General features: G+C 26.7%; 39 protein-coding genes. 24 read left to right on the top strand and 15 right to left on the bottom strand.

The annotated features are described in order from the left end of the window. Nucleotides 1-17 precede the first annotated feature (17 nt). Complete coding sequence (locus PWP28_RS07735) at nt 18-650, bottom strand: GyrI-like domain-containing protein (protein WP_308644525.1); 633 nt, start codon at nt 648-650, stop codon at nt 18-20. Nucleotides 651-772: 122 nt separating this feature from the next. Here PWP28_RS07735 and PWP28_RS07730 point away from each other — a divergent pair, with 122 nt between their 5' ends. From PWP28_RS07730 to PWP28_RS07715, 4 genes are read left to right on the top strand one after another with little or no spacing between them, the layout of a single operon-like run. Beyond that, the gene (locus PWP28_RS07730; protein ID WP_308644524.1) at nt 773-1,627 is read left to right on the top strand and encodes an ABC transporter ATP-binding protein; all 855 of its coding nucleotides are present in this window, start codon (nt 773-775) and stop codon (nt 1,625-1,627) included. Continuing rightward, a complete protein-coding gene (locus PWP28_RS07725) occupies nt 1,624-2,622 on the top strand; it encodes an ABC transporter permease (RefSeq protein WP_305081349.1) in 999 nt (332 codons plus the stop codon). Before PWP28_RS07730 ends, PWP28_RS07725 begins: the two co-directional genes overlap by 4 nt. A 4-nt stretch (nt 2,623-2,626) precedes the next feature. Continuing rightward, complete coding sequence (locus tag PWP28_RS07720) at nt 2,627-3,616, top strand: ABC transporter permease (protein WP_264149291.1); 990 nt, start codon at nt 2,627-2,629, stop codon at nt 3,614-3,616. A 10-nt stretch (nt 3,617-3,626) separates the two neighbouring features. After that, nucleotides 3,627-4,247, top strand: coding sequence for a TetR/AcrR family transcriptional regulator (locus PWP28_RS07715; protein ID WP_109604943.1), 621 nt, complete (start codon nt 3,627-3,629; stop codon nt 4,245-4,247). A 32-nt stretch (nt 4,248-4,279) separates the two neighbouring features. On the opposite strand, the gene PWP28_RS07710 is transcribed toward PWP28_RS07715, so the two are convergent. Then, nucleotides 4,280-5,800 (bottom strand): serine hydrolase, encoded by a 1,521-nt coding sequence (locus tag PWP28_RS07710; RefSeq protein ID WP_206050562.1) that lies wholly within the window; start codon nt 5,798-5,800, stop codon nt 4,280-4,282. A gap of 436 nt (nt 5,801-6,236) precedes the next feature. On the opposite strand from PWP28_RS07710, the gene yhfZ reads away from it, so the two are divergent. The 11 genes from yhfZ (at nt 6,237) to PWP28_RS07655 (ending at nt 16,161) form a co-directional block, all read left to right on the top strand. Beyond that, nucleotides 6,237-7,163, top strand: coding sequence for a GntR family transcriptional regulator YhfZ (yhfZ, locus tag PWP28_RS07705; RefSeq protein WP_109604942.1), 927 nt, complete (start codon nt 6,237-6,239; stop codon nt 7,161-7,163). A gap of 10 nt (nt 7,164-7,173) precedes the next feature. Beyond that, nucleotides 7,174-7,536: a PRD domain-containing protein gene (locus PWP28_RS07700; protein WP_305081346.1), complete on the top strand. Its 363-nt coding sequence runs from the start codon at nt 7,174-7,176 to the stop codon at nt 7,534-7,536. Nucleotides 7,537-7,553: 17 nt separating this feature from the next. Further along, complete coding sequence (locus tag PWP28_RS07695) at nt 7,554-7,913, top strand: DUF2620 domain-containing protein (RefSeq protein WP_109604940.1); 360 nt, start codon at nt 7,554-7,556, stop codon at nt 7,911-7,913. Nucleotides 7,914-7,931: 18 nt separating this feature from the next. After that, a complete protein-coding gene (locus tag PWP28_RS07690; RefSeq protein ID WP_109604939.1) occupies nt 7,932-9,212 on the top strand; it encodes a YhfT family protein in 1,281 nt (426 codons plus the stop codon). A 54-nt stretch (nt 9,213-9,266) separates the two neighbouring features. Next, the gene (locus PWP28_RS07685) at nt 9,267-10,346 is read left to right on the top strand and encodes a hypothetical protein (protein ID WP_308644523.1); all 1,080 of its coding nucleotides are present in this window, start codon (nt 9,267-9,269) and stop codon (nt 10,344-10,346) included. Between the two features lies 1 nt (nt 10,347). Next, on the top strand, nt 10,348-11,226 hold the full coding sequence (locus PWP28_RS07680; protein ID WP_109604937.1) for a phosphotriesterase: 879 nt from the start codon (nt 10,348-10,350) through the stop codon (nt 11,224-11,226). 1 nt (nt 11,227) lies between these two features. After that, the gene (locus PWP28_RS07675) at nt 11,228-12,328 is read left to right on the top strand and encodes an aminotransferase class V-fold PLP-dependent enzyme (RefSeq protein WP_109604936.1); all 1,101 of its coding nucleotides are present in this window, start codon (nt 11,228-11,230) and stop codon (nt 12,326-12,328) included. A 4-nt stretch (nt 12,329-12,332) separates the two neighbouring features. Further along, nucleotides 12,333-13,493, top strand: coding sequence for a YhfX family PLP-dependent enzyme (locus PWP28_RS07670; protein WP_109604935.1), 1,161 nt, complete (start codon nt 12,333-12,335; stop codon nt 13,491-13,493). Between the two features lie 5 nt (nt 13,494-13,498). Then, complete coding sequence (locus PWP28_RS07665) at nt 13,499-14,704, top strand: phosphopentomutase (RefSeq protein WP_308644522.1); 1,206 nt, start codon at nt 13,499-13,501, stop codon at nt 14,702-14,704. 19 nt (nt 14,705-14,723) lie between these two features. Further along, the gene (nagB, locus tag PWP28_RS07660) at nt 14,724-15,449 is read left to right on the top strand and encodes a glucosamine-6-phosphate deaminase (RefSeq protein ID WP_109604933.1); all 726 of its coding nucleotides are present in this window, start codon (nt 14,724-14,726) and stop codon (nt 15,447-15,449) included. 85 nt (nt 15,450-15,534) lie between these two features. Beyond that, nucleotides 15,535-16,161, top strand: coding sequence for a hypothetical protein (locus PWP28_RS07655; protein ID WP_308644521.1), 627 nt, complete (start codon nt 15,535-15,537; stop codon nt 16,159-16,161). 24 nt (nt 16,162-16,185) lie between these two features. On the opposite strand, the gene PWP28_RS07650 is transcribed toward PWP28_RS07655, so the two are convergent. Next, complete coding sequence (locus PWP28_RS07650; protein WP_308644520.1) at nt 16,186-18,141, bottom strand: methyl-accepting chemotaxis protein; 1,956 nt, start codon at nt 18,139-18,141, stop codon at nt 16,186-16,188. A gap of 568 nt (nt 18,142-18,709) precedes the next feature. On the opposite strand from PWP28_RS07650, the gene PWP28_RS07645 reads away from it, so the two are divergent. Together PWP28_RS07645 and PWP28_RS07640 are read left to right on the top strand one after the other, a co-directional pair. Continuing rightward, the gene (locus tag PWP28_RS07645) at nt 18,710-20,938 is read left to right on the top strand and encodes a GGDEF domain-containing protein (RefSeq protein WP_308644519.1); all 2,229 of its coding nucleotides are present in this window, start codon (nt 18,710-18,712) and stop codon (nt 20,936-20,938) included. A gap of 34 nt (nt 20,939-20,972) precedes the next feature. Further along, nucleotides 20,973-22,874 (top strand): HD domain-containing phosphohydrolase, encoded by a 1,902-nt coding sequence (locus PWP28_RS07640; RefSeq protein WP_308644518.1) that lies wholly within the window; start codon nt 20,973-20,975, stop codon nt 22,872-22,874. A gap of 15 nt (nt 22,875-22,889) precedes the next feature. Here PWP28_RS07640 and PWP28_RS07635 read toward each other — a convergent pair whose 3' ends face one another. From PWP28_RS07635 to PWP28_RS07595, 9 genes are all read right to left on the bottom strand, one after another. Beyond that, nucleotides 22,890-23,039: a hypothetical protein gene (locus tag PWP28_RS07635; RefSeq protein WP_158274800.1), complete on the bottom strand. Its 150-nt coding sequence runs from the start codon at nt 23,037-23,039 to the stop codon at nt 22,890-22,892. A 33-nt stretch (nt 23,040-23,072) separates the two neighbouring features. Further along, a complete protein-coding gene (pyrE, locus tag PWP28_RS07630; protein ID WP_109604590.1) occupies nt 23,073-23,639 on the bottom strand; it encodes an orotate phosphoribosyltransferase in 567 nt (188 codons plus the stop codon). Further along, nucleotides 23,629-24,411, bottom strand: coding sequence for an orotidine-5'-phosphate decarboxylase (pyrF, locus tag PWP28_RS07625; RefSeq protein WP_109604591.1), 783 nt, complete (start codon nt 24,409-24,411; stop codon nt 23,629-23,631). The genes pyrE and pyrF overlap by 11 nt, the downstream gene beginning before the upstream one ends. Further along, nucleotides 24,401-25,327 (bottom strand): dihydroorotate dehydrogenase, encoded by a 927-nt coding sequence (locus tag PWP28_RS07620; RefSeq protein ID WP_305081340.1) that lies wholly within the window; start codon nt 25,325-25,327, stop codon nt 24,401-24,403. Before PWP28_RS07620 ends, pyrF begins: the two co-directional genes overlap by 11 nt. Then, nucleotides 25,327-26,034: an FAD-binding oxidoreductase gene (locus PWP28_RS07615; RefSeq protein ID WP_264149308.1), complete on the bottom strand. Its 708-nt coding sequence runs from the start codon at nt 26,032-26,034 to the stop codon at nt 25,327-25,329. The genes PWP28_RS07620 and PWP28_RS07615 overlap by 1 nt, the downstream gene beginning before the upstream one ends. Further along, nucleotides 26,031-27,326 (bottom strand): dihydroorotase, encoded by a 1,296-nt coding sequence (locus tag PWP28_RS07610; RefSeq protein ID WP_305081338.1) that lies wholly within the window; start codon nt 27,324-27,326, stop codon nt 26,031-26,033. The genes PWP28_RS07615 and PWP28_RS07610 overlap by 4 nt, the downstream gene beginning before the upstream one ends. After that, nucleotides 27,323-28,255: an aspartate carbamoyltransferase catalytic subunit gene (locus PWP28_RS07605; protein ID WP_109604595.1), complete on the bottom strand. Its 933-nt coding sequence runs from the start codon at nt 28,253-28,255 to the stop codon at nt 27,323-27,325. Before PWP28_RS07605 ends, PWP28_RS07610 begins: the two co-directional genes overlap by 4 nt. 235 nt (nt 28,256-28,490) lie before the next feature. Then, a complete protein-coding gene (locus PWP28_RS07600) occupies nt 28,491-29,453 on the bottom strand; it encodes a hypothetical protein (protein WP_109604596.1) in 963 nt (320 codons plus the stop codon). Continuing rightward, nucleotides 29,446-30,354, bottom strand: coding sequence for a YafY family protein (locus PWP28_RS07595; RefSeq protein ID WP_158274801.1), 909 nt, complete (start codon nt 30,352-30,354; stop codon nt 29,446-29,448). The genes PWP28_RS07600 and PWP28_RS07595 overlap by 8 nt, the downstream gene beginning before the upstream one ends. Before the next feature lie 119 nt (nt 30,355-30,473). Between PWP28_RS07595 and PWP28_RS07590 the strand changes: the two genes are divergently transcribed. From PWP28_RS07590 to PWP28_RS07565, 6 genes are all read left to right on the top strand, one after another. Next, nucleotides 30,474-30,950: a GyrI-like domain-containing protein gene (locus tag PWP28_RS07590; protein ID WP_308644517.1), complete on the top strand. Its 477-nt coding sequence runs from the start codon at nt 30,474-30,476 to the stop codon at nt 30,948-30,950. A gap of 200 nt (nt 30,951-31,150) precedes the next feature. Next, nucleotides 31,151-32,272, top strand: coding sequence for an ROK family transcriptional regulator (locus PWP28_RS07585; RefSeq protein ID WP_109604599.1), 1,122 nt, complete (start codon nt 31,151-31,153; stop codon nt 32,270-32,272). A 23-nt stretch (nt 32,273-32,295) separates the two neighbouring features. Continuing rightward, a complete protein-coding gene (locus PWP28_RS07580; protein ID WP_264149314.1) occupies nt 32,296-33,510 on the top strand; it encodes an extracellular solute-binding protein in 1,215 nt (404 codons plus the stop codon). A gap of 56 nt (nt 33,511-33,566) precedes the next feature. Next, on the top strand, nt 33,567-34,442 hold the full coding sequence (locus tag PWP28_RS07575; RefSeq protein ID WP_305081336.1) for a carbohydrate ABC transporter permease: 876 nt from the start codon (nt 33,567-33,569) through the stop codon (nt 34,440-34,442). Further along, the gene (locus PWP28_RS07570) at nt 34,442-35,692 is read left to right on the top strand and encodes an ABC transporter permease subunit (protein ID WP_308644516.1); all 1,251 of its coding nucleotides are present in this window, start codon (nt 34,442-34,444) and stop codon (nt 35,690-35,692) included. The genes PWP28_RS07575 and PWP28_RS07570 overlap by 1 nt, the downstream gene beginning before the upstream one ends. Nucleotides 35,693-35,709: 17 nt before the next feature. Next, the gene (locus PWP28_RS07565; protein ID WP_308644515.1) at nt 35,710-37,083 is read left to right on the top strand and encodes a beta-N-acetylglucosaminidase domain-containing protein; all 1,374 of its coding nucleotides are present in this window, start codon (nt 35,710-35,712) and stop codon (nt 37,081-37,083) included. 27 nt (nt 37,084-37,110) lie between these two features. Here PWP28_RS07565 and PWP28_RS07560 read toward each other — a convergent pair whose 3' ends face one another. Beyond that, nucleotides 37,111-39,633: an alpha-amylase family glycosyl hydrolase gene (locus tag PWP28_RS07560; RefSeq protein ID WP_109604603.1), complete on the bottom strand. Its 2,523-nt coding sequence runs from the start codon at nt 39,631-39,633 to the stop codon at nt 37,111-37,113. Between the two features lie 1,016 nt (nt 39,634-40,649). Next, the gene (locus PWP28_RS07555; protein WP_109604604.1) at nt 40,650-42,626 is read right to left on the bottom strand and encodes a methyl-accepting chemotaxis protein; all 1,977 of its coding nucleotides are present in this window, start codon (nt 42,624-42,626) and stop codon (nt 40,650-40,652) included. Between the two features lie 133 nt (nt 42,627-42,759). Here PWP28_RS07555 and PWP28_RS07550 point away from each other — a divergent pair, with 133 nt between their 5' ends. Beyond that, the gene (locus PWP28_RS07550) at nt 42,760-44,016 is read left to right on the top strand and encodes an alkaline phosphatase family protein (protein WP_305081333.1); all 1,257 of its coding nucleotides are present in this window, start codon (nt 42,760-42,762) and stop codon (nt 44,014-44,016) included. Between the two features lie 27 nt (nt 44,017-44,043). On the opposite strand, the gene mgtE is transcribed toward PWP28_RS07550, so the two are convergent. After that, nucleotides 44,044-45,396: a magnesium transporter gene (mgtE, locus tag PWP28_RS07545; RefSeq protein WP_109604606.1), complete on the bottom strand. Its 1,353-nt coding sequence runs from the start codon at nt 45,394-45,396 to the stop codon at nt 44,044-44,046. Between the last annotated feature and the right edge of the window lie 104 nt (nt 45,397-45,500).

The following is a 45,500-nucleotide window of genomic DNA, read 5'->3' as shown; positions in this document are numbered from 1 at the left end:
AAAAAGATGCATTATAATTATAATGCATCTTTTTTTGCTATTTTATACCTTAAAACAGTTTTTAATTTAGATACTTCTGTTCTTCTTGGATCTGAAATATAAATTTCTTTATGTCTTTTATCTATTCTAAAAAAATCATTTTTCAAACAAAAATCATCCATTACTTCAAAAGATTTATACTCTTCATCATAAATCCCAATATGCATAATCTGACAACAAAGTCCTTCATCAATGAACTCAAATTTTAATTTTTCAACAAATTTATTATCACATTTCTTATTTTTAACTATTTTTAAAAAATAATCAAATAACTCTTCATTCAAAAAATCTGGTTGTCTCATCATCATCTTTGCTTTAAAATTATTCTTGTCTTTATTACCAACACTCTTATTCAAAACATCCCACTCACCTTCAAGTGGAAATACTGTATATTTATAATAATTTTCTGGTATTCTTTCACTCTTATAAGACATTTTTACAGTATAACTAAAACTATACAAAGCTTCAATCAATTCAGAAAATTCTTTTCTATTTGGATCTCCTTCAAATTCAACAGTTACATAATTTAATGATGGCAAATCAATTATACATGGTTTTTTACCAGGTAAATAAATATTTTTATAATCTTTTCTATAATTAATTTCTTTCATATGATCACCTCCAATAATAAAATAATATCATAAATCACTGACATATATTGACAAAAAAATAAAAATATGATATTATTAGACCAACTGGTCTAAACCACTTAGTCTATAAAGGGGTGAAAATAATGATAGAAGTAAAAAATTTATTCCATAAATACTCAGAAAATTCTGATTATGCTGTAAAAAATGTTTCTTTTGAAATTCCAAAAGGGGAAATATTTGGTTTTCTCGGTCCCAGCGGTGCTGGAAAAAGTACTGTACAAAAAATATTGATTGGAATACTAAAAAAACAAAAGGGAAGTATAGTAATAGATGGCATAAATTCTGAAGATCTAAAAAAAGATTTTTTTGAAAAAATTGGCGTATCTTTTGAACTTCCAAACATGTATTCAAAACTATCTGGATATGAAAATTTAAAATACTATGGTGGATTATTCAAAAAGAAAACAAAAGACCCTTTAAAATTACTCGAAAGCGTTGGATTATTGCAAGATAAAGATAAAAAAGCTTCTGATTACTCAAAAGGAATGAAACAAAGACTAATATTTGCAAGATCTCTTATAAATGATCCAAATATATTATTTTTAGATGAACCCCTATCCGGATTAGATCCTTCAACTGCAAAAAAATTAAAAGAAATAATAATAAATGAAAAAAATAATGGAAAAACAATATTTTTAACAACACATAATATGTTTGTTGCAGACGAATTATGCGATAAAGTAGCTTTCATAAACAATGGAGAAATAGTTGCAATGGACACTCCAAAAAATTTAAAAATAAAATATGGAAATAAATCTGTAAAAATTGAATACCATGAAGAAAATAAAAATAAAGAAATAATTCTATTCTTAGAAAAAACTGAAGATAAAGAAAAAATTAAAAAAATAATGGATACAAAAGAAATATTAACAATACACTCTGGTGAAGCAACACTTGAAGAAATATTTATACAAATTACTGGAAGGGGGTTATCATGATTAAAACTCTTCTAAATACTCTCAAAATAGATTTTAAAGTGGCATTTAAAAATAGTTTTATGCTAATAATAATAATAATGGCAATAATATATATTCTTTTAATAAATTTTGTATTGCCAGAAAAATTAGAAATGTCTCAAACTCAAGTAATTGCTTATGATTCAACATCACAAAAAATATTTGAAAATAACTTCAAAAACTTAACATACATAAATGATAAAGATAAATTAAAAGAGAGTCTATTAAAAAATGAATCGGCTATTGGAATAATACTAAAAGAAAATACTGCCGAAATAGTCTTAAGAGGCTATGAATCTCAAACTCAAATAAACAATATAAAAGCTATAATATCTAATTTATATTCAAGAAATTATAAAAGCTATGAAATAATAACCTTGGGAAAAGAAGTTAATAAATTATCCTTTAATAAAAAAATGCTTCCTGTATTAATAGCAACAGATGTAATAATGATGGGTTTTTTATTCATTGCTGCCATGTTATTCCAAGAAAAACAAGAAGGTAGTATATCTGCATATAGAGTAACTCCGGCGGGAACAATAAATTATATATTATCAAAGGTACTTATAAATTCATTTCTCGCTATAATATTTGGAATAATAGTTGCCATATTCACTATAGGATTTCAAATAAATTATATAATATACACAATAATAATATTCATTTCAGCTTTTCTCGTATCTTTATTCGGTTTATTTCTCGCACAATTTTATTCATCTATATCAGATTTCATATATATAGCTTTGATATTCAATGTTATCGCAGCATTACCAGTAATGGGATATTTTAATCCAAGTTTATATATAAACATTTTCAAATATATACCATCATATCCAGTGATGTTTGGAATAGATACCTTAATGACTTCTGGAGATATATCTAATTCTTTAAAAACACTAATAGTACCGATTATAGAATTATTAATAATAAGTCCTTTAACTTATATCACCATAAAAAGAAATCTCATCAGGAGATGATATTATGAAAATAAAAAATTTATTAAAAAAAGATTTTAAATTAATATTAAAAGACAAACTAAATATAATATTCTATATAATGCCCTTAATACTTATAATAGTTATAAAAATATTTTCACCATCATTTATGAATAGTAGTTCAAAACTTTTATTAATGAACAATATAGATAAAGAAATAAAAACAGAATTACAAAAATATTATGATATAAAAGAATATGATGATGAAGAAGATCTAATAAAAAGAATAAATAGTTTTGATGATATTATAGGAATAAAATATGAAAATTCTCAAATAAAAATATTAGTTCAAGGAAATGAAGATCCATTGATAAAAAATCAATTAAACAATATACTAAGTCATATACAAAATGAAAGACAAATCAATATTGAAACAAGTTCATTGGGAATCGAAAACAATCAAATATTAAATATGATAACCTCGCTCTCAATACTTCTTGTTATAGGTATACCTGGAGTTTCTATGGGATTTTTAATGGTAGAAGACAAAGAAAGTAAGATGATAGAAGCTTATTCAGTTTCTCCTTTAAATTTAAAAACATATATGATAGAAAAAATAATATTTGCATCGATAATATCTGTAATACTTGGAATAATATCTCAAATAATACTTATAGGATTTAATTTTAATTATTTAGAATTCATATACATATTGATTTTAGGAACATTATTATCAATAACAGTAGGAATAATAATAGGAACAATAGCAGATAATCAAAATTCAGCAATTGCAATATCAAAAACAATAATTTTTATATTCATAATGTTACCAATGATAGCAGTTATACTTCCACAAAAAATACAATATTTCTTCTATATACTCCCAGGATACTGGGTGTATAACATAATATTATCTGGAATAAATGAAACAATGATAAATTCATTTTCAAGTTTTATAATAGCTCTTATTTTACACATACTTGTTATAATAGCAATGATACCAAAAATGTCAAAAGAATTTAAGCTTAAAGTATGAGGTGTAGAATATGGATTTTAAAGAGTTTAAAAATAAAGAAAGACTTATGTCTTCCGCTATAAAAGAATTTGGCGACAAAAATTTTCAAAACGCTTCATTAAATAATATATTAAAAAATGCCCAAATAAGTAAAGGCACTTTTTACTACAACTTCAAAACAAAAGAAGAACTATACTTTTACTTAATAGAAAAAATTGCTCAAGAAAAATCACAATACTTCGAAAATTATTATAATGAAAACAAAATAGACTATTCAGACATATTTTCTGTTTTTGAAATACCCGCGAAAATAGGCTTAAGATTTGCTTCTGAATATCCAGAATATATAAAATTTGGACAAAATGTTGTAAATGAAAAAGATCCGAGAATAAATCAAAAAATACAAAAGAAATTATCATCTGCTACAAACCAATTCATAAAACCAATAATAAAAGCATCAATAGAAAAAAATATAATAAGATCCGATATTCCGGAAGATTTTATAAATGAACTCATGAGTTTTATGATATCAAATTACTACAAAATAATAGAAGAAAATATTGATTTCAATGATAAAAATTATTATGAAAAAGCGATAAAAAAATTTAATTATCTAATAGACATATTAAAAAATGGACTATTAAAAAAATAAAGTCAGATGAGTTTTCTCATCTGACTTATAAATTATTTTATTGATTCATAAACTATATTACATACTTCTCTACTCAAATATCCAGTACTATTATATTTTGTAAATGGATTAACTCCATTATGTTGTTTATTAGTCAAAATAATTATCTGTAAATCAAAATTAGGATCAAATATAACCTGTGTTCCTGTAAATCCTGTATGACCAAAAGTTTCTTTTGATCTATTGCTTCCCATATACCAAGATTTATCAACTTCAAAACCATAACCTTGGCCAAATCTCTTTGGACTTGTAAATTCTTTTACTATATCTTCATCATAAACTCTTGTAGTGTCATAACCGCCACCATTTAACATAGTTTGTCCTAAAATTGCTAAATCTCCTGTTGTTGAAAATAATCCGGCATGTCCAGCAACGCCATGATTAGCATAAAAAGCATTACCATCATTAACTTGTCCTATTAAAACATAGTTTCTCCAACCATTAAATTCATTAAAATACTTGCTTTCTTCACATTTATAACCAAAAGAATCATCCATAACCATTCTGTATTCATATGGATTGCCCCAAGAAGTTGCTGCTATTCTTGAATTTAAATCTTCAGATGGTAAATATCCAGTATCAACCATATTTAATTCATTATAAATTGTTTTTGCATATTCTTCCATTGGCATACCACTTGCAGCTTCAACAATAAAGCCAAGAGCCATGAAACTAAAATCTGAATACCTTCTATCTGTACCTGTTTCATATTCGAGTGGTAAATTATTTATAAAATCAAGTTCTTCTTTTCTATTATTAACATGATAAAAAGTTGGTTTCCAAGGTGTAAGACCTGAAGTATGTGTAAGTAAATCTGCAATAGTTATATTCTCTTTACCATTCTTTCCAAATTCTGGCAAATACTTAATAACTTTATCTTCAACACTATTAATTTTACCTTCAGATATTAAAGACATTATAGATTGTGTAGTTGCCATAACTTTTGTAACAGAAGCAAGATCAAAAATAGTATTAGTATTCATATATACAGGATCTTTAAGTAATCCTTTTATATCATATTTCTGAGCAAAACCATAAGCCTTTTCTTTAACTATATATCCATCTTTTGCTATTAAAACAACTGCACCAGGTGTTATACCTTTTGAAATTTCACCTTCAACAACAGCATCAATCTTACTTAAAACATCTGAATTCATACCAGCTTTTTCAGGTAAAGCTTTTTCAAGTGTGATGAAAGGAACTACAACTCTTGCAACTTTTTTAGATTTATTAACAAAAGCTATATCATTAACTCCATCAACAACAAACTTAGAAACATTTACTTTCAAAACATTTTCATCAGAATCAAAAATATTTACTTTCATACCATTGATGAAAAGTTCCATATCAGAAACAGATGCACCATTCTTTTCTATAAATAAAGATGCATTATTCTCATGAGCTTTAAATTCACCTTTAAATTGATCCTTAACCAAACTGTCTATTTGACCTGTAAAAGCAAATGAAAAAACAAAAATACTTAAAACAAAAAGTAAACTAAAAATCTTTTTCATGAACTCCCTCCTCTTGATTATTAAAAAATCCTTATTATACAATATACAGTTAACTGTATATTTAATTCTTTTTACAATTTCCATTATACAATTAAAAAAATATTAATCAATTCCAATAATTTATAATAAAAGGTAATTAAACTTAAATAGATAAAAAATACTCTATATTTAGAAAGATTACTAATAAATAAATAAGTTTCAAAAAATAAAAATAAAACTATTTTAATTAATACAAAGAAGATTTTCATTGTTAATCATACTTATTTTTAAATAAATAACTATAATTATTTATAATCTGATTTTGATAAAACAAAAATATTTATTATAATTTTGATAATATACAGGAAATTGTATATTATTGTAATTATTAATCTTTTTTTATTTTTTTATTTTTTAAATTAAAAATACAGTATTTTGTACAATGGGGGAATGTCTTATGGAATTTAAAAATAAACTAATGCAAAAGAATGGTCTTGTAGCCACACTTTTGGCGAGGGAATTCATAACCAAAAATGAAGGCGAGAGAATAAACACTGTTTCTTATTACTCAGAAAAATTCTCATATGGTAGGGGTACTATTCAAAATGCTTTAAATCTTTTAAAAGATAGTCAGGCTATAAAATTAAGAGCGAAAGGTCATAAAGGAACTTTCATAGAGAAATTAAATTATGAAATACTATGGGATTTTACAGGTTTGGGAACATTGATGGGAGTTATGCCACTTCCTTATTCAAAACTTTATGAAGGACTTTCAACGGGACTTTATAAATCAATAGAAGGCAAAAATATTCCTTTCAATCTTGCATATATGAGAGGAGCTAAAAATCGTATTGAAGCTTTAAAAAGAAAAAGATATGACTTTGCAGTACTCTCAAAATTTGCTGCATTGAATAGTATAAAAAATAATGAAGAAATAGAAATCATAATGGATTTTGGAAGATATTCATATGTTAATGAACATGCCATGATATTTTCAGAAAAAGCAAAAACTAAAATAGAAAAAAATATGAAAGTGGGTATAGATAAATCTTCATTAGACCATTACATATTAACACTTGATGCCTGTAAAGGTATAGATGTGAACTTCATAGATTTACCTTATAATCAAATATTATCGAAGGTAATAAACAAAGAAATAGATGCAGCCATATGGAATGTTGATGAAATAAATGAAAGAAAAATGGATATAAAATATTATAAACTTGAACGTGAAAATATAAAAGGTGAAGATACTCAAGCTGTAATTGTGGTAAATAAAACAAATGATGGAATAAAAAATCTTCTATTAGACATAATAGATCAAAATCTTGTAAAAACATATCAAAAAAATGTTGTAAAAGGAAACATAATTCCAAATTATTAAGGAGGCAAACATGGAACTAAAAGACAGACTAAATATTTTAAAAGAATCAGGACAATTAGATCAAAAAACATTTGAAGAAATAAATCAAATAATAAAATCCATTTTTGATGATTACAAAATAGAATTAAATGAAGAAAATGGAGCGATGCTTATAACTCATCTTTCAATTGCTTTAACAAGAATAAAAAAAGATGAAAAAATAGACTCAGCAGATGATTTTATAATTGAACAAATAAAAGCTGATAAATACTTTGAAGAATCTTTAAATATCATAAAAAAAATAGAAAATATAATAAAATTAGAAATTCCTGAAAATGAAAAATCCTTCATTCAAATGCATTTATGTGTACTATTAAACAATGAATTAAAATAATAAAAGGGGGCATAAAAATGCTAAAAATAGTTGTTGGTGGTCAGATTGACAAAGACGCAGTGGCAAAAAAAATAAAGTCTATTGGTGGAGATAATGTATCAGTAGAAGTAAAATCAGATATGGAAGCAGCAATGGCAATAAAAACTGGACAAGCAGATTATTACTTTGGTGCATGTAATACTGGTGGAGGTGGTGCATTAGCAATGGCAATAGCTTTATTGGGAATGCCAATGTGTGCAACAGTTTCTATGCCTGGAAATGTAAAATCAGATGCTGAAATAATATCAGAAGTAAAAAACGGTAAAAAAGCATTTGGATTTACACCACAACATATGGACCAAGTTATACCTGTAATCATGAAGGAAATCTTAAAATAAAATTTAGGGGGTAATTCCATGGAGTACATTTTAATCGCATTGATAGGCGGTTTCGCTTCTATTCTTGCAAACAAAGGTGTAGCAGTATTTAACGATGGTTTAAGGCCTATTGTTCCTGAATATTTAGAAGGAAGAATAGACAAAAAAGCTCTTGCAGCAACAAGTTTCGCACTTGGTTTTGGTCTTGTTATAGGATTTGGAATTCCTGTTTCAATAGCAGCAACAATAATCTTAATACATTCCATACTATTGGGAACAGATATTATTGGAACATGGTCACCTGATGGCAAAAAAGGAGTAATAATTGCTGGTGTAATAGGTGCTTTATACGGTTTAGGGTTATTATTTGGACTTCAATCAATAGTAGATGTATTTGCAAAATTACCTGTAAACTTTTTACCAGCTTTAGGACAAGTTGGAGCTCCTATAATTGCAGCATTTGCAGTATTTCCAGCAGTTGTTGTTGGTTATCAATACGGAGTAAAAAATGGAATGATAACCTTAGTAATATCTTTCTTAGTTAGACAAATAACACAGTACTATGGAATATTTACAATAGGAGATTCAAAAATAGCTTTAAATCCAGAAGGTATGGCTTTACTCGCTGGAATGATAGTTATGTTAATATACGCAATGAATGAAAAAGCTGATCCAAATGCAACACAAATGGATTATAAAGGATTATTTGGAGACAGAGTAAAGAGAATAAAGAAAAATGTTATTTGGCTTGCAATAATGGGTGGATTAGTTGCCGCTGCTACAAGCTATGGAACATTAGCAGGAGATCCTATATCATTAAACCTCTTAGCTGAAGGAAAAAATACTGAAGCAGCTTTAACTGCATTCGCAAGAGGAATAGGATTCATCCCATTAGTTGCTACAACAGCACTTGCTACAGGTGTTTATGGACCAGTTGGTATGACATTTGTATTCGTTGTAGGAATTTTAACAAAAAATGCTTTCTTAGCTTTCATATTGGGAGCAATAGTTATAACTTTAGAAGTTCTTTTATTAGAAGTTCTTGCAAAAATGCTTGATAAATTCCCTGGAATGAGAAAAGCTGGAGACAATATAAGAACAGCTATGTCAAAAGTTCTAGAAGTTGCATTATTAGTTGGCGGTATGATGGCTGCAAATCAAATGGCTCCAAAATTAGGATTCTTTATAGTTGTAGGTTTATATGTATTGAACAAAACATCAAAGAAACCTATAGTAGATATGGCAGTAGGACCTGTTGGAGCTATATTAGTAGGAATTTTAATAAACTTATTATCATTAATTGGACTTTACAGTGTATAAAAAAGATGGAGGCTTTCGCCTCCATTTTAATATAAAAAATCGGGAGAATCTAATATGAGAGATAAGCTTGTATATAAAATAGCAAAAAAAAATATAAAAGCATTTGATTTTAAAGATATCACTATAGAAAAAATAAATACAGATATATTAAATATAATGATGGAAAAAATAGAAACTTATGATGATTTTTATACATTTGGAGTAAAAAATACTTCTTCTATAAATAAAGACATCATAAGAAAACTTTCAAATAAAAATTATTTATTCCATACAATAGATAAAATGTCAGATGGCGGTAGGGCAATAGATATAAATATAAAAAATCCAATAACTGGAAAAAATATGACGGGCTCATCCTCTGCCTCGGCTGTAAATGTATTGTATGGAATAAATGATTTTGCAATAGCTACAGATGGAGGTGGATCTGTAATAAATCCAGCTATTTCTTTAAACTTATTTTCAATTCTTTTAAAGGGAGCGGGATTAAAAGCAAAAAATTCAAAAAAGTCTACAGATAACATAGAATTCACAGCTGGAACTGGAATAATTTCAAAAAATTTTGAAATAATAGAAAATATATTTAAATTACTTTTTGATATAAAACCAGAAAATAAAAAACATATAATAGCTATTCCCTCAAATCTATACACAGCCGATGATAAACCCATGAAAGAAACACTTAAAAATATAATAAAAAATGTAGAAAATATACAAATAAAAGAATTCAAATATCCAGATTTTTCAAATAGAGAAGAATCTATAAAACAAATAAAAAAAATATTCAAAGAAGTAGATTTTATATCTTGTATGGAAGGACCTACTGATATATATGGAATGGGAGATTCTGTATTTGGTTGTATGGGAGAAACTTATAAAAACGAACAAAATAAATCTGGAAAATACCTCTCAAAAATTGCAAATATGATAAACTCATCTGCCATATCAATACCAACAAATGAACTTTCAAAATCTTTATTAATATGTTCAAAAGAGAATGTACAAAACACTGCAAACTTAATCGAATTCTGTAAACAAATATATCAAATATATGAATTACCAGAACTATATAAAAGATACTTTTTAAAATCTTATGAACGAAAAAAGCAAGAATACTTTTTTAAGGAAGGTGATTAATATGTTAAAAAACGGATATACTTATATGCATGAACACATGAGAATAGATTTATCGGGAGTAAAAAAAGATCCAGATTGCAGACTTGATTGTTATGATCAAACAAAAGAAGAATTATTAGAATTAATGGGAAAAAATGTAAAAAATATAGTTGAAGTTACAAATATGGGTATGGGTAGAGATATCGGATATATACTAAAATTAAGAGAAGAAACTGGAATGAATTTTATATTTTCAACTGGATACTATAAAGAACCATTTTTACCAGACGAAGTTTATACAAAAACAAAAGAAGAGCTTGCCAAAATAATGGAAAATGAAATAATAAATGGCATAGAAAACTACGGAGTGAAAGCACAAATAATAGGAGAAGTTGGTTCTTCAAAAGATAAAATAACTCCTGCTGAAGAAAAAGTTCTAAGAGCGGCAGCAATAGCTCATAATAATACAGGAAGGCCTATAACAACACATACAAGTCTTGGTACTATGGGTTTAGAACAAATAGAACTATTCAAAGAAATGAATGCAAATTTAGATAAAATTATACTCGGTCATACTGATTTAACTGGTGATATAGAATATATAGAAAAACTAATACAAAAAGGCGTTTATGTTGAAATAGATACAATAGGAAAACTGAGTTATTTAAGTGATGAAAAAAGAATTGAAATATTAACAAATCTTTGTAAAAAAGGTTTATCTGAAAGAATAGTATTATCTGTAGATATAACAAGAAAATCACATTTAAAATACAAAGGTGGAATTGGATATTCATATCTTTTAGACAAATTCATTCCTGAACTAATAAAAAATGGAGTAAAAGATACTGACATAGAAAATATGCTAATAAACAACCCGAAAAAAATATTGGAGAGTGAATAAATTGAAAACATATCCTCTTAAATCATTAAATATAGAACAAGCTAAAAAATTACAATTTAAAATGATAGACTCTATAACAAAAAATTTCCAAGGGCATGAAATACTTTCAAGAGGAGACCTCGGAGTAGTGATGGGTCAAAACAAACCAACAACAACTATACAAGTTGAAAAAACAATTGCAGATTTCTTCGATGCAGAAGATGCTATACTATTGAGAGGATCAGGAACAGGTGCTTTGAGATGGGGTTTAATAAGTTTTATAAACAACAATGAAAAATTGCTCGTACATGATGCACCTATCTATCCAACGACAGAAGTTACTTTAAATACTATGGGTGTAAAAACAATAAAAGCTGATTTCAATGATATAAATGATATAAAAGAAAAAATCGAAAAAAATCCTGACATAAAAGGTGCTTTAATACAACATTCAAGACAAAAAATAGAAGACTCTTATGATCTTGAAAATGTTATAAAAATAATAAAAAATGAAAAAAATATACCAATAATAATAGATGACAACTATGCTATAATGAAAACTCAAAAAATGGGTACACAATGTGGAGCTGAATTATCTGCATTTTCAACATTTAAACTTCTCGGCCCAGAAGGTGTTGGTTGTCTTGTAGGAAAAAAAGAATTAATTCAAAAAGTAAAAAACTTAAATTATTCTGGTGGAAGTCAAGTACAAGGACATGAAGCTATGGATGTAATATATGGTTTAATATATGCTCCTGTATCTCTTGCAATTCAAGCAGAAGTAAATGATGAATTAGTAAAAAGACTTAATAATAATGAAGTTCCTCATATAAAAAATGCATTTTTAGCAAATGCACAATCCAAAGTTCTCTTGGTTGAATTCGATGAAAATATAGCTTATGATGTATTAAAAGAAGCTGAAAAACTCGGAGCAATTCCACATCCTGTAGGATCTGAATCAAAATATGAATTCGCCCCTATGTTCTATAGAATATCCGGAACATTTAGAGCTGCCGATCCAGAACTCGAAAACAGAATGATAAGAATAAATCCTATGAGAAGTGGTGCAGACACAATAATAAGAATACTAAATCAATCTATAAATAAAATTTCCAAGAGGTGATGAAATGTTCCTTGAAAAAACTATGAAAAGAAATCCAAAATTAATACAAACTGCTTTTGAATTACATCAAAATGGGTTGATACCACCAGACACTTATATAATAGATCTCGATACACTTTTAAAAAATGCGAAATCGATAAAAGATGAAGCAGACAAATATGGAGTAAAACTATTTTTTATGACTAAACAACTCGGTAGAAACCCTTATATTGCCGACCAATTATTAAAAATTGGATATGAAGGAGCTGTAGTTGTCGATTTTGAGGAAGCAGAAATACTCGCCGCAAATAACATAAAAATTGGAAATATTGGACATCTCGTACAAACTCCAAACTCTATGATCAAATATTTTTTAGAAAAAGATCCAGAAATAATGACTGTATATTCTATAGAAAAAGCTCAAAAAATAAATGATGAAGCTCAGAATTTAGGCAAAACCCAAAAAATAATGCTGAGAGTATTAAATGATGGTGATATGTTATATCCAGCTCAATATGGTGGATTTTATTTAAACGAACTAGAAGAAGCCATTAAAAAAATTCAAAAAATGGAAAATATAAAAATATATGGAATCACTTCATTCCCGTGTTTTTTATATAATGAACAAAAAAAAGACATATTACCAACTCCAAATATTCAAACTATAAAAAAAGCTATAAAAATATTAAATGAAAATGGAATAAATCCAGGTCATATAAATATGCCTTCGGCAACATGTACACACACCATAAAAAAAATAAAAGAAAATGGTGGAACACATGGTGAACCTGGTCATGGACTACTTGGAACAACCCCTATGCATGCAGATTTTGATATGAAAGAAATACCTTCTATGGTATATGTAAGTGAAATATCACATAATTTAAAAAATTCCTCATTCATGTACGGTGGAGGACATTATAGAAGATCTCATATGGAAAATGTTCTAGTTGGTAAAAACATAGAAAATTCAAAAATAGAAAAAACTATAATGCCAGATGCAGAAAGTATAGATTACTATATAGAAATAGACCAAAACAATGCAATAGGAGACACAACAATACTAAATTTTAGAACTCAAATCTTTGTAACAAGAAGTAAAGTTGCAGTAGTAAAAGGGATACAAGAAGGGAAAGCTGAAATAATTGGTTTATATGACAGCCAGGGCAGACTCTTAAGGAGATGATCTTAATGGGAAAATTTACAGTTATAGTTTTAGATAGTTACGGTGTAGGTTATATGGATGATGTTATAAAAACAAGACCAGAAGATTTTGGCGCAAATACAGCAAAACATATATTTGAAAAAACTCCAGGATTAAAATTACCAACTTTAGAAAAACTTGGATTAATGAATGCATTAAATATGGAAACAGAAAATATGAAAAAAAATCCAGATGCTGTTTTTGGAAAATCAAGTTTAATGCACTTCAATGCAGATACATTCTATGGTCATCAAGAAATAATGGGAACAAATCCAAAACATCCAATAATGGAACCATTCTCAAAAAAAATAGATATAGTATACAATGAATTAATCAAAAAAGGCTATAATGTAGAATATATAGGCGAAAAATTAAAAATATTATTAGTAAACAATTGTGTAACAGTTGGAGATAATCTTGAAGCAGATGGAGGTCAAGCTTATAATGTAACCTCGACCTTCGATAAAATATCTTTTGAAGAAGTTATAGAAATAGGTAAAATAGTGAGAAGTCAGGTACAAGTTTCAAGAGTTATAGCCTTTGGTGGAAAAGATGTTACAAAAGATGACTTAATAAACTCAATAGAAACAAAAGATGATACATACATAGGAGTAAACGCTCCAAAAAGCGGTGTTTATAATAAAGACTATCTCGTAATACATCTTGGATATGGAATAGATCCAGAAGTGCAAATCCCAACAATATTAGGAAAAAACAACATCCCTGTAACCTTAATTGGAAAAGTAGCTGATATAGTTGAAAATAGATATGGAAAATCAATTCCAGGTGTAGATACAGAATATGTAATGAAACAAACTATAGAAGAATTCAAAAAAATGAAAGATGGATTCATATGCACAAATGTACAAGAAACTGATTTAGCTGGTCATGCCGAAAATGTAGAAAGATATGTAGAAAAATTAAAAGTTTCTGATAAATATATAAAACAATTAATAGATATAATGGAAGATGATGACTACTTAATAGTAATGGCAGATCATGGAAATGATCCTACAATAGGCCACTCACATCATACAAGAGAAAATGTACCACTCTTAATATACAATAAAAATAAAAAAAATATCAATATTGGACATAGAAAAACAATGTCTGATGTTGGCGCAACAGTTGCCGAGTACTTTAAAATTGAAGCCCCTGAAAACGGCACATCATTTCTCAATCAAATAATATAAATTTTAGGAGGATGATTTTGTGAAAGTTATAGTCGTAAATAATTACGAAGAAATGAGCATAAAAGCTGCTCAAATAGTTGCAAGTCAAATAATATTAAAAGAAGAATCTATTTTAGGATTAGCAACAGGAAGTACTCCAATAGGAATGTATAAAGAATTGATAAAACTCTATGAACAAAAAATAATAGACTTTGAAAAAACAAAAACATTCAATCTCGATGAATATTTCGGATTGAGCAGAGATAATGATCAAAGTTATTATTATTACATGAGAAATAACCTTTTCAACCATATAAACATAAAGACTGAAAATACAAATATACCAGATGGTACGGCTAAAGATATACATGAAGAATGTATAAACTATGAAGAAAAAATAAAAAAAGCTGGTGGAATAGACTTACAAGTACTTGGAATAGGAACAAATGGCCATATAGGTTTTAATGAACCAGATATAAAATTTGAATCTACAACACATCTTGTAAACCTTGATGAAGAAACTATAAAAGCAAATTCAAGATTCTTTGATTCTATAGATGAAGTACCTAAACAAGCTATAAGCATGGGAATAAAAACGATAATGCACTCAAAAAAAATAGTACTTCTTGCAAATGGAAAAAACAAAGCAGATGCAATATATGGCACAGTAAAAGGAAATATAACACCAGAATTACCAGCATCAATATTACAATTGCATAATGATGTATACATAATAGTAGATAAAGAAGCAGCTTCAAAACTATAAATACTCAATAATTCCTTTCTTTAAGAGTTGTTTAAGATAGAAAACATAAAATAAATAAAAACAACAAAAAAGGAAGGGAGAAAGAATGAAAAATATTATATTTCTTTTTTCTACATTATTATTAAGTATAAACTTATTTCCTATGACTTTCAATACAAATGATATACCAAGATTAAAAAATGGCGAAATAACAATAAGAAGATTGCCAACAGAGATAAAAACAATAAAAATGGATATTAAAGTCATACAAATGAATCAAAAACCAGATGAAAATGGAATACTAAAAATAAAAATCTCCGATGGAAATACAGAATATACTGCATTTATAAATGAAGAAAACAAAAATCTTTTAGAAACAAATAAAAAATATCAAATTCAAGGTTATCAAACTGCCATAGGAAAAAACATAGGTTTAAAAATAACAATAATAAACAACAAAAACCTTGAAAATAATAAAAAAGAACAAAAAAACGATGATGAAATAATAAATTACAATGGGAAAATAAATTATATAAGCGAAATTCCCGATGAAAACAACCTATATGAAATAATAATAGAAAACGAATATGAACACAAATTATTCTATATAGATGAAAATCTCATAAAAAATATAAAAAAAGACAAAATATATGAAATAAAAGCAAACAAAAAATGGCTAAACGACTTTAAAATAAATATAATAACTGAAATAAAAATAAAGGAAGAACAATAAAGTTCTTCCTTTATTTATTACTTATTATTTTAATTTAAAAGCACTTATACTCTTCTTAAGATTTTCTGATAATCCTTTAAGTTCTTCAGAACTATCTTCAATTTTACCCGTGTTACTCTTTTGATGATCCAAAGTATTTCCTGTTTGAATCAATTTTTGATTTATTTCAGCAACTGCATTATATATTTCAGTAATTGAAGAATTCATTTGTTCGGCACTTGCACTTTGCTCTTGAGCATTGGCAGTTAAATTCTCCACAGCAGAATTCATACTTTCAACCTGATCAAAAATAAGTTTAAATTTATTTGAAACATTACTCATTTCAGAATCCACAACTTGTATTATATCAGAAGTTTTATGAGTTGCCTTATTGACAACATCAGTGCCACTCTTTATCTTACCCAAGATTTCACCTATTCTATCAGTTGCCTTAGCAGACTCCTCTGCAAGCTTCCTTATCTCATCTGCAACAACAGCAAATCCTTTTCCAGCTTCACCTGCACGGGCTGCTTCGATTGCTGCATTCAAAGCAAGTAAATTAGTCTGTTCGGTAATAGAATAAATACTATCAACTATATTTTTTACTTCATCTGCATTAGCAGAAAGTATTTCTACATTCTTTTCAGTTTCTTGAGACTGCCCCACAGCTTGTTTAATAGAATTAATCATTTCTTTAATACTGTGATACCCTTCTTTAGCAGAATCATTGGTATTATTCGCAAGATCATTCAAATTCTGAGATTCTTTAGAAACAGTTTGAGAATTTGTAGCAACTTCATCAACACCTATTTTAACCTGTTCTATTGTAGAAAATGCACTTTGAGAATCATTTTGAATAGTTACAGACTGTTCTACTAAATACTCTATACCTCTATTATTCTCAAAAGAAACATCTTTGAGAGAATCAGAAGATTTCTCTATATCATCAGAGGCATTCTTTATATTAATAATATAATTCTTAAGATTTTCTGACATATAATTCAAAGAATTTGCTATCTCATCTATCTCATCCTTATTTTTTGATACAAATTCAACTGTGAGATCACCTTCACCAAAAAGTTTAACATCTTTTGATAATCTCTTAAGTGGATTTACAATACTTCTAATATAAAAATAAGAAATAAAAATAGCAAAAATTATTATTACGCCAGATATTATACCAGAATAAATAGTTTGATCAATTGGAGCCTTAACTATATCGGCATGTTCAATAGAAGTATAAACTATCCACTCAAACTCTGGAATCTTTTTATAATAACCAAATATATCAACACCATTTATAGAATAATGAACAACACCACTCTCCGAATCTACGTTTAAAAACAACTCCTCATTAGATCTGTCTTGACCTATTAAATTCCTATCCGAATGAAGAATATTTTTACCCTCATATGTCAAAACAAATGATTGTGCTGAATCATAACCTATATTTTTCTCAAGCATCATAACTAAATGATCATAATCCAAGTCCATTCCAAGAACACCCTGCATACCAGAACTCTCAAAATTAAAAACTATTGAAATTACAGTCTTATTATTAAAACCCTGCAAATAAGGATCAGTCATGACAATGCTATCTGGATGTTCCATTCCAACTTTATACCAATAAGAATTCGTAGGATCATAAGAATCATTCAGATCATAATCTGGTTCAGAATAAAAAGTACCATTACTCAAACCCATATAAATATTATCTATCATCTTATATGAATTCACCAAATTATTAAAATTCTGAAAACTCCAACTCAAACCATTCTTTTCAAGATTCAACTTAACATAATTAGAAAGTTCTATAACAGGATTCATATAAGACCTTATATAATCGGTCAAATCCTCATTTTTGGTCATAACAATTTTCTCTACACTATCATTCATCTTATTATAAAAATTAAAAGAACTATAAGATGTCAATATGACCAAAGGAATAACAGAAATCAAGATCAATAAAGAAATCATCTTTTTTCTAATGCTAAACTTCATAAACTCCCTCCCACTCCAAAATAAACTCCGGAAAAATTTAAAATAAAAATGCGATTATAACAAGCTTTCTAAAGAAATTATAACATATATTTAAAATATATGTTATTTCAAGTATCAACAATTAAGCAAGTATAAAAAAAGAAAACTTCAATTATTAAATAATATTATTTAATTTCACAAAATATCTAAAAACTACTAATAGAGTTAACTCCAATATTTTCACAATCTTAACCTTTTTTGTCCGATTTAAAACTTGACATGAAGTTAACTCCATTTGATTTAATATAAATGAATAAACAAATACCATATATCTCTAAGGAGGGATAATATGATAAAAAAAATAAGAAAAAGAGAAGATCTATACAATTCAGAATCATTCAATCAAATAATACTTGAATACATTAGAAGAATATAAGTCGGATAAATCCGACTTATATTTTTTTATAAAAATTAACCAAAATCCTCTAAAATACTAAAAAATTCCGCTAAAATAAATGTTATAATTAATAATAAGATACAAAATCTTGTTAATCTAATTTTTTTTAATTATTTATTTACGGAGGGCAATATGAAATTTAACAAAATAGATATTATATTCATAAGCATACTATTATCTTTTATAATAATAATGACACTTGGAATAACAACATTCACAAATAAATCAATAGAATTACAACAAAATGAATTCAAAATGAGGCAAATTGGAAAAGTTGAAATCATAAAATCATCTATGTTCATTCAAATAAACACATTAATATCTCATATAGATACACTATCAAAATCAAAATATGCTCATTTAAGTATAAAAGATAGTATATTCATCCCAGAAATAGTAAAAGATGACTATATGAATCACAATGAATTAATAGCCCATACATTTTTAGATAAAAATTTAAATCCAATCGGTTTCTATTCAAAAGAGACCAATGATAAAAACTCTGAAATTTATTCTGAATTGAGAAAATATATAGAAAACAATTATGATACTATAAAAAATATAGATGATATGCTGATAACAAATATAAAAGTGACAGATAATTATGAATTCTTTTCAATAATAAAAAAAATTCCAACATATTCAGAAGTTAAATATTTAATATTCACAATAAACTTAAACTCACTCATAGAAAATTATATAAAAATACTTCCAAATAATATAATGAAAAGCATATTCATAATAGATGAAAAAAAACAAATAATTCATGATCATGATGAATATGAAATTGGAAAAAATGTTGAAGAAATATATAAAGAAAACCCACAAATAATAACTTTAGCAAATAAAATGGTAAATAATGAAAATGGTACCGAAACATACTTCGTGAAAGAAAATGAAAAAACAATACAAAAATTGATGTCATGGACAACTTTAAGTATGGATGAAAGAAAAATAATAATAGCGATGACAGAACCTCTAACAGAAATAAATCAAGTTATAACAAAATTAGAACTAATAGGAATAATATTAGGAGTAGTTCAATTAATGTTTTTAATGTTATCCTTCTATATATATTTTGATATAAAGAAGAAAATTGGAAAAGAACAATCAAAAAAATTAGAAAAAATAATTCATGAAAGAACTAAAGAACTCGAAAAATCAAAAGAATTGATAAGTGATCAAAAAGAAGAACTTGAAGCCAGTAATGAACAACTAATTGCCTATAATGAAGAATTAATAGCTCAAAAAGAAGAACTTGAAGCCAGTAATGAACAACTAATTGCCTATAATGAAGAATTAATAGCTCAAAAAGAAGAATTAGAATTTTCTTTTGAAGAATTAAATAAAGTAACTGAAAAATTTGAAGAAATAATCCATATAATATCAAAAATAGATATAACAAAAAAGCCAAACAGAGATCAATTCTTATCAGACCTATTCAAGAGTGCCATGAAAATAACTCCAGAAGCTAACTTTGGAAGTGTATTCAAATACGAAAATGATAAAATTGTATTTATAGACTGTGTTGGTCATGATTTAGAAAAACTTCAAGCACTTGATTTAAAAATGGAAATATTTGATCCAATTCCAAGAGAAAGAGCTACAATAATAAAAAATATAAACCAATATACATTGAACAATATGGAAGGATCCACAAAGAGAGAATTTGCAGATGGATCTAAATTAATGAAAGAAACTCTAACATTTGATTTAAAAATAGACGATGTAAAAATAGCTGGAATAAGTTTAGATATAGCTCTCGAATCTGAAAAATATTTTGGAAATGAATCCTTAAAAGTAATGGAAGCCTTTAGAAATATAGCAAATGCATTCTTTAAAATACAAAAATCTCAAGAAAAACTAGAAAAATATGCAAATTATGATGAATTAACTGGAATATACAACAGAAGAATGGGAATGATAATTCTTGAGGAACAGATGAAATTCACAAAAAGATATTTAACTCCTTTATCAATATGTTTTTTAGACGTGAATAATCTAAAAATAACAAATGATAAATTTGGTCATAACACTGGTGATAAACTTTTAACAGATATAACAATGCTAATAAAACAAAATATAAGAGAAATTGATATTTTATGTAGAATGGGTGGAGACGAATTTTTAATAATATTCCCAAAATGTACAGAAAGAAATGCAGAAATGATATGGGAAAGAATAAAAAAAGACTTTGACACCATAAATGAAATAGATAAAAAAGACTATGAAATAAGCGTTGCACATGGAATTCACGAATATAAATTTGATTCCTTCATAACCCTTGACGAATTAATATCATTTGCCGATAAAAAAATGTACACAGAAAAAAGAAAAATGAAAAAAGATGATAAATGTTAAATACTTAAAATATTAAATGCAGGGGTGGGGAAAAATGAAATATAGACTAAAAACTGTATTATTCATTCTTATAATGATAATATTCTTGATTTCTATACTCCTAACGGGGTTTTACAGTTACAAAATCTCCAAAAATGCTTTAAATGAAAAAGGGAAAATACTATTAAAAAATTCTGTAAAAAGTGCGATGGTTTTGGCAAAAGAAAAATACAATGACCATATAAAAAAATATGATAATGAAGAAAATGCAAAAATTTCTTTAGAAAATGCTCTATCGAGTATACCTTCCGATCAAGAAAATGACTATTATATAATATATGATTCAAAAGGAAATATAATAATGCATCCAGAAATAAAAAATCAAAATGCATATAACTATTCTGATGCAAAGAATCCAGAATTCAAAATGGTACAAAAAACTATAGAAATTGCAAAAAATGGTGGAGGATATATAGAATACAATTGGAAATATCCAAAAAATACTTCTATAGGATTAAAAATATCATATGCAGAATACTTTGAACCATGGGATTTGATAATAACTTCAACGGCTTATTATTCAGATTTCAATAAAGAAGCAGAAAAAATAAAAAACTATATTATAATATTCTCAATAATATTCATATCACTTGGAATAATATACATAAACAATTTCAGTAAAAAAATTTCAAAACCAATCGAAAAAATATCCAAAGAAATGAAAAATTTTGACATAAACCTCACAAAATCATATAATAGTGAAAAAAATAAGATAAAAGAAATTGAAGAAATAACCTACTCTTACAATAAAATGGTAAAACAAATAAAAGACTCATTCGATGAAATAGAATCTATGAATGAAGAAATTGAAGATAGTTATAAAGAAAATCAAAAATTGATGAATAAAATGGAAAATTTGATAAGTATTTCAACAAAAATATTTCAACAAACAGATAAAAAAAACTTCCTTGTAGAAGTATTTGATAACTTGTTTGAATTTATTCCAGAAGCTGACTATGGAATAATATCGACTGTTGAACAAGATCGTATCATATTTTTAAAATCAAAGGGACATGATCTAAAAGGATTGAATTCATTAAAAATATCTATAAATGATTATGATTTTAAAAAAAATGTTGAAATAATAAAAAATACAAAAACAATAAATAAAATATCCACAAAATATCCACAACTCCCAAATCATTTAAAAAATATATATAAAACTTTATTCATACCAATAAGAACAGAAAATAAATTCTATGGAAATATAACCTTACATACATCATACGAAAGTAAGAGTAATTTCACTTCAGAATCATTTAGATTCGCAGAATTTTTTTATAGTTTTATAAAAATGTTCATGACCTTAAAAGAATTTGATGAAATAGAGACAAAAACCCAAACAGATATAATAATATCCTTGATAAAAATGATAGAATACAAAGATAAATATACGAAAGGCCATTCAGAAAATGTCGCAAAACTCGCAAAAAAAATGGCTATAGAAATGAATCTTCCAGAAAAAGAAATACAAAAAATATACCTTGCTGGTTTGGTACATGATATAGGAAAAGTACTCATAAAAGATGAAATACTTAATAAGCCTGGAAAATTAACTCCAGAAGAATTCGATGAAATAAAAAAACATCCCCTATATGCATATGAAGTGTTGAACAAAATGACAAGCATGAAAGAAATAGCAAAGATAGTAAAACATCATCATGAAAGATGTGATGGCAAAGGATACCCCGATGGTTTAAAATGCGATCAAATACCTATATATTCAAAAATATTGAGTATTGTAGACACTTGGGATGCTATGACTAGCAACAGAATATACAGAAATAAATTGACAAAAGAACAAGCACTTGAAGAACTTTATAAATGCAAAAAAACTCAATTTGATGAGAATATAGTAGAAATATTTTCAAGTATGATAAAAAAAGAAGAATCTTAAAAAGATTCTTCTTTTTTATATTATTTTAATCTCAAAGCTTGCCCTTCCAAGAATTTCAAAGTTATTTCCATCATGCCAAACTTCACCAAAATACATTATTTCTTTTCCTTCTAAAGAATAAATATCATATCGCCATGAATATAATAAATTATCTATATAATGCAAAATAAAACCCTCATATCAATATGAGGGTTTTATTTATTTTCTACTTCCGGGTTTTATAGGTTTATCTCCATTCTTACAAAATGGACAATCATCTTCTTCATAAATATCTGGTTTGATATCAACTAAAGAAATTATTTTATCTCCATCTATTTCATCTATACTACCTCTATTCACTATACAAGCTTTATATATTTTTTTCGGTTTATAATTTTTTAAAACTTCTATAACTTCTTTTGTAGATTTTCCAGTTGTTATAACATCTTCTACTATTAAAATTCTCAAATTTTCTTCCAATACAAATCCACGTCTTATATCCATATTTCCTTCTGAATTTCTTTCTGAAAATATAAAATTTTTTCCTAAAGCTTTTGCAGTTTCATATCCTATTATTATTCCGCCAAGAGCTGGAGAAACAACTATATCTACTTCATCATCTAATTTGTCAGCAATCATCTCCCCAAACATCTCCGCATAATCTGGATACATCAATACTTTTGCACATTGTATATATGTATCTGAATGTTTTCCAGATGAAAGCAAAAAATGTCCTTTTAAAACAGCTTCAGTTTTTTCTAAAATATTCATTATATTATTTTTCATAAATATCAATCTCCTCATTAATATTATTTTTTAAAGTGATCAAACTTTTCTTTGGATCTTCAGAAAAAATAATACCTCTTGATGAATTAATCAATATATTTTTATTATATGTACTTTTAATAAGAGCTTTCAAATCTCCGCCTTGTGCACCTATACCTGGAATTAAATAAATTTCATTTTCTGTTATTTCATCTAAATCTTCTATACATTCTTGAGTTGCACCTGCAACTATTCCAACTCTATTTTCAAATAATCTATTCAATTCATTCGCCAATTTTGAAGTTTTTATATGAAGTTTATTTGGAATTATCAAATCTTGTGCACTTTTATTAGATGTCAAACTCAAAATAAATATATGTGAATCTTTAAATTCAAGATATGGAATCAAAGAATCTCTTCCCATATAAGGATTAACTGTTATAGAATCGATTTGCAAATGATCAAAATAATATTTTGCATAAGCTTTTGCAGTATTACCTATATCGCCTCTTTTACAATCTATTATTATTGGAGTATCAGTACTTTTGATATATTCAACTGTTTTTTCCATCATTTTAATACCCTTATATCCAATTTGTTCATAAAAGGCTATATTCAATTTATAGGTATTTGTATTCTCATAAGTAGAATCTATTATATATTTATTAAAATTGAAGATTTTTTCTTCATTCACTCCAAATTTATCTGAAATTTTTTCTATATCGCTATCAAGTCCAACACAAACTCTTGAATTCCTGAGATCAACATTTTTCAAATATCTATTATAAAACATAATTATCAGTCCTTTCATGAGATTTAGAAACAATATCTTCAAAGTTCTTATTCTTAGATGATAAATAAAAAGCTGTATTTTTAATAATCTTATTAACAATTTCTGGATCCATCATCATAGCCGTCCCAACACCAATAAGATTTGCTCCAGCCATGGCCAATTCAATAGCATCTTCATGATTAAAAACTCCACCCATACCTATTATTGGTAAATATGGAAATTTTTCTCTTATTTTATAAATACAATGTACAGCCATAGGTTTTATAAAAGATCCAGATACACCCCCAGTTTTCATTTTCAAAATAGGTTTACCTGTATTTATATCTATTTTCATACCTTTTAAAGTATTGATCAAAGTAACTCCAGAAGCACCATTATAAACACCTATTTTAACGAGTTCTTCTAAATTACTTTCATAACCAAATTTCAAAAAAATAGGTTTATCTGTTGAATTACAAGATCTTTCAATAACTTTAGAAAGTAATTTTTTATCATTTAGAAGTGTTGCTCCACCTTTATTTACATTTGGACATGAAAGATTTAATTCATAAAAATCTATATCATAATCATCAATTTTTTCTATCATATATTCAAAATCATATTCATTATATCCACCTATACTTATTATCTTTAAAGTATTATAATTTTCTATTCTTTTAATTTCATTTTCTATAAAATAATCTATTCCTTTATTTTCAAGTCCTATAGAGTTGAGAAGTCCATCATTCAAATTAACTATTCTCGGAGCTTTATTACCTATCTTGGGTTCTTTTGTTATTGTTTTAGTAGTTATTCCACCCAAATTATTTATATCTATTATTTCTGAAAGTTCTTCAAAGTTTCCACAAGGTCCAGAAGCTATGATAAAAGGATTTTTTATTTTTTTATTGAATAAATTTGTTTCGAGAAGATTCATTATAAAATCACCTCTTTAATATTAAATAAAGGTCCATCTTTACAAACCATTTTAACTCCATCCACAGTATCAACAGGGCATCCTTTACACATACCTATTCCACAACCCATATTTTCTTCCATAGATATCCACGCTGTTTGATAAGAATCTATTATATACTTTAAATATATAAACATTCCTTTTGGACCACATGAAATTATATTTATATCTTTTCCTTTGTTTCTATTTAAAATATAATCAACGGGATTCATTCCATCTATTCTATCAACAAAAATATTATCATCATCAACTATGCTTTTTATACGATAATCAGAAAATCCAAAAACACTATCTTCAATAATATTTGGATAGATTTTTTTAAAATGCATTAAAGGGGCACTTCCACAGCCCCCTCCAATCAAAATATATTTTTTATTAAAATCTATAAACTTAGAAAAAGGAGAACCATAAGGTCCCCTAAATAAAAGTTCTTCTCCAATTTTTAGCTTTATTAAAAACTTAGAAAAATCTCCTGCATTTCTTATCAAAACCTTAAATTCAAAATCCTTACAATCCATTACAGAAAATGGCTTAGAAAGATTATAACCATCTTTTGATTTCATCATCAAAAATTGTCCTGGCTCTATATCTAATTTTTTATCAGTTTTAAAAGTAATAACTCCATAATTATAAAAAGATTTGTTTTCGACAACTCTTGCTAAGTTCATACCAAAACATCTTCTTTCGAATAAACTTTTTTACCTTTTATAAAAGTATATTCAACAACACCAGGAAGATCCATTCCCATAAAAGGAGTATTTTTCCCTTTTGAAAATACTGTTTTATTATTTACATTCCATGTTTCATTTTCATTCAAAATCACTAAATCAGCAAAATATCCTTCTTTTATATCTCCCTTTTTTTCTAAATTAAAGATTTTTGTTGGATAATAAGTTACCTTTTCTATGAGTTTTTTTAATGAAATATCTTCTTCAATAGAAAGTTTCAAAAGAGAGGATAATAAAGTATCTAAACCACTTATACCATTTGGAGCATTCTGAAACTCTACTTCTTTTTCATAATCAGCATGTGGTGCGTGATCTGTAACTATTATATCTATTAAATCATCTTTTAAAGCTTGAATAAAAATATTTCGAGATTTTTCATCCGCCAATGGTGGATTAACTTTAAAAGATGTAGAATAATCTTTTAAATCTTTATCTGTAAATATCAAATGATTATGTGTAACTTCACAGCTAACCTTAACTCCATCTTTTTTTGCATTTTTTATTAAATTCAAACTTTCTTGAGTTGAAACATGAGCTATATGTACATGTGCATCTGTATATTTAGCAAGTTCTATATCCCTTGCAACCATTATAGATTCTGCAACAGAAGGTATTCCATAAATTCCATAAAAATTTGAATATTCACCTTCTCGCATAAAACCCGTTTTAGATAATTCTTTAACTTCTGCATGATTTATTATAGGTTTATTAGTCATTTTATAATATTCAAGAGCTTTAAGCATTATATGTGCATTTTCAACTGGATTACCATCATCTGAAAATGCTATTGCACCTCGTTTAGCCATATTAATCATCGGTGCAAGTTCAACACCTTGTGATTTTTTAGTAACAGCTCCTATAGGCAAAATTTCTGAAAGGCCATATAATTCAGATTTCATTTTTAAATATTCTACTAAATATTCATTATCTATAACAGGATCTGTGTTTGGCATTACTCCTACAGTAGTCACACCACCTTTGACTGCAGCTTTAAGTCCACTCTCTATAGTCTCTTTATATTCATATCCTGGTTCTCTGAGATGAACATGCATATCTATAATACCAGGTATTAAAGTTTTTCCATTTAAATCAATACATTCATCATATACAAGAGAATCTGGTGTATCTTCGCATGAAAATATCTTTTCAATAATTCCATTATTTAAAAGCAAATCAAACATTCCATCACATGATTTAGATAAAACTTTAGCATTCTTTAAAAAAATTATCATATACCTTCACCGCCCATCATTTTATAAATCAAGGCTGTTCTCGTTGCAACACCATTTTTAACCTGTTCATTTATAACTGAATAATGCTTATCTGCTATACTACCAGAAAGTTCTACACCTCTATTTATAGGACCTGGATGCATAAGTATTGCGTTTTTATTGGCATATTTTTCAAATAATTCTTCAGTAATTCCAAAATTTTCATTATACTCTTTAAGACTGGCAAATAATCCATCTGTCTGTCTTTCAAGTTGCATTCTTAAACCCATAACAACATCTGATCCTTTAATCGCTTCAACAACATCATTTGTAAAATTCATATTATAAAGTGAAGATGATTTTGGTGTAAGAGTAGATGGTGAACAAACAGTTATATTTGCACCGAGTTTATTTAAAAGTTTGAGGTTAGATCTTATAACTCGACTATGATAATAATCTCCTATTATTGAAATTCGTAAATCTTTAAAAGAACCAAATCTTTCAAAAATAGTAAAAGTATCGAGTAAAGCTTGTGTAGGATGTGCATGAAGACCGTCTCCAGCATTTATTATTTGAGCATCTGTAAACTTGCTTATAAAAGCTGGTGAACCAGGTTCTCTATGTCTTATAACATAAAGATCTATAGACATAGATGACAATGTAAGAACTGTATCTTTTAAAGTCTCTTTTTTAGATAAAGCACTTGAAGAAGTATTAAAATTTAACACATTCATTCCTAAAAATTTTTCTGCAAGTTCAAATGAGTTTTTAGTTCTTGTACTCGGTTCTACAAAAAGATTACAAACCGTCTTATCTTTAAAAATAGGCAATTTATTTACCGGTGAACTCATTCGTCTTTTGAATATTTTAGCAAGTTCAAAAAGTTCATAAACTTCCATTATTTCTAATTCATCAACATCGTAGAGATTTCGTGCTCTCATGGCAATCATATTAATCTCCTCCTAAATTTATTTAATTTTATAAAAAAAACACTCATCTAAACAAAGATGAGTGTTCCATAATTGATTTCATAAAGAGAAAATGATATCCCCTGTTTTAAAAACAGGTTATGGAGGAATATTGATTTTTTATTAAATTCATTGTTCATATTAACCCTCCTATCAATTTCTTATATATACTAACACTTTTAAAATATTTTTATTTTACATAAAAATTAATTTTATTTTACATTTTAAGCACATCATCCTTCAAAATCTTAAAACCTTCATTCTCTATATATTTTAATCTTTCAAATTTCTTTATTAAACTATCTTTATTTTCTATAATATAATAATCATTATGACCTAAAAAAGGATATTCCAAAACTAATTCAGAAAAAATTGAAGATACTTCTAAAAATATTTCAATCACTTCTGAACTTATATTCAAAGAAGAACTTTTCTCTCTTAAATAATTTAAATAGTCATAAATAGCTCTTTTAGACTCATTATAAACTGAAAGACAGTACTTGAATCCAAATCTATCAAAATCTCCTTCCTTGATAGAAAACATTAAATTATCATATGCTTTTAAACCTTTAGAATAATACTTTGAAATATGAAATTTCTTATTCCATTCTCTAACTCCGTATGCTAAAGAAGTTCTATAAGCTTTTTCATTGTCTATTTTAATAAAATCTTTTATGAAACAAATATATAAATATGGAACTAAAGAAAAACCAAGATTTTTATATAAAAGAGGATCTGGATCATCATTTGCAACATCTTTTGCAAAAAAAACTTCATCTTCATCATCATAACCATTAATAATTCCAAACTCTAAAATATCTGTTGGTGCCCATATAATAACAGGTGTATCTTTATCTATATAATTTTTTATTAAAGATATACAATCATTTTGTAAATACCTATATGTATTTAAATCATTATTAAAATTTAATTTAAAATCTGAATAAATACCTACTCTATCGAGTTGATGAAAATGTTCACTTCCCCAATCATAAACAGTTACTCCACCAGCATCACATTTAGTTCCAATTACAAAATCAAAAGCTCTTCCAGAAATACCTAAAAGTTCAAAATTAGAGATATCATCAAAACCCTTATATTTCAAAACAGATTTAACCGCGCCCATAAAAGAGTTCCACATATTAATTTTTTCAACATTTTTTAAATATTTTTTATTCATAAAAATCATCCTCCGAATACTCATTCATGAAACCTTTAATCATCTTTAAAAACTTTCTTTTCAACCAATTTGGTTTTAAAATTATAAATCTATTATTCCTCGAGAAAAGATCCATTATAAGTTTTTTTGAACTCTCAAACTGTATATAAAAATTATTTTCTATTTTCTTAAAACATTTAATTCCATTCAAATCATCATCACCAAAATACTTTATGATGGCTGTATAAGGCTTTGTATATTTAAAACTATTTTCATCATCTTTATACTCAGATTCATCAAAAAAACTATAAATAAACCTTTCCTCATCTATAACTTCAAATCCAACAACTCTATCCAATCTAAAAACTCTTATATCATCTCTCAAATGACAAAATCCAACAAAATAATAATTAAATCTATTCTTAAAAATCTTATACGGAGAAATTATCCTTAAATCATTTTCAGAATTATATTTATGATAATTTATTTTTATTTTTTTATTCATTTTAATAGTATCATTTAAAGTATTATAAAAATCTAAAATATCTACAGGAATATCTACAAAAGGCATATCAAAATCTTTAACCTTAGAATCACCGCCAGAAAGTTTAAGAAATAAATCTGCTATATTTTGTGCAGAATCATCATTTATCTTAGAGTATCTTTCAGCCAAAAAAGATAATAATTCTTTATCTTCTTGTCTTATAAAAATACTTGGAAGATCAAAATCTTGAGAATAGACATAACCTTTAACTTTTTTAGAATATTCAATAGGAGCATTCAAAGAATATTTCATATATTCTATATCTCTATAAACTTGTCTTGAAGATATCTCAAATTCTTTAGATATCTTGTTCACAGTGGGGTAATTTTTATTTTTAATCATAGAATCAATCCACTGTATTCTGTGAAAATTACTCATAAAAATCATCTCCAAAAAATATAAATAAATCTAAAAAAATTATATCAGTTTTATACTGACATAATACGTCAGATCAAAAAATGTATAATTAAAATGAAATTATATGGGAGGTGGTTTTTATGATAGAAGTAAAAAAATTTGAAACAAGAAAAGACATAAAAGTTATGGGGTTCAATACAAAAACAGACATGCAAAACGCTTCAAAAGATTGTGGAGACATATGGCATAAATTTGATGAATATTGGGAAAAAGGATATTTCAAAACAAAAAATGAATATTATGGAATAAGTCATGATTATGATGAAAAAACTGGAAAATTCAGTTATATGGCAGCTGTAACCCTAGAAGATGATGAAAAACCTTATGAAGAAATGGAAACCTTAAACATACCCCAAGCATACTATGCAGTTTTTGAACATGTTGGAGATGTAAAAACTATGAGTCAAACTTTCAATAAAATATTTCAAGAATGGTTACCAAATTCAGAATACACTTATGATCCAAAAGGAAAAGATTTTGAACTTTATAATGAGGATTTCAAACCTCATCAAAAAGAAAGTAAAGTATATATATATTTACCTGTAATTAAAAAATAAACCTTGAAGGACAGATTAAAATCTGTCCTTTTTTAATTATATTTAAGGTTTTTTTAAGTATTTATGCAAAAAACTTTTTTTTATATTCATAATCCTTAATATTTTCGAATAATTACCTTAAATCAAACTTTGATAAAAAAATATAAAGTAGTAGAATCTATTTAGTTGCAATATGCACGCAACTAATTGGAGGTCGTGAAATGTTTAATCTAAATGAAACACAACATAATATATTAAGACAAATATGGATGAAAGATTCCTTTACAAGACAAGAAATATCGAAAGAATTAAAAATAAATAGATCCACTGTTTCAAGAAATATTGAAGGTTTTCTCGATGAATCAATAATAATAACTGATGGAGAAATATCAGCAGGACAAAACGGTGGAAGAAAAACTCAAAAATTAACATTAAATAATGATAGATTCTATGTACTTGGAATATCTATAATAAAAAGAAGAATCTTTTCAATATTGATAGATTTAAAGGGAAATATTGTAAAAAAAGGTGAATTGAGAAAAAGTAGTGTTGGACAAAGTTTAATACAAGATCTAAAAGATGAAATAAAATCATATGAAAAATATTTTAATAAACTATTAGGAATAAGTATTTCTTTACCCGGTGTTATAGATTCTAACAGCGGTTTAATAAAGCTTTCTACAAACCTTGAACTGCATAAGGTGAATCTAAAAAAAACTATGGAGGATGAATTTGGAATTTATACTTTTATAGAAAATGATGCCAATTCAGGGGCTGCATCTTATCTATTATATTTAAAACTACAAATTCAAAATCTCTTGTATTTTATGTTCTTTTTTCCAGAAAACATATTAACCCTAAAAGGTATGGGTGCCGGTATAGTAATAAACAAAAAGTTATACAAAGGTAGTTTTTATTCTGCAGGAGAAATTAAATTCAAACAAAATCTTCCAGAATACAAGAATAAATCTATAAGCATAGAAGATATCAAAAACTATGAAACTGTAGAATCGTCATTAAAGGAAGATATAGAACTATTTATATCGAATCTCGCAGATAAAATATCCGAATATTCATTATTTATGAATCCAGATAAAATAGTGCTTGGGGGAGATATACTATTAATTCCAGGAAAAATAAAAAATATATTCATAAATAAATTATACGAAAATATGGAGAAAAATCATGAAGAATCATTCATTCTTTTGGACAACAACAAAGTAGATACTATAGCAATTGGTTCAGCAATATCTTTTATGAATGAATTTATGAATGATTATGATTTTGCAAAAAAAATATTAAAAAAGATGAAAAAAGGTCATCTTAACAAAGTCTCTTTTTAAAAATCTCTGGAGGTGGGAAAAGCATGTTCAAAAAAGTATTTATTATCTTAACAGTAGTTCTTTTAGCTACTTTTGGATTTGCGAAAGAAAAGATAGTGTTCTGGAACTTTATGATGGATGAAGATACAGCAAGTTTGATATTAGACAAATTTGAAGAAAAAAACCCAGATATAGAAGTTGAATTCGTTCAATTATCTTGGGCAAACGGTTTCGATAAAATAGTTACTGCATTTGCAGCTGGTACAGCACCAGATGTACTCGAATTGGGAAACACATGGGTTGCAAATTTTGCAAATGAAGGTGTTTTAACAGATTTATCTATATATAAAAACGTAAGAGATGATATCGTAGGTTGGAATCAAGTTCAATTCAATGGAAAATATTGGGGTTTCCCTTGGTTATTGGGTACAAGAGCTATGTACTATAACATAGACTTATTCATGCAAGCTGGTTTAGATCCAGAAAATCCACCAAAAACATGGAGTGAGGTTCTCGAAGCTGCAAAAAAAATCGATGCATTGGGTTCAGACGTATATGGTATGGGTATGGCAATAGGAGAACCTTATTCACCATGGCAAGAATGGTTCTTACCTGCAGTTTGGGGTAATAATGGTGATATAATGACAAAAAATTTAAAAACAGCTACATTGAATAGCCCAGAAGCAATTGAAGCTGCTCAATTCTATAAAGATTTATCAAAATATGCATTAAAAACAAAGATGAACGATTTACAAGCTGCTTTTGGTCAAGGAAAATTGGGTATGTTGGTAACTGGTGCAAATGTTATTTCAGACACAGCATCATCATATCCTGAAACAAATTTCTATGTTTCTTTTGTTCCAAAACCAGATAAAGGTGGATTCTCTGCATCATTTGCTGGTGGAGAAGTATTAACAGTACCAAAACAATCAAAACATAAAGAAGCAGCATTAAGACTTGTTAAATACTTAGTTGAAGCTGATGTAGCAATGGATATAACAAAAAGAGTTCCTGTAATATTCCCTTCAAACTCAAAAGCTGCTGAAGATCCTTGGTTTGAAGATCATCCATTAGAACAGATCTTCTTAGAACAAAATGCAACAGCTGTTCCAGCATCTCCACATCCTAAGTTTGAAGATATTCAATCACTTGTAAGTACTGCTGTTGAAGAAATAGTATTAGACAATGCAGACATAAAAAAGACTCTTGATAAATATAATAAAAGAATACAAATAATATTAGACGAAACTAAATGGTAAAATTATTTTTATAGGGACGGGAGTCATTCCCGTCTTTATTTTAGGAGGGTATCGATATGCTAAGCAAAACCAAAAAAAGATGGAGCATCTTTCTATTTTTATCCCCCTGGATTATTTCTTTTTTGGTTTTTGAATTATATCCATTAATATTTTCTGTATATATAAGTTTTACAGAATATTCAGGGTTAAATCCACAAAAAATATTTGTTGGTTTTTCAAACTATATAAAAGCATTCAGTGATGAGGTATTTTTAATAGCTTTAAGAAACACTTTTATTTTCGTTATATTAACAATTCCTTTTACAATAGGTATCGCATTAATATTGGCAATATTATTAAATAATAAAAACCTTCCAGGTAGAAACTTCTTTAAAGCGGGTTTCTTTTTGCCATCTGTAATTTCAATGGTAGTTATATCTATGATGTGGCTATACCTATATTCTGCAGATGGCCTTTTTATAAAATTGGGAACTATGATGGGATTTGATCTGCCTGCAAGGAGTTTTCTTGCTTCTCCAGATTCGGCATTGATGTCCATAATGTTTATGGATGTGTGGGCGGCCTTTGGATACTATGTAATATTTATATTTGCAGGACTTCAAAATATACCAGAAGCTCTTTATGAAGCGGCGAGAATAGATGGTGCGAGTTCATGGAAAATAGCTACAAAAGTCACTTTACCTATGATAAAACCAACTCTTTTTTTCGTAATATCAATAAACACTATAAGATCTTTTCAAATATTTTCAGAAATTTATACGATGACTGGTGGAGGACCAAGAAACTCCACACAAACAATAGTTCATTATCTATATGAAGTTTCATTCAAAAAATTTCAGCTCGGTTATGGATCAGCTATATCCTATATATTATTTATAATAATAATGATATTCACAATTATTCAAAAAAGAGCTCTTAGGAGTGATTATTGATGAAAAAAAAGACAAAAATGAGTAAAATAACAAAAGTAAACTTAATAATCCTTTCTATATTATTTATTTTTTCTATGATCCCATTAATAATGACATTTATGACAGCTGTAATCCCTGAAGGAGATCTTTTCAATATAACAAAAGAAAAAACTCTTTTAGATTTTGAATTAAGTAAATTTTTTCTTAAAACTAAGATGAAAACAATAGGAACATTTGACTATGATATATTTGAAGAAAATGATAAAAAATTTATAACGGTTGATATAAAAGAAAAAAATACTGGAATATCTTCTTTTGCAAGAGATTTAGATATAAATTATTTAAGACATTTTGAATTAGAAATAAATCCAAATAAAAAATTGAATAACATACTTATAGGATTAAAAGATATTGACGGGAAATATCAAATAGTGAGTTATAAAATAAACACAAAACCAAATGAATGGCAAAAAGTTAAACTTGAATTAAATCCTGAAGATTTTGGAGAAGTAGATACTAAACATACTGCTGAAATTCAAGTATTATTTGATGAAAAAATAAAAGTATCCATGGATAATGTAATTCTAAAATATAAATTTCCTACATTCATGAACTTTAAAACTGTTTGGGAAGAAAATGATTTCGGACGATATATGTTAAACTCAACAATAATATCTATATCGGTAGTTTTAGGAAATTTAATATTCTGTTCATTGGTTGCATATCCTTTTGCAAGAAAAGATTTTAAAGGAAAAGAAATACTATTCATGATAGTACTCGCAACTTATATGATTCCACCACAAATAAAGGTAATACCAATATTCATACTAATGCAAAAACTAAATTGGATAGATACGTATCAAGCTTTAATAATGCCTACACTTGTAACACCGTTTGGAATCTTTTTGATGAGACAATATTTTGAGCAATTACCGAGAGAATTAGATCAGGCAGCTTATGTAGATGGTGCAAATGATTTTCAAATATTCACAAAAGTTATAATGCCTTTAAGTGGTCCTGCTCTCGCAGTATTGGGGATAAACTCATTCATTGCAAGCTGGAATGATCTATATATGCCTTTGGTATTAACCACTTCAAAAGAAATGAGAACTGTACAAGTAGGTTTGGCAATGTTTCAAAAAATAAATGGTGTAAAATGGCCTTTGATTATGGCAGCATCAGCAATAGTTGGAATTCCTGTTATAATTGCATTCTTATTCTTCCAGAAAAAAATAATAGCAGGAATAACAGATGGAGCATTAAAAGGATAATATAAGAGGTGATAAAATTGTCAGATAGTTTCGAATATAAAGGCGTTGTAGAAGGCTTCTATGGAAAGCCATGGACTTTCAAAGAAAGACAAGACATAATAAAATTTATGGGAAAAACTGGGTATAATATATACATATATGGTCCAAAAGCTGATGAATTACACAGAGATTCATGGCGTGAAAAATATGATGATGAATTTATAAATGAATTCAAAAAACTCGTAGATATTGGTAAAGAATATGATGTCGATGTTTCAATAGCAGTATCTCCAGGATTATCTTTAATTCATTCGAGTGAAGATGATTTAAATGCATTATATGAAAAATATATGCAATTTGTAAACATAGGAGTTAATACAATATCATTATTTCTCGATGATATACCTTGGAAATTACAACATGAAGAAGACATTAAAAATTATGAATGTCTTGCACAAGCTCAAGCAGATTTCACCAATAAAATATATGAAAAATTGCAAAAAAAAGTTGAAAATTTAAAATTCATACTATGTCCAACAGAATATTGGGGAAAACCTCATGTTGAATACCATGAAGTACTTGGAGAAAAATTAAACAGAAAAATTGATTTAATGTGGACAGGTCCTAAAGTATGTTCTGAATACTTAACAGTAGATGATGCCATAAACGTTTCAAAGTCTTTCAAAAGAAAAATACTATACTGGGATAATTATCCAGTAAACGATTCTGTAATGGTTCCAGAAATGCATTTAGATGGATATATAAAAAGAGATAAAAAACTTTATAAATATTCAAAAGGTATAATCATTAATCCTATGAATCAAGCTTATGCATCAATATTCAGTTTAAAAAACATATCATATTATTTAAATAATCCAGAAAAATATGATGAGAAAAAACACTGGTTAAAAACAATAAAATACTTTGCACCAGAAATATGTGAAGAATTCCAACATTTTGCAAAATACAATACAAAAAGTCCTATAAATGATAAAGATCCAGAAATCATAACAAACCTAATATCTGAATTCGAATATTTATACCATAAAGATGTTGAAAAAGCTTCTTTACTTCTAAAAAATGAATCAGAAAAAATTGAAAATAATTATCAAAAAATAAAAAAATACTTAGATAAAAATCTTTTAAAAGATATAGAAAAATGGCTTGAAGAATATAGAACCATATCTCAAATGTTAAACGCATTAGCAACATTGGTATCGAGCTATTATGAAATATTTGAAAATGCCAAAATAGAAAATATGAACAAAGTAAAAAGTAATATAAAAAATTTAGAAGATATAACTTTAAAAATGGTACAAGAAGAAACTTTTATCGGGGGTATTGAGTTAATAAAAACTCCTTTAAAATATTTAAAATATGCAAAGGGGTTCATAAAACTTGTTGAATACTAAAAAGGAGCTGTTAAAAACAGCCCCTTTTTATTTTAAATTTATCAATATATCATCCATTATTCTTGGAGAACCTTTTTCAGCTCCTCCATATGTCCAAATCTCTGGATTTAAATCCACATTCCTTAAAACAGCTTCTATACCATCATAATCCCAAGTTGTTATATAAACGTTCCAATTATCTACATTATCAGTTTCGAATAAAGATAAAGGAATTAAAAAAGTTATTTCATTATTCTGCTTATCTACAACTATATCTGGCGTAGGAGTTATAACTTCTCCCCTATTATCTTCAGAACTATTCAAAGACCTATGAGCTGAACTCATCCATCCAGTTGCATAAATCATATAATCCCAATCTTTATTCTCTGGCATAAATCCATCTTGTTTAGGTAAAACTTTCTGGCCTATTTTATTTGGATCATCAAAATATATCATAAATACTAAATGATCAAAACCATTTGAAGGATTCCAACCATCTGTTATCTCTTTCATACCGATATTAAGTCTCATCATCTTTCCTATTTGATTTATACTAACTTTAGTTATATCATTCTGATTAGAATATGTACTATCTAAAGGATATGAATAATTACCATTAAATCCATTATCATCACCTATTTCATCCGAAATTTCTGCTAGATTCTTAACAGGAATATCAAAATTAACCCTATAAAGCTCAGAGTAACTCGTATAAATAGGAATTCTTCCATAAGCCTTAACTATTATAGTATGATCACCAGGAGTAAAATCATCGAGTTTTATAGAAACCTTAAAACTTTCATTCATCTTTTTGTTCAAATCTACAGATTTATACTCTTTTTCATTTCCATCAACTATTATTTTAACTTGCTTTGCATTATTGGCAATACCTTCAATAATAAAATCATTAGAAAACTCAGTTTTATCCTCTAAATTATTTATAATTACATTCAAATCACTTTTCTTAACCTTTGCAATTTCATCTGTAATCTTATAAACTCCAAAAGATTTATTATTCAATAAAATATTCAAAGGTCTCTCATAAACTATATCTTTATCATTTAAGTTTAAAATATAAACGGGACTTAATTTAGTTCCATCTTCAACATCAAGATCTATACCTAAAGCATACTTTCTATTTTGAGCCGTATTCAAAAGAACTAAATACCTTTCAGATTCATAAGTTAAAGTATAAGCAAGTGCCCCTGGTCCATTCTTTTCAGAATAAAGAATATCTATTTTACCCTTTCTAAATACTTCATTTTCAACTCTTAATTTGTTGAGATCTCTTATCATATTATAAATTGGACTATCTGAATTAAAATTATCCTTATCACCAGATGCAAAACCATCTTTAAACATAGTTGCACGAGTTTCTATAAATAATTGTTCTGTACCATAATATAAAGTAGGAACTCCTGGAATAGTATAAATCAAAGATAAGGCTTGCTTCAAACTACTTATATCAGAAGTTGAATAAAATCTTGCCATATCATGATTATCTATAAATGTAACCATTCTTGAAGGATCATACTGTTTTTGTCTTTCAAGAAGTCTGAATGCCAAAAAATCGGTTGGTTTACCCTCTCTAAAAACTCTTGACATATCTGTATAAAGTGGAAAATCAAGCATAGATTTAAAACCATTATCTATATAATCTTTTATTTTAAGTTCTGCAGAATTATCATATGGATCTGGAGTTAACCAAGCTTCACCATAAGTAAAAAAATCTGATTTTCCAACATCTCTTGCTTTATCATATATATTATCCTCACCATTAAAAAAATCATTCCAATAATCCATAGGAACATAAATAGCCGTATCTATTCTATAACCATCAACACCTAAATCTTCAATCCAAAAATTGTATGCATCCTTCAAAGCTCTTCTAACCAAAGGATTTTCTGTATTTAAATCATCCAACTGAGAAAATTCGGAATCATATACATTAGAAGGATCTATTTCAGAAGGCCAATGGTATACATTCAACTCTCTTTGTTTTAAATCATTATAATCATTCTGATTAAAAGGATATGAGTCTGGACCACTTGGAACAGATTTTTCATTCTTCATATACTTACCATCTTTATAAACGAAAAAATTTCCCGTATGATTTGCCACAATATCTTGTACTATATACATACCTCTTTTATGAACTTCATCAACAAGTTTTCTGTATAAATTTAAATCTCCAAAATGCTCATCAATATCTTTAAAATTTCTTGCCCAGTAACCATGATATCCACCATAATTAACCTCACCATCCCACCATTGATTTGCAATTGGAGGAGTTATCCAAATAGTGTTAAATCCCATACCTTGAATATAATCAAGTCTATCTATAATCCCTTGAATATCTCCACCATTAAACTTATCATTAGTTTTGCCATACTCTATAGCAGAATCTGTTTGTACATCATTTTGATTATCTCCATTCTCAAATCTATCTATCATAATAAAATAAATAGAATTTTTACTCCAATCTGGAGATTCCATAGTTGAAGAAAACGTTATCACAGATAACAAAAAAAGTACTGAAATGATAAGAAAAACCCTAAATCTATTTAACATATATTCACCTCCAGAGTATATTATACCTCAAAAATAAATTAAAAGACAGACTTTATAAAGTCTGTCTCGAGAAGCCCTTCAAATATAAATGTAATTTAAAAAAAGGCCCAGCCTATAAGACTGGGGGGTTGTATGAACAAAAACAATAGGCTATATAATAAACTATAAAACACTTAAAAACATATACATTATATTATATTTTTATTAATCTTATATAAACTAAACTCCATTTAAATTATATTTTTATTTATTTTTTATTAACCTTTCAACAAAAAATATATTCAATCAATTGATTTAATATTAATATTTGATATAAAAAGAAAAATGGAATCCAATTAGGATTCCATTTCAAATGTATATGAATTAGTATAATCTAAAAACATCAATGTAAGAATTTTCATACTTATAATTTTCTCTTGGATCATAATATAAAGAGCTAACTTTTTTCTTCTTAAATATTTTAAACATACTATTCAACCTCCTTATATTCTTCGAATTACTTCTAAGTAAATATCTGATAATTCATTCAATCTGTTAAATCCTTCATAATAAGATTCTGCTTTTCTATTTATATATATATTTTTCTTCATTATTATTACCTCCTGAGAAATATTTTTCATTCATCACTATCATAAACAATAGATATAACCCTACGTCAACATGCAAAGAACTCTTTAAAAGATAAATTAATGTAAAATATCGGTATGACCCTACATTAACATTAAAAATATAATAGAATTAATACATCAAAAACTCTATAAACCTCATCAAATAACATTTATAAAAAAAGTTATTTTTTTCACTTTATCACTTTAAAAATAAAATTCTAAAAATTCAAATATTGCATATAAAATAATAGTTTGTAAATTAAAAATGAACTTGCAAAACCCCTTTCTAATCTCATTTATAAGCAATAAAAAAAATAAAATGAGTGAAAAAATAAAAATCACTCATTTTTATAAAAATTAAATATATTAAATTTAATTAATTTAATGTTATGAAAAATTACGAAACAACTATACTTCGAAAGAAGAAATACTCTTCTTTATACTATCATAAACACTTAAAAGATCTTTAGAAATAGCCTTTACATCATTTACTTCATCTGATTGAATATCAAGTTCAACATTAATATTTTTAATATTTCTTTCTATATTAGTAATCATTTCAGAAGCTCTTTCAATTGCAACATTTATTTCTTCAGTTGAAGCACTTTGACCTTTAGAACTTTCTTTTATATCATCTGTATCATGTTTAATCTCAGAAATTCTTTTAAGAATATCTTTAAATCTAAAGCTTATCTCTTCAATATTAGAATCAACATTGTTTATATACTCAGTTGTCATATTTGTAGAATTAGAAACAGCTTTAGATTTTTCATTCAATTCTTTAAGAATACTTGAAATCTTAAATGTAGAATTAGAACTTTGTTCTGCAAGCTTTCTTATTTCAGATGCAACAACAGCAAATCCTTTTCCAGCTTCTCCAGCTCGAGCTGCTTCAATTGCTGCATTTAATGCAAGTAAATTGGTTTGTTCTGTAATCGCATTTATAGATCCTATAATCTCATTTATACTCTTCATTTTTTCTATAAAATTATCGACATTATTCTTAGTTTCAATAGATTTTTCAGAAGTTTCTTTCATCAATTTTGAAATATCATTCAAACCAATTACACCCTTTTGAGCAGATTCTCTACCTTCAAAAGTAGATTTACTTAATTCATCAGAAAGATGGTATAGAGCCTTTGCTGATGATGATATTTCATGAATACTCAAACTTATTTCTTCAACTACAATCGATACCTCTGAAGAACTACTTTCAATCAAACTATTATCTTTAGAAATTTTTATAGAATTTTGAATACTATTTTTAGAAGTGTTTTCAAGTGTCTGCATAGATTTAAACAAAGAATCTAAAAGATCTTTAAGAGAAATAACTGTACTTCTAAAATTATTTGCCATAATATTAAAATTCTTTCCCATAATCGAAATTTCATCATTTCCCTTAATATCTGTTTTAACATTAAGATTTCCCTTTGAAAATTCCTCCATACTCTTTGATATAGATATTATTGGTTTAGAAACTTTTGAAGAAACAAAAAAAGATATTATAAAAGAAAAAATTACAGTTATTAAAGTTATCATAGACATTATATATATATACCTATCTCTGAGACTAAAAATTAATTCCTTTGGAAAATATAAAGATAAAAACCAACCATTATTCAATATTTTAGAATTGAGAAAATAATCTTTTCCAGATATATTTTCAATAACAAAATTTACCTCTTTATTATAATGCAAATTAATATTATTATCTATAAAATTAACTGTAGAATTTCCCAATAAAAATTTTGTTCCTTCATTTATATCTTTTTCTATTATATTAATTAAATAATCAATTTTAAAATTCAAAAGACTTATTCCAACAAAAGTTCCATCTTCAGAAAAAAATCCTTTAATAAAATCAACAGATTTATCCAGCTCTCTAAACAACCAGACTTCATCATTTTCAGGTTTTAAATTATAAAACCATGAATAATTTATATCATTTAAATCATTTAATTCGATACTGTTCTTTGAAAATTTTTCATCCTTATAATAAATAGAATAAAGTTTTTTATCCCTTAAAAAATCAGGATTAATAATTATAAAACTCTCATTAATTCCTTCAACTTTTTCTATAAAAGACTTATAAAGTTCAAAATTATTTTCAATATGTTTTGCAACTATTATATTAGAAAACTTAGCAAGCTCTAAATCTATCCCTCCCATAAAAGAATTGGTAAAATTACTATTCATTATCTCTTTTGTTTGAATAAAAAGTTCAAGAGAACTCTTAACTCTTTCTATTTCATATAAAGACTTTTCTTTTTGAGTATTTACAAGCATATTACTTACAAAATACGAAGAAATTAAAACTACCGTGATCAAAGAAACAAAAGTAATCAAAATATTCCCCAAACTTATCTTTAATCTTATTTTTTTCATTTTACATCCCTCCACATTTACAAAAAGTAAATATTGTTAATAAAATTATACCATAACATTATATTTTAATTAAAATAAATCAATTAACAAAAAAAGTGTTATAATATATAACTTAATAAAAAGGAGGAAAAATATGATTAATAAAAAAAGCATAGATGCAATAGAAAAAAATAGAGATTCCATTAAGAAGTTTACAAAACCTGATTTTAAAAAATACTGTTTTGCTAATATTCCTGGAACTATATCAAAACTTCTTGGATTAAATTTAAATTATTCTCATCTTCCTGAAGATACAGTTGGAGAATATAAAACCTATAAAAAAGTAGTATTCATGTTTATAGATGCATTTGGATGGTCTTTTTTTGAAAGATACAAAGATCAATATCCAGCTCTAAAAAAATTGATTAACAATGGAATAGTCTCAAAAATAACTTCCCAATTTCCATCAACAACATCTGCCCATGTCACAACTATTCATACTGGAAAAAGTGTTGCTGAATCTGGCGTATATGAATGGTTTTATTATGAACCAGAGGTAGATGATATAATAATGCCGCTCTTAAACTCATATGCAAGAAACACAAAGAGCTTATTAAACGATGGATATGAGAACAATAAACTATACCCAGAAAATAACTTTTATAAAAAATTAAAAGAAAATGGAAAAAATGTATACACTTATCAACCATCGAGAATAATTGGCTCAACTTATAATGACTATATATTAAAAGATGCAGAAAAAATTGGATTTAAAACTTTATCAGAAGGATTAATAAAATTAAAAAATGATATAAAAACAAAAGACGGTCTATTCTTTTATTATTATCCTGAAATAGATTCAATATGTCACTCATATGGTCCTAATTCAGAAGAATTCGATGGTGAAGTTCATAATTTCTTAACTCTATTAAATGATATCTTCATAGAAAAATTAAATTCTGAAGATACGGCAATATTAATAAGTGCTGATCATGGTCAAGCTTATGTTGATATTCAAAAACCTTATTACATAAATATAGAAATACCTGAAATAGAAAATTATATACAAAAAAATAAAAAAGGAAATCTAATAGTCCCCTCTGGATCTTGCAGAGACTTCTTTTTACATATAAAACCTGAATATGAAGATTTCGTATTAAATCTCTTAAAAGAAAAGTTAAAAAATATTGCCGATGTAAGAAAAACAAAAGATATGATAAATGAAGGATATTTTGGATACAATATATCTGAAAAATTTGAAAAAAAAGTTGGAAATTTGGTAATATTGGCTTATGAAGACAATTCAGTTTGGTGGTATGAAAAAGGTACATTTGAAGTATTTTTAAAAGGAATGCATGGTGGTTTATTCAGTGAAGAAATGGAAATTCCATTCATATTTTACAATAAATAAAAGCTATCTTTAAAGATAGCTTTTATATTATATATTCAAAATCAACTTTGCAAAACCAAAATAAACGAGCAAAGCAGTAGTATCAACAATAGTTGTTATGAGTGGAGCAGCCATTATAGCTGGATCAAGTTTAAGTTTTTGAGCAAACATAGGTAAAATAGCTCCAATTATCTTAGAAATTACAACAGTCAAAAACAAAGTAATACCAACTAAAAAAGCAATCCTTATATCTACACCTGAAATAAAATAAATTCTCAAAAAATTCAAAAAAGATAAAGCAGATGCCACTATGAGGCTCACTTTAAACTCTTTAAAAATAACTTTAAATATATCTTGAAATTTTATCTCATCAAGAGCCAATCCTCTTATGATTAAAGTTGATGCCTGAGATCCAGAGTTTCCTCCAGTATCCATTAACATTGGTATAAATGAAGCTAAAATTGCAACTGACTCTAAAACTTCCTTAGATCTTCCTATCACAAGTTCTGTAAGAGATGCTGAAACCATAAGAATTATCAACCATGTTATTCTTTTTCTCGCGAGTGTAAAAGTTTTAGTATTCAAATAATCATCATTCAAGGGCTCAATAGCTGCCATCTTTTCAAAATCTTCTGTATTTTCCTCTTCTATTACATCTATTATATCATCAACAGTGATAACTCCAGTCATCAAACCCTCATTATCAACCACTGGAATAGTATTCAAATCATACTTTCTAAACTTTCTTGCAATATCCTCCTGATCATCAAGTGTTTTACAACTTATGATATCAGTTTCCGTCATTATATTTTTTACAAACTCTTTCTCATCTGCAATCAAAAGATTTCTAAGAGAAATTATTCCAACAAGTTTTCTATAAGAATTTAAAACATATGCAGTATAAATAGTTTCAACATCTTTAGCAACTTTTTTTATATGTTCAATACTATGTTCTACTGTCATACCTTCTTTTAAAGATACATATTCTAAAGTCATTATACTACCGGCTGAAAAATCAGGATAATTTAAAAATTTATTTATCATATTTCTTCTATTTTCATCTGTATTCTTAATAACTTTTTTAACAACTGCTGCTGGCATTTCTTCTATCAAATCAACCATATCATCAAAATGCGATTCTTTCAATAAATATTGTGTTTCCTCATCGGTTATCTTTTCAATAATTTTTTGTTGATAATCTTTATCAAGATAATAAAAAACATCAACTGCAATATCTTTCGATAAAAGTCTGAAAACTATCAAAGCTTCAACTGTTGGAAGCTCTTCTATTAAATCACTGATATGAACTATATTCATATCCTTCAAAATAGCTTTTAAATCAGAAAAATTTTTTTCTGATATGAAATTCATAATCTTCACAATATCATCTGTTTTAAACATAATTTTACCTCCCTCTATAAAATACGCTTAAGTGAATATTTCATGATAATTCATAGAAATTAAAAAAAACAAAAAAATATAAAAGATAATAAATAATGAAAGAA

Origin of the sequence: Oceanotoga sp., from assembly GCF_030445905.1 — a bacterium.
Taxonomy (GTDB): Bacteria; Thermotogota; Thermotogae; order Petrotogales; family Petrotogaceae; genus Oceanotoga; species Oceanotoga teriensis.
The sequence above is the reverse complement of the archived record's forward strand: the minus strand, read 5'-3'. Positions and strand labels throughout refer to the sequence as shown.

Bases quoted from the DNA above. Each gene is read 5' to 3' on its own strand.
- PWP28_RS07640 (WP_308644518.1), top strand. From the start codon at position 20,973: ATGAAATATAGACTAAAAACTGTATTATTCATTCTTATAATGATAATA.
- PWP28_RS07605 (WP_109604595.1), bottom strand. From the start codon at position 28,255: ATGATTGCCATGAGAGCACGAAATCTCTACGATGTTGATGAATTAGAA.
- pyrE (WP_109604590.1), bottom strand. From the start codon at position 23,639: ATGAAAAATAATATAATGAATATTTTAGAAAAAACTGAAGCTGTTTTA.
- mgtE (WP_109604606.1), bottom strand. From the start codon at position 45,396: ATGTTTAAAACAGATGATATTGTGAAGATTATGAATTTCATATCAGAA.
- PWP28_RS07685 (WP_308644523.1), top strand. From the start codon at position 9,267: ATGAGAGATAAGCTTGTATATAAAATAGCAAAAAAAAATATAAAAGCA.
- PWP28_RS07730 (WP_308644524.1), top strand. From the start codon at position 773: ATGATAGAAGTAAAAAATTTATTCCATAAATACTCAGAAAATTCTGAT.
- PWP28_RS07550 (WP_305081333.1), top strand. From the start codon at position 42,760: ATGATTAATAAAAAAAGCATAGATGCAATAGAAAAAAATAGAGATTCC.
- PWP28_RS07645 (WP_308644519.1), top strand. From the start codon at position 18,710: ATGAAATTTAACAAAATAGATATTATATTCATAAGCATACTATTATCT.
- PWP28_RS07650 (WP_308644520.1), bottom strand. From the start codon at position 18,141: ATGAAGTTTAGCATTAGAAAAAAGATGATTTCTTTATTGATCTTGATT.
- PWP28_RS07570 (WP_308644516.1), top strand. From the start codon at position 34,442: ATGAAAAAAAAGACAAAAATGAGTAAAATAACAAAAGTAAACTTAATA.
- PWP28_RS07615 (WP_264149308.1), bottom strand. From the start codon at position 26,034: ATGAACTTAGCAAGAGTTGTCGAAAACAAATCTTTTTATAATTATGGA.
- PWP28_RS07620 (WP_305081340.1), bottom strand. From the start codon at position 25,327: ATGAATCTTCTCGAAACAAATTTATTCAATAAAAAAATAAAAAATCCT.
- PWP28_RS07720 (WP_264149291.1), top strand. From the start codon at position 2,627: ATGAAAATAAAAAATTTATTAAAAAAAGATTTTAAATTAATATTAAAA.
- PWP28_RS07700 (WP_305081346.1), top strand. From the start codon at position 7,174: ATGGAACTAAAAGACAGACTAAATATTTTAAAAGAATCAGGACAATTA.
- PWP28_RS07580 (WP_264149314.1), top strand. From the start codon at position 32,296: ATGTTCAAAAAAGTATTTATTATCTTAACAGTAGTTCTTTTAGCTACT.
- PWP28_RS07680 (WP_109604937.1), top strand. From the start codon at position 10,348: ATGTTAAAAAACGGATATACTTATATGCATGAACACATGAGAATAGAT.
- yhfZ (WP_109604942.1), top strand. From the start codon at position 6,237: ATGGAATTTAAAAATAAACTAATGCAAAAGAATGGTCTTGTAGCCACA.
- PWP28_RS07695 (WP_109604940.1), top strand. From the start codon at position 7,554: ATGCTAAAAATAGTTGTTGGTGGTCAGATTGACAAAGACGCAGTGGCA.
- PWP28_RS07715 (WP_109604943.1), top strand. From the start codon at position 3,627: ATGGATTTTAAAGAGTTTAAAAATAAAGAAAGACTTATGTCTTCCGCT.
- PWP28_RS07655 (WP_308644521.1), top strand. From the start codon at position 15,535: ATGAAAAATATTATATTTCTTTTTTCTACATTATTATTAAGTATAAAC.
- PWP28_RS07555 (WP_109604604.1), bottom strand. From the start codon at position 42,626: ATGAAAAAAATAAGATTAAAGATAAGTTTGGGGAATATTTTGATTACT.
- PWP28_RS07710 (WP_206050562.1), bottom strand. From the start codon at position 5,800: ATGAAAAAGATTTTTAGTTTACTTTTTGTTTTAAGTATTTTTGTTTTT.
- PWP28_RS07600 (WP_109604596.1), bottom strand. From the start codon at position 29,453: ATGAATAAAAAATATTTAAAAAATGTTGAAAAAATTAATATGTGGAAC.
- PWP28_RS07610 (WP_305081338.1), bottom strand. From the start codon at position 27,326: ATGATAATTTTTTTAAAGAATGCTAAAGTTTTATCTAAATCATGTGAT.
- pyrF (WP_109604591.1), bottom strand. From the start codon at position 24,411: ATGTTTTATAATAGATATTTGAAAAATGTTGATCTCAGGAATTCAAGA.
- PWP28_RS07690 (WP_109604939.1), top strand. From the start codon at position 7,932: ATGGAGTACATTTTAATCGCATTGATAGGCGGTTTCGCTTCTATTCTT.
- PWP28_RS07670 (WP_109604935.1), top strand. From the start codon at position 12,333: ATGTTCCTTGAAAAAACTATGAAAAGAAATCCAAAATTAATACAAACT.
- PWP28_RS07665 (WP_308644522.1), top strand. From the start codon at position 13,499: ATGGGAAAATTTACAGTTATAGTTTTAGATAGTTACGGTGTAGGTTAT.
- PWP28_RS07735 (WP_308644525.1), bottom strand. From the start codon at position 650: ATGAAAGAAATTAATTATAGAAAAGATTATAAAAATATTTATTTACCT.
- PWP28_RS07585 (WP_109604599.1), top strand. From the start codon at position 31,151: ATGTTTAATCTAAATGAAACACAACATAATATATTAAGACAAATATGG.
- PWP28_RS07590 (WP_308644517.1), top strand. From the start codon at position 30,474: ATGATAGAAGTAAAAAAATTTGAAACAAGAAAAGACATAAAAGTTATG.
- PWP28_RS07575 (WP_305081336.1), top strand. From the start codon at position 33,567: ATGCTAAGCAAAACCAAAAAAAGATGGAGCATCTTTCTATTTTTATCC.
- PWP28_RS07595 (WP_158274801.1), bottom strand. From the start codon at position 30,354: ATGAGTAATTTTCACAGAATACAGTGGATTGATTCTATGATTAAAAAT.
- PWP28_RS07560 (WP_109604603.1), bottom strand. From the start codon at position 39,633: ATGTTAAATAGATTTAGGGTTTTTCTTATCATTTCAGTACTTTTTTTG.
- PWP28_RS07725 (WP_305081349.1), top strand. From the start codon at position 1,624: ATGATTAAAACTCTTCTAAATACTCTCAAAATAGATTTTAAAGTGGCA.